Here is a 56,911-nt window from a genome sequence, read left to right on the forward strand (position 1 = left end):
TGGTTGCTGCTGTTGCCCTGGATCGCGATGATCTGGGTGCCGTCATATAACAAGGTCGAACCGCAACTGTTCGATTTCCCGTTCTTCTACTGGTATCAGCTCCTCTGGGTGCTGATCAGCGCGATCATCACGGCGCTCGTGTACTTCAAGACCAAGACCCGCTCGCGAGGCACGCCGGGCAGTTCGCAAGGGGGCGCACGATAATGAACGCCACCGCAACTTTCGTCTTCGTCCTGTTTTTCATCGGCGTCACCATTCTCGGCTTTATTGCGGCCCATTGGCGCAAGGGCGACCTCGCCCATCTGGAAGAGTGGGGCCTCGGCGGCCGGCGCTTCGGCACCATCGTCACATGGTTCCTGCTGGGCGGCGACCTGTACACCGCCTACACCTTTATCGCCGTGCCGGCGCTGGTGTTCGGTGCGGGCGCAACCGGTTTCTTCGCGCTGCCGTACACGATCCTGATCTATCCGTTCGCCTTTGTGGTGTTCCCGAAGCTGTGGAGCATCGCCAAGCGTCAGGGCTACGTGACCTCGGCGGACTTCGTCTCGGCTCGCTACGGCAGCCGCATGCTGGCGCTGGCGATTGCCGTGACCGGCATTGTCGCGACGATGCCGTACATCGCGCTGCAACTGGTCGGTATCGAAGTGGTGATCGGCGCGCTGGGTTTCGACACCAAGGGCTTCGTCGGCGATCTGCCGCTGATCATCGCGTTCGCGATCCTGGCAGCCTACACGTACACCTCGGGCCTGCGCGCGCCGGCCATGATCGCGGTGGTGAAGGACGTGCTGATCTACATCACGATCTTTGCCGCGATCATCGTGATTCCGCCGCAACTGGGCGGTTTCGGCCATATCTTCAGCGTGGTGCCGCCGGCCAAGCTGCTGCTGAAAGCGCCGGACGTGTCGAGCCTGAATGGCTACAGCGCGTACGCGACGCTTGCGGTCGGCTCGGCGCTCGCGCTGTTCCTGTACCCGCACTCGATCACCGCGGTGTTGTCGTCGAAGTCGGGTAACACGATCCGCCGCAACATGGCGATGCTGCCGGCTTACTCGCTGGTGCTCGGCCTGCTCGCGCTGCTGGGCTTCATGGCGCTGGCCTCGGGTGTGAAGGACATGCCGGAATTCGCGCCGTACTTCAAGGCGTTCGGCCCGAACTTCGCGGTGCCGGCGCTGTTCCTGCACTTCTTCCCGTCCTGGTTCGTGGGCGTGGCCTTCGCGGCGATCGGCATCGGCGCGCTGGTGCCGGCGGCGATCATGTCGATTGCAGCGGCAAACCTGTACACGCGCAACATCCATAAGGAGTTCGTGAACCGCAACATGACGCACGACCAGGAGACCAACGTCGCCAAGCTGGTGTCGCTGATCGTCAAGGTCGGCGCGGTCGCGTTCATTCTCGGGCTGCCGCTCACGTATGCGATTCAGCTTCAGTTGCTGGGCGGTATCTGGATCATCCAGACGCTGCCGGCCATCGTGCTGGGTCTCTACACGCGCGTGCTCGACTACCGCGGCCTGCTGATCGGCTGGGCGGTCGGTATCGCAACCGGCACCTGGATGGCGATTTCGCTGAAGCTGGCCGGCTCGATCTTCACGATCCACCTGTTCGGCATGGCGATCCCCGGCTATGCCGCGGTGTGGTCGCTGATCGTCAACCTGGTGGTTTCGGTGGTGGTGAGCATTCTGGTGCGCATGTTCGGCATGCAGCGCGCCGAAGACCGCACCCGTCCGGAAGACTATCTGGACGTGGTCGAAGGCTAAGTCAGCCGTTCTGTCCCGCCTGAAAAAGCAACGCCCGCAGACAAAAGTTTGCGGGCGTTTGTCTTTCCGGGGTACTCCAGGGCAGGATAGCGGAACTGCCCTTCAAAGCGTCCGTCGCGCGAGCCATGGCTTCTGCCGATTCCCCCCCCGTCATTGCCCGCCGCTCGGCCATGAGCCGGATGGTGCGCGCGATCACCTCGCCGTACTACCGCTATCGCCATGCGAAGGTGCTGCATAGCTTGCGCGTCGGTATCGCGATGCTGGTGTCGATTCTCGCGACCACCGGCATCGACATTCCCCACGGCATCTGGTCGTCGGTCACCCTGCTGGTGGTGATCGGCGGCTTGCAGCATCACGGCAATATCCGCAAGAAGGCCGCCGACCGGGCGGCGGGAACGCTGCTCGGCGCAGTGATCGGGCTGGCGCTGATCCTGTTGCAGAACCTGACCGGTTCGCTGCCGCTCACCTATGTGCTGATGTCGATCGTCGCGGCGATCTGCGCGTGGTTCGCAATCGGTTCATCGGGGTATATCGGTTTGCTGACGGCAATTACGATGTGCATCGTCGCCGGCCATGGCGACAATCTGATCGACGTCGGCCTGTGGCGCACGTTGAACGTGCTGATCGGCATTGTGATCGCGCTGGCGTTTTCGTTCGCGTTGCCGCTACACGCGACTTATTCGTGGCGTTACGGGCTCGCCGCCAATTTGCGCGCCTGCGCGCAGATTTACAGCCGCTTGCTGGAAGGGGAGACGATCAGCGAAGACGAGCAGGTCAAACGCTTTCTCGAGATCAACAAACGGCTGGTTCAACTGCGCTCGCTGATGCCTTCGGTGGCGAAAGAGATCGACGTGCCGCAGTCCAAACTCGACGAAATCCAGCGGCTGCATCGCTCGGTGCTCAGTTCGCTGGAATTGCTGGCGACCGGCCCGCTGATGCGCGCAGATGCCGTGGCTCGCGCTGCGTATGCGCGGCAGTGCGGCGTCGAGGTGCACGCCGTGCGCGGCATGCTGCTGGCGATGGCGCGCGGTCTGCGTTTTGGCCGCGCGACGCACTTCGGCATCCCGGCCGCTTCACCGCTCACCGAGGTGTGCAGCGGCGCGGCGTTGGACTTGCCGCCCGACCTGCAAGGGCCGTATTGGCTCGGGCAACGGCTTGCCGAACAGGTGGACCGGCTGCGCGCCTTGCTGCTGGAGACCGAGCCGAACTGGAACATCGAGCGGCATTCGCGGTTTTTGCAGAAAGCCTAGAGCGCTGCGGTCAGGCTCGCGTGCCCTTTGCCAATCCGCCACCGCCGCGGCGGCCGTCGGACCCGCCGCTCACGATGCCTGCTCTTCCGGGACGCCCACCATCCAGCCGAGACCGAAGCGGTCCACCACCATCCCGAACCTTTTGCTCCAGAAGGTGGGCTGCAGCGGCATCATCACCTGTCCGCCATCGGCGAGCGCGTTGAAGCATTTTTCGGCCGAGGCGTCGTCGTCGACCGTTAGCGACAGACTGAAACCGTTCATCGAGCCTGCGTTGGGGTCGCACCGGCCGTCGGACGCCATCCAGACCGTCGAGCCAAGCTTGATGGCCGCGTGCATGATCTTGTCCCCTGTGCCGGGAGGTATCTGGGCCTGGGCCTCAGGCGGCGCCTCCTTGTAGCGCATCTGGAACGTGACTTCGGCGCCGAGTTTCTCGCTGTAATACTTGAGCGCTTCTTCACACCGGCCGTTGAAAAAAACGTAAGGCTGAACGTACATGATCGTCTCCCGGATTAGGGTCAGCGGCGCCGCGTTCCTTCGGCAAATGACCGCGAGGGAGTGGGCGTGCAGACGATTGTAGTCGTCCGTTGCGGCAGCAATTGTGACTTTATTACGTAGGGAGGAGGCGTAAAGGGCTGCGGCGCGGGACCTGCTTCGGACCGGCACACGCAGCCGTAAACGCCACGCGGCCCCGAACCGGAAGGCTCAGGGCCGCGCGTACTCAGGCGATGAAGGCGAAGCTTAACGCAGCGCTTCGATCAGCTTCTCCAGCTTGACGGCGTCCGCCGCGAACGCGCGGATGCCTTCAGCGAGCTTTTCGGTCGCCATGGCCTCGTCGTTGACGAGGAAACGGAACGACGCTTCGTCGACAGGCACGCGTTCGATGTCCGCGCCCGACGCAAGTTCAGGCGACAGCTTGCGTTCGACCTTCTCCGTGCTGTCCTGCAGCTTTTGCAACAGATCCGGGCTGATCGTCAGCAGATCGCAACCGGCCAGTTCCAGAATCTGGCCCGTGGTGCGGAAGCTCGCGCCCATCACCTCGGTCTTGTAGCCGAACTTCTTGTAGTACGCGTAAATGCGGCGCACCGATTGGACGCCCGGGTCGTTGGCGCCGCCGTCTTTCGCTTCGTCCCATGCGCTGCCGGCGTTCTTCTTGTACCAGTCGTAGATGCGGCCGACGAATGGCGAGATCAGTTGCGCGCCCGCTTCGGCGCAAGCGGCGGCTTGGGCCAGCGAGAACAGCAGGGTCATGTTGCAGTGGATGCCTTCCTTCTGCAGCACTTCGGCCGCGCGGACGCCTTCCCACGTGGAAGCCAGCTTGATCAGCACGCGTTCGCGGCCGATTCCGTGGTCTTTGTACAGGGCGATCAGCTCACGGCCCTTGGCGATCGACGCCTGGGTGTCGAACGACAGGCGCGCGTCCACCTCAGTCGACACCCGGCCCGGGATGATCTTGAGAATTTCGGTGCCGAACGCGATCAGCAACTGGTCGATGATCGCGCCGACCGGTTTCGACGCGTGAGCTTTCACGGTCTTTTCGAGCAGCGGCTTGTAGTCGTCTTTCTGGACGGCCTTCAGAATCAGCGACGGATTGGTCGTCGCGTCCTGCGGCTTGTACTGCGCAAGCTGCTGGAAGTCGCCGGTATCGGCCACGACGGTGGTGTATTGCTTGAGTTGGTCGAGTGCGGTTGTCATGTTCAGGCCTTCATGGCGCGCGTGCGCCGTGGTTCAGGAGAAATGAGGTCGCCACCGGACGAAAAATAAAACAGCGCCGGTGGCCGCGGGTCACGCTGCAGCGTCCGCCCGCCATGTTGCCGGGAAACGCTGCCGGATGCTTCTATTCTATGGCGGATCGCCTGATGCAGTATTGACACTTGGCGGCGCCGATCCGTTCACAAGGATTTGGCCGACGGTTTTGGGAGGGCGATTCAACTGCGCCGGAGGTTCAGCACCAGTTGCGTCAGCACGCCTGCCACCAGCCCCCAGAACGCCGAGCCGACCGACAGCAGCGTCAGGCCCGAGGCCGTCACCATGAACGTCACCAGCGCCGCCTCCCGCTGCTTCGTATCCTGCATTGCGTTGGCAAGGCCGCTCATGATCGAGCCGAACAGCGCCAGCGCCGCGACCGAGACCACCAGCGCCTTGGGCAAGGCCGCGAACAGTGCGGCGATGGTGGCGCCAAAAATCCCGGCGATCAGATAGAAAATGCCGCACCAGAGCGCCGCGGTGTAACGCTTGTTGCGGTTTTCGTGCGCTTCGGGGCCGGTACAGATCGCCGCCGTGATAGCCGCAAGATTGATGCCGTGCGAGCCAAACGGCGCGAGCAGCAGCGAGGCGATGCCAGTTGTCGCAATCAGCGGCGCGGAAGGCGTGGTGTAGCCGTCCGCGCGCAGCACCGCGATCCCCGGCACGTTCTGCGAGGCCGTCGCGACAATGAAGAGCGGGATGCCGATGCTGATACTCGCCGCGACTGAAAATACCGGCATCGTGAACACCGGGTGGGCGAGCGCGACGTGAAAGCGGCTGAAGTCGAGCAGCCCCAGCGCCCCGGCGGCGAGCGTGCCGACGATCAGCGTCGTCACGATCGCATAGCGCGGCGCGAAGCGTTTGACGATCAGGTAGGTGAAGAACATCGTCAGCACAAGCGCGGGTTGGAACTGCGCGGCGCGGAAAATCTCGATTCCGATCTCGAACAGAATGCCCGCCAGCAAAGCCGAGGCGATGCCGGCCGGGATTTTCTTCATCAGCGTGTCGAACCATCCGGTCAGGCCGACCACCGTCAGCAACACCGCGCAGACGATGAACGCGCCGATTGCCTCCGGGTAGGCCACATGCGGTAGCGACGACACCAGCAGCGCCGCGCCGGGCGTCGACCAGGCGATCACGATCGGCGCGCGAAAACGCAGCGACAGGCCGATCGTGCAGACGGCCATGCCGATCGACAGCGCCCAGATCCACGACGAAATCTGCGCGTCGGTGAGATGCGCGGCCTGGCCTGCCTGAAACATCAGCACGAGCGCGCTGGTATAGCCCGTCATCATCGCGACGAAGCCGGCAACGACGGCGGACAGCGACATATCGCCAAACGGTTTGAGCGGCCCGGCGAGGGCGTCGGCAGGGGACAAATCGGGCGCTGAAGACGGATTCATGCTGAAACTTTCTTATAGTTGGGACAAAAACGCGGTCTGATTATTTGCTCAATACGCGCATTGCCGTTTCGAGCCCGGCGAGAGTGAGCGGGTACATGCGATGGCCTAGCACTTCGCGGATCGCGCTGACCGACTGCCGGTAGGCCCACAAACCTTCCGGCTCCGGATTGAGCCACGCGTAGTGCGGGAAATGATCGGCGAGGCGGCGCAGCCAGACGGCGCCGGCTTCGGCGTTGTTGTACTCGACCGAGCCGCCCGGTTGCAACACTTCATAGGGGCTCATGGTCGCGTCGCCGACAAAGATCAGCTTGTAGTCGGGCGTGAACTTGTGTAGCAGGTCCCACGTCGGCATGCGCTCGGCGTGGCGGCGGCGATTGTTCTTCCACAGGAAATCGTACACACAGTTGTGGAAGTAATAGAACTCGAGATGCTTGAATTCTGCCTTGGCGGCGGAAAAGAGCTCTTCGGTGCGTTTGATGTGATCGTCCATCGAGCCGCCCACGTCGAGCAGCATCAACACTTTGACCTTGTTGTGCCGCTCCGGGACCATCTTCAGGTCGAGCCAGCCGGCGTTCGCGGCGGTGCTGCGGATCGTGTCGGGCAGATCGAGTTCTTCGGCGGCGCCTTCGCGGGCGAAGCGGCGCAGGCGGCGCAACGCGATCTTGATGTTGCGCGTGCCGATTTCGACCTGGTCGTCGTAGTCCCGATAGGCGCGCGCTTCCCACACTTTCACCGCCGTGCGGTTGCCCGCCGCGTCGCCGCCGATGCGTACGCCTTCAGGGTTGTAGCCGCCGTTGCCGAACGGCGAGGTGCCGCCCGTGCCGATCCATTTGTTGCCGCCTTCGTGGCGCTCTTTCTGCTCGTCGAACAGCTCCTTGAGGCGCTCCATCAGCTTGTCGAGGCCGCCCATCGCTTCGATCTGCGCTTTTTCCTCGGGCGACAGATCGCGTTGCAGCTTCTTCTTGAGCCAGTCGAGCGGGACGTCGAAGGCAAGCTCCGAGGCCTTCGCGACGCCGTTGAAATAGGCGCCGAACGCCTGGTCGAACTTGTCGAAATACTGCTCGTCCTTGACCAGCGTGATGCGCGCGAGATAGTAGAACTCGTCGAGCGACGGCGCGATCACATTGGCTTTGAGCGCTTCGAGCAGCGTCAGGTATTCCTTGACCGACACCGGCAGTCTGGCGGCGCGCAGCGAGTAGAAGAAGTCGATCAGCATGCTGTGTCCTCGGCGGCGGATGTGCGGCGCGGCGCCTTTATCAACGGGTATTCGCGGTCATCCAGCGGTCAATTAGCGGTTGTTGCGGTTCATGAAGATGAGCCGCTCGAACAGGCTCACGTCCTGTTCGTTCTTCAGAAGCGCGCCGTGCAGCGGCGGGATGATCTGCTTCTGGTCCGACGAGCGCAGCGCTTCGGGCGGAATATCCTCGGCGAGCAGCAGCTTCAGCCAGTCGAGCAGTTCCGAAGTGGACGGTTTCTTCTTCAGACCGGCGACGTTGCGCAACTCGAAGAAGCTCTGCATGGCCGCGGCGAGCAGTTCCTTCTTGATGCCGGGGTAGTGCACCTCGACGATCTGCTGCATCGTGACCGGGTCGGGGAATTTGATGTAATGGAAAAAGCAGCGGCGCAGGAACGCGTCGGGCAGCTCCTTCTCGTTGTTCGAAGTGATGATCACGAGCGGGCGCTGTTTGGCGCGGATCAGCTCGTGGGTCTCGTACACGTAGAACTCCATGCGGTCGAGTTCGCGCAGCAGGTCGTTCGGGAATTCGATGTCGGCCTTGTCGATTTCGTCGATCAGCAGCACCGTTTGCTCGTCCGATTCGAACGCCTGCCACAGCACGCCCTTGACGATGTAGTTGCGGATGTCCTTGACGCGCTCGTCGCCGAGTTGCGAATCGCGCAGACGCGAAACCGCGTCGTACTCGTACAGGCCTTGCTGGGCCTTGGTGGTGGACTTGATATGCCACTGCAGCAGCGGCATGCCGAGCGCGGCGGCGACCTCTTCGGCGAGCATGGTTTTGCCGGTGCCGGGTTCGCCCTTGATCAGCAACGGGCGCTTGAGCGTCATCGCGGCGTTGACCGCGAGCTTGAGGTCGTCGGTGGCGACGTACTGCGATGAGCCTTCAAAACGCATGGCGAGATGCTCTTTTTTGGGAAAAAACCCAGTATAAGTCAGAAGGCCTGTTGCGCTGAAACAGGCTCGCGTATGGTTTCACCCGCGGTGTCGGACGTCGAAGCGAGCGCCCGCTGGGCTCGCGAACGACCCGCGTTTACCCGTAATGTCGGGTTCGCCCGGCGCGCCCGGTGGCTGACCGTGCCGGGTGGCGGGGCAGCTTGGGCGAGACTGGCCGGATCGCGGCGGTCGGCAGCGAGGCCGCGCGGATCGGGCGCGGCGGAGCAGAAAAGGCGTTAGCCGTGGCTTTGCGGCGCCCGGATGCGCCGCCGGCCCTGCCCGGTGGACGTTCGGCGCGACGTCGCGGTACAATTAGCCCGATTTTTTTGGCCTGCGTGGCTACCCATAAGAATAACGGCGCGGGCCGTTGCCTTTTCGGGCGCCCGTTTCCCCTCAAGCCAGGTTACATGCTATGAATAAATTCGTTGGCAAACATGTCGTGATCGCAGCGCTGTCGGTGCTCGCGGGCTATGCGGCCAGTGCGCAGGCAGCGGATGTCGTCGGCAACGCGAAGGCGGGCCAAGGCAAGGTCGCGATGTGTATTGGTTGCCACGGCATTCCTGAATACCGCACGGCTTACCCTGAGGTCTACCGCGTGCCCATGCTCGGCGGCCAGAATCAGGCGTACCTCGAGAACGCCATGCATGGCTACAAGAAGGGCGACCGCCACTTTGAAACGATGCACGCGATCACCGCGTCGCTTTCGGATCAGGACATCGCCGACATCGCTGCCTACTACGCAGCGCAAAATGGCTCTTCGAAAAACAATCCCGACAAGTGATCGGCGGCGCTGATCCATCCGGTCACTCGGCTATTTATATTCGCGGGATAGGAGAATTCATGAATAAGCCCCAACAGGCACTCCACACGGTGTTCAAGGCTGCATGCGCGTCGGCGGCAGTTATCGGTCTGGTTGCAGCGAACGTCGCGTACGCCGCTGACGCCGGCAACGGCAAGGTGCTGGCGGACAGCCACAACTGCGCGGCTTGCCACGGCGTCAACCTGAACAAGCCGGTGAGCCCGGAGTATCCGAAGCTCGCCGGGCAGCACGCCGATTACGTCTACTGGGCGCTGCGCCAGTACCAGATGGGCAACGGCAACCCGCACCTCGGTCGCAACAATCCAATCATGCAGGCGCAAGTGCAGAGCCTGTCGCAAAGCGACATGAAAGACATCGCGGCCTACGTCGAATCGCTGAACGGCGATCTGGTGCAGAAGAAGTAACAGCGTCGCGCTGTTTTTGCGTCGCGTGCAGATTGAACGACACCCCGCTTCGGCGGGGTGTTTGCTTTTGAGGCCGAAGTTGGGTCATGGTGGAGGCGGCCGGCTTGCTGACCGCTGAGCCCGCCCACGCGCTTCAGTCCCGCGTGGCGCGTCGCTCGATACGCTGCAAATAGGCGTCTGTGTCCGGCGGGGTGCCGGTGCGCTGTGCTTCCCAGATGGTTTCGCCGAGACAGTCCATGATCGCGTGCTGCGCCTCGTGGGTCGAGCCGAGGCGGGCGGCGAGCCGCTCGTGCGCGGCGCGGATGCCCGGCGGCTGGTCGATCGACAGTTGCTCGCTGATCGCCAGATGCATCGACAGGTGCAGGAACGGGTTGGTCTGGCCGCGTTCGGGCGAATAGTCCTGAGCCTGGGCCGCTTCCGTATGGGTCAGATCGGCGTGAAATTCCGGATGCTCGATGATCCAGTCGGCAGCGATGGCTTCGAGCGGCGTCAGAATCTCGCCTTGACGCTGTTTGCGCCACGTGTCGGTAAAAAATTGACGGACTTCGTCGCGGCTGGGATTGAACATCGTAGGAACGTGCGGTTAAGGTACGGCTGGGTGTGGGGCGCGTCAGGCTTGCGTGCAGGGCGCTATTTTACGCCGTGGCCACTTGGCTTGCTGGCGGCGCGCCGCCCTCAAAGATCCGGCGGCGGCGTTTTGGGCCGGAATTCGCACAGCGGCTCGATCACGCAATGCCAGCATTCGGGCCGGCGCGCTTTGCACACATAGCGGCCGTGCAGAATCAGCCAATGGTGGGCATCCTGCTTGAACTCGGCGGGCGTGAATTTCTCCAGCGCCGCTTCGACCGCGCGCACGTCTTTGCCGGGCGCGAGTCCGGTTCGATTCGCAACCCGAAAGATGTGTGTATCGACGGCGATGGTTGGATGACCGAATGCCGTATTCAGAATCACGTTCGCCGTTTTGCGACCGACCCCCGGCAAGCTTTCGAGCGCCTCGCGATCTTCCGGCACTTCGCCGCCGTACCGGTCGAGCAAAATGCGGCAGGTCGCGATCACATTCTTCGCCTTGGTCCGGTACAGGCCAATCGTCTTGATGTAGCCGGCCACCCCTTCTTCGCCGAGATCGAATACCTTCTGCGGCGTGTTCGCGACCGGGAACATCTTGCGCATCGCCTTGTTCACCGAGACGTCGGTGGCCTGCGCCGATAGCAGGACGGCGATCAGCAGTTCGAACGGAGTGGTGTACTCGAGCTCGGTCGTCGGATGCGGGTTGAGACTCTGAAGCGTCTCGTAGATGGCGCGGCGTTTGTTCGCGTTCATGCGCGGCGTACGGGTAGAGGTGAGGGTTAGCGCTTCGCTGGCGGAGTCGCGGTGTTACCGGCGGTGTTCTCCGCGGTGTTCTCCGCCGCGAGTCCGAGACGGCGGCGGCGTGCTTCGGCGGCGTCGATCTGCGCCTGCACGTCGGCGCTGACGCGCTCCGTATTTTGCGGACCCAGACCCTTGGCAGCCAACTCTTCTTTCTTTTGGCGCGCCCGTTCGAGCGCCGCCTGGATGATCGCGCGTTTTTTCGCGTCGGCGTCTTCAACGGTGGGTGCCGTGGGCGTTGCGGTGGCGCCGGTTTGCATGACCTGAGCCGGTGCGCCACCGACGGCTCGCCGCGCTGCAGCACGCGCTTCGGCCGCTTCGCGCTCGCGCGCGAGACGAGCTTCACGCCGGTTGTGGCGCTCGCGCGCGGCGTCGGCCTGCGCCTCGCTCCATGCGTCCCAGCCGGTTGCGTCACCGGTGACCGGCGGCATTGCGATGCAATCGACCGGGCAGGGAGGCACGCACAGGTCGCAACCGGTGCAGAGTTCGGCGATTACCGTGTGCATCTGTTTCGGTGCGCCAACTATTGCATCGACCGGACAGGCCTGCATGCACAGCGTGCAGCCGATGCAAACCTGTTCGTCGATAACCGCCAACGGACGCGGCCGTTCGACGCCGTTGGCGGAATTGAGCGGAATCACCGGTTGGCCAAGCAAGGCGGCAAGGCGGGCGACGCCCTCGGCGCCCCCCGGCGGGCACTGGTTGTAGCTGGCTTCGCCCTTGGCGACGGCCTCGGCATACGGACGGCATGCCGGATAGCCGCACTTGGTGCATTGCGTTTGGGGGAGCAGATCCTCAATGCGGTCTGCGAGTGTTTTGGAGTTGATCACGGTCACAACGTTGGTGCTTGCCTTGCGGCCGCGGGGCTTGAACTAAATAGCACATTATCGCCGATTTCCCCAATTGCCATCCGCAATCCATGTGCCATAATCGAAGCGCTTTTTCGAAAGACCGCATAAGGGTGTTCCCCCAACCAGCCCGTTCAGTGCTGTCGGTGCAAGGCCCGAGGAGAGGCCGGCGGCGCGATCCGGATAACGCGGCTCACGAAGACGATGCCACCATGAATCAGCCGAAAATCAAAAGAGATCCTGAAGGCACGCGGCGCCGCATTCTGCTTGCGGCGGCCGAAGAGTTTGCAAACGGAGGGTTGTTCGGCGCGCGAGTCGATCAGATCGCCCGCCGTGCGGAAACGAATGAACGCATGCTCTATTACTACTTCGGTAGCAAGGAGCAGCTTTTCACCGCGGTACTCGAGCACGCATTCAGCGCGCTCAATGAAGCAGAACGAACGCTCGAACTGAACGGTGTCGCACCGGTCGAGGCGGTGACACGTCTCGCGCATTTTGTTTGGGATTACTACCGCGATCATCCTGAGTTGCTGCGTCTCGTGAATAACGAGAATCTGCATGAGGCACGCTACATGCAGAAATCGACGCGCATCCGCGAAATGATTTCGCCTATCGTCGCCACGCTCGGCAGCATTCTTGAGCGGGGTCAACGCGCGGGGCTGTTTCGCACCAACGTCGATCCGTTGCGCTTTTACGTGACGCTGTCCGGCATGGGTTATTACATCGTGTCGAACCGCTTTACGCTCGAAGCAACGCTCGGTCGTGATTTCAGCAGTGCGAGCGAACGCAGTGAAGTGATTCAGATGAACACGGAGTTGCTGCTGGCGTATCTGTTGCGCAAGTAAGCCAAACTGCGGCTTAGCCTGAACGGCATAAGGCGCTGCATAAGAAATGCCAGAAACAACAACGGCCTCTGAAAAGAGGCCGTTGTTTATCTTCGTGCGTGCGCTGCTCAGGCTTCGACTTTTTCCTTCGCTACCTTCGGCGCCTTGTTGTGCTCGAGGATGAAGTCGCGCAACTGCGGATAGATGATGGTGCGCCAGCGGCGGCCCGAGAAAATGCCGTAGTGGCCGCATTTTTCCGCGGTGAAGTGACGCTTGTTCGCCTCTGGAATACCGCTGCACAGGCCTTGTGCAGCGAACGTCTGACCGTCGCCGGAAATATCGTCCAGCTCGCCTTCGATCGTGAAGAGCGCGGTCTTCGTGATGTCCTGCGGACGCACCCGTTCGCCCGCGACGTCCCACGTGCCTTCGGCCAGACGGAATTCCTGGAACACCACGCGGATCGTGTCGAGGTAATAGTCCGCATCCATGTCGAGCACCGCGTTGTACTCGTCGTAGAAACGGCGATGGGCTTCCGCATCGTCTTCGTCGCCGCGCAACAGGCTCTGGTAATAGTCCCAGTGCGAGGCCGCGTGCCGCTCCGGATTCATCGCGACGAAACCGGTGTGTTGCAGGAAGCCCGGGTAAACCTTGCGGCCCACCCCCGGATAGTTCGGCGGCACCGTGAAGATCACGTTGTTTTCGAACCATTCGTACGAGTGCTGGGTGGCGAGCGAGTTGACCGAGGTCGGGCTCTTACGCGCGTCGATCGGGCCGCCCATCATGGTCATGGTGCGCGGCGTGTCTTCGCCGCGGCTCGCCATCAGCGAGATGGCGGCGAGCACCGGGACGGTAGGCTGGCAGACCGAGATCACGTGCAGATTCTTCGCGCCGATGTGGCGGATGAATTCCTGGATATAAGCGACGTAATCGTCGAGATGAAACTCGCCTTCTTCGAGCGGCACCATGCGTGCGTCGATCCAGTCGGTCAGGTAGACCTTGTGGTCTTGCAGCAACGTGCGCACGGTATCGCGCAGCAGCGTGGCGTGGTGGCCTGACAACGGCGCGCACACCAGCACGACAGGCTCATCTTTCAATTGGGTAACAGCGTCGCTGTCGTCCGCGAAGCGCTTGAAGCGCATCAGGCGGCAAAACGGTTTCTCGATGATCGTTTGTTCGATGATCGGAATGTTGTGACCGTCTTTGACAATCTGATGAAGGTTGAACTCAGGCTTTTCGTAATCTTTGCCAAGCCGATAGAGCAGTTCGTATCCGGCGGAGAGGCGGGTGGCGCCGGGCACATAGGCCAATGGGCTGGCGGGATTCGCGAACGATTTCGACGCGGCCTGAGCCCAGGCGGTGAGGGGGCTCAACATCGCCCGCTGGAATTCGTGCAGTTGGTAGAGCATGGGTGCTCCGTTTAAGCGGTTCGCATGGGGCTTGGCAAACACGCATGTGGCGTTGCGGCAGGCCGTACTGGTTGTGGGCACATTGATTTTCGGCCGACAGTCTGCTCGATCATACTGAACAAAGCGTACTTGTGCAATGCAGCAATTTGTGTGCGGGCTGCGCACAAACTGTCATTGAATCATGGTACTGGCGATGCTGCCGCGCCGCTATCGGGGGTTGCCGCAGCCTCAAGTTCTGCTGCCATGCTGCCGATATGCGACGGCTGTCCGGTTGCCTGCGCCATTTCCTGTTCGTGCTTCATCAGGTTCAGGCCGGTGTGGACCAGCGCGACGTGCGAAAACGCCTGCGGGAAGTTGCCGACCAGACGCTTCGCAGCGGGATCGTACTCTTCCGCGAGCAGACCGACGTCATTGCAGAGCGCGAGCAGCCGTTCGTACATCGCGATGGCCTCGTCCATGCGGCCTTGCAAGGCCAGGTTGTCCACCATCCAGAACGAGCAGGCGAGGAACGTGCCTTCGCCCGGCGGCAGGCCGTCGTCGAATTCCGTGGTGCGGTAGCGCATCACGAAGCCGTCGTGCATCAGATCCTTTTCGATCGCGGCCACCGTACCTTTGATGCGCGGATCCTCAGGCCGGAGGAAGCCGACCAGTGGCATCAACAGGACGCTCGCGTCGAGCTGGTCGCTGCCGTAAGACTGCGAGAACGCGTTGAGCGCCGGATTCCATGCCTTTGCGCAGACTTCCGCGTGAATGGTCGCGCGGGTGGCGCGCCATTCATCTAGCGGGCCTTCGAGCTTGAACATTTCGGCCGAGCGGATGGCGCGGTCGTAAGCGACCCACGCCATCACCTTCGAGAAGGTGAAGTGCTGACGGCCGCCGCGCGTTTCCCAGATACCTTCGTCCGGCTCCTGCCAGATCGTGTCGAGATGGCCGAGCAATGCGCGCTGCACGTTCCATGCAGTGTCGTCCGCCTGCAGGCCGCCAACGCGCGCGAGATGCAGTGCGTTCATCACTTCGCCGTAAACATCGAGCTGACGCTGCCCGACCGCGTTGTTGCCGATCCTCACCGGTTTGGCATCCTGATAGCCCGGCAACCAGTCGATTTCGAATTCGGGCAGGCGCCGCTCGCCGGCAATGCCGTACATGATCTGCAACTGATCGGGCGCGCCGGCCATCACGCGGCCGAGCCAGCTGCGCCATGCGCGGGCTTCGTCGTAGTAGCCGCCGCGCATCATCGCGAGCAGCGTGATGGTGGCGTCGCGCAGCCAGCAATAACGGTAGTCCCAGTTGCGCGTGCCGCCCAACTGCTCCGGAAGCGACGTGGTGGGCGCGGCAACGATCCCACCGGTCGGCTCGTAGGCGAGCGCCTTCAGCGTAATCAGCGAGCGGCGGATGGGTTCGGCCCATCTGCCTTCCACCGTGCTGCGGGCCGACCATTCGAGCCAATGGTTCTCGGTGCGGGCGAGCGACGTGTGCGGATCGCGGCTCGGCGGAATGCGCAGATGCGAGGCCGCATAGGCCAGCGAAAACGGCACGCGCTCGCCTTCGCTCACGGTGAATTCCGCGACGGTTTTCATGTTCTCGCCGCGTAGTTCGACCGGCGTGCGCAGCACCGCGGTGTCGGGTCCGACGATCGCCTTGATGCCGCTGTCGTGCTTCAGGCGATCGACCCACGGAATCGAAAAGCCATAGTCGAAGCGCAGCACCAGTTCCATTTGCATGCGTACCGTGCCGCGTTTGCCGACCACGATCCGCACCATCTCCGACCAGCCGTTGCCCGGCGGCATGAAATCGATCAGCGTGACCGCACCCTCGGCTGTTTCGAAGTCGGTTTCGAGGATGAGCGTTTCGCCCCGATAACGGCGCGTGATCGTGGGCGGCGTATCCGAGACGGGTGAAATCAGCCAGCGGCCATTGTCGGGGGTGCCGAGCAGGGCGGCGAAGCAGGCGCCGGAGTCGAAGCGCGGCCAGCATAGCCAGTCGACGGATCCCTCCCGGGAGACGAGCGCGGCCGTGTGGCCGTCGCCGATGAGCGCGTAGTCTTCAATAAGTGCGGGCATGGGGCAACGTGTCAGTTTTACGCGCGGCGGGTCGCCGTGCGTGGGGTCGGTTTGCAAGCGTTATTTTTTACCGGACTCGCGCAATGCGTTTTGGTTCAGCTCGCAATGCGGCAAAACGCGGGTTGGTAATTGTCAAATCACTGCCTACAATCATTTTTCATGCCGACGCGCGGAGCTCTCCGGATCATGCCTCGGCCTTGTCCATGACGTATGCCGATACCGTCTTCGAGGACCCAAGCGATGCTGAACCCGTCGAAATCCGATTGCATCACGATTCTCACCGCCGCCAGCGAACTGGCCGACGATTCGTTGCTGCCGCTCGAACACAGTCGGCTGGGCCTGAGCCGCAATGGCATGCTGGCCGCGGCGCACTTTCTGATCGAACGGGCCTGCTTCCGCCGCTATCAGGAAGGTGACGGACATTATGCCGTCGGTGGATTGTCGTTGCAGGGAAGGTTGCGTCTCGACCAGCTTTCGAACGGCTGAGCGTCCGCTGCACGAGTTTGGGCCGAGCGAGCGGCTGTCTTGCCTCCGGCTCGCCGCGGGTCGAGGGAATCTGCCGCGCGCGGATTGCTTTGCCAAACCGCTTTGTCGCGCCGCTTCATCGCGCCGATTGTTGCGCTGCCGCAGCCGTCAGTCCACCTGCCACGCATGCCACCGTCCAAGCCGGTTCCGGTCCGTGCGAGGCGTTGCCGGGCCGGCACCGCACCCGGTTTTGCCTCTTCGTGAGTCCTTGCGCGTCCTTGTGGGTCTTTGATCTTGCCGACCGTCCGGCTGACTGCGCTCGTCTAGAAGTGCGACGAGCCCACGCCGAAAATCCCAATGATGCCGATGATGATCAGGTAGAGCGCAACGATGAAATTCAACAGGCGCGGCATGACGAGGATCAGAATGCCGGCGATCAACGAAACAAGCGGGCCCAGGCTGAGTGTGACGTTCATGAAAGCTCCGTAGTGTGATAGGGGTGAGATTCACTGCATGATCCGACGCAACGCTTTTATACTTGCCTCGATAAAAATATTCGACCCATTGCGCGGCAGACCAGAGACACCGTTACAACCGAATCCACCAGATAACCGATGTCCAGGAGGTCCTATGCTTCGTCGTCACCGTGCCGTGATGCAGGCCGTTTCAAGCTCTTCTTTGCCTTCTGCTCAATCCACCTCATGGCGCGGCGCCCGGTCAGGTCCCTTGCGCTCCGCCCGCTCGATAATAAAAGGTTTCGTGCTCATGGTCTCGATTGTTGCTTCGCATGCGTTTGCGCAAGATTCTGGCCCGGTCCCCGCCGACGGCGTGTATGACATGCTGATCGGCACTTACACCGGCGGCAAGAGCGAGGGACTGTACGTCTATCGCTTCGACACGAAGACAGGCGAAGCGACGCGCGTGTCGGTCGCGCAGACCGTCAATCCGTCGTATCTCGTGGTCACTCCTGACCGGCGCTTCGTCTATGCGGTCAACGAGTTGCCCGGCGACAACGGGCCGGCTACGCAGCGCGGCGGCATCAGCGCGTTTCGCTTCGACGCCGCGAGCGGCCAGTTGACCTTTCTCAACAAGGTTTCGTCGGACGGCAATGATCCGTGCTATCTGAAGCTGTCGCCGGACGGCAAATATCTGCTGACCGCGAACTACTCGGTGGCGGCCGATCCGGGCGGCAGTTTCGCGGTGTTTCCGTTGCAGGCGGATGGCCAGGTCGGCGCGTCGGTGCTCACGGTACATCATGAAGGCGGCGGTCCGGTAAAAGGACGTCAGGACAACTCGCACGTTCACTCCACCGTGTTCTCACCGGACGGTCACTACCTGTTCGCGCAGGATCTGGGCGCCGACAAGCTGTATTCGTATCGTTACACGCCGGACGGCAGCCGCGGCCTGTTCGGTCCGACCGAATGGCGCTACACCCAGGAGAAAGCCGGCACGGGTCCGCGCCATCTGGTGTTCGGCGCGGACGGCAAGCATGCCTATCTGACGAGCGAACTGGCCGGCACCGTCAGCACCTTCAACTACGACGACGGCAGGCTCACCCAGGTGCAAACCATCCCGCTCGCCGAGCCCGGCTTCAAGGGCGCGGTGGGCGCCGCGGCGATTCATCTTTCGCCGGACGGGCGCTTCCTGTATGCCACCAATCGCGGCGATGCGAACGATATCGTGATCTTCTCCGTCGATCCGGCCAATGGTCATCTGAAGAAGATCGGCCGCCAGTCGAGCCTCGGCAAGTCGCCGCGCGAATTCGCGATCGATCCGACCGGCAACTGGCTGATCGTCGGCAATCAGAACAGCGATACGGTAGTGGTGTTCAGGCGCGATCCGCAGACCGGTTTGCTCGAAGCGAACCCGAAGCAGTTCGAACTGGGTTCGCCGGTGGACTTCAAGCTGGTGTCGCCGTCGTGAGTGTCGGTCGTGCGCGCGGCATGAACGGGTGTCGGCATTCGTGTGCCGCATGACATGAACGTGCTGGCCGTATAAGACAACGGGCCGCTCGGTGAACTGAGCGGCCCGTTTTTTCGGCTGGTTCGGATTGGCGCTTGCCGGTTTTACAAGCGTATTTGCGTGTTATTCGGCCGGTCCCGGCGCGAGCACTTCGCGGCTGCCGTTGATGCCCATGGCCGACACCAGACCGGCGGTCTCCATCTGTTCGACCAGACGCGCCGCGCGGTTATAGCCGATGCGCAGCTGCCGCTGCACCGACGAGATCGACGCGCGCCGCGTACGCACCACGAAAGCGACGGCTTCGTCGTACAGCGGATCGGCTTCGGCCTCCGGCGCATCGCCGAACAGGTCCTGCGAAGCGCCTTCCGTGGCCGGACCGTCGAGAATGCCTTCTTCATATTGCGGCTCGCCGAACTGTTTCAGATACTCGACGATCCGATGCACTTCCTCGTCGGCGACGAATGCGCCGTGCACACGCTGCGGGTAACCCGTGCCCGGCGGCAGGAACAGCATGTCGCCCTGGCCGAGCAGCGATTCGGCGCCCATCTGATCGAGGATCGTGCGCGAGTCGATTTTCGACGACACCTGGAACGCCACGCGGGTCGGAATGTTCGCCTTGATGAGGCCGGTGATCACGTCCACCGACGGACGCTGCGTCGCCAGAATCAGGTGGATGCCGGCGGCGCGCGCTTTCTGCGCGAGACGCGCGATCAGCTCTTCGATCTTCTTGCCCGCCACCATCATCAGGTCGGCCAGCTCGTCGATCACGACGACGATCAGCGGCAGCGGCGCGAGCGGCTCGGGTGCTTCCGGCGTCAGCGAGAACGGATTGCCGAGCTTTTTGCCCTTGGCTTCCGTATCGCGGATCTTCTGGTTGAAGCCGGCCAGATTACGCACGCCGACCGCGGACATCAGCCGGTAGCGCTTTTCCATTTCACCGACACACCAGTTCAGCGCGTTGGCCGCCAGCTTCATATCGGTGACGACCGGCGCAAGCAGGTGCGGGATGCCTTCGTACACCGACAGTTCCAGCATCTTCGGGTCGATCATGATGAGCCGCACTTCTTCAGGCGTCGCCTTGTAAAGCAGTGAGCAGATCATGGCGTTGATCGCCACGGATTTGCCCGAGCCCGTCGTACCGGCAACCAGCATGTGCGGCGCTTTCGCCAGATCGGCGACCACCGGATGCCCGGTGATGTCCTTGCCCATCGCCAGCGTCAATTGCGAATGCGAGTTCTGGTAGACGTTGGCTTCGAGGATTTCGGACAGGCGGATCGTCTGCCGCTTGGCGTTCGGCAATTCAAGACCCATGCAGGTCTTGCCGGGAATCGTCTCGACTACGCGGATCGACGTAAGACCGAGGCCGCGCGACAGGTCCTTCATCAGACCGACGATCTGACTGCCGCGCACGCCGAGTGCCGGCTCGATCTCGAAGCGCGTAATGACAGGACCGGCCGAGTGGCCGACCACCGTCACCGGCACCTTGAATTCCTGCAGACGCTGCTCGATCAGCAAGCCGGTTTCGATGAGTTTTTCTTCTGAAACAGGTTCGACGTCGGTGTCGGCGCGCGCGAGCAGATCGAGTGTCGGCAGCTCGACCGTCGACGCCGCCGGCGCGCGGAATTCGAAGCCGTTCGCCGGGGCATGGCCGCGCAGCGGGGTGCGCTGCTGGACTGCGGGATCGGCAGGCTCGGCAGGCTCGGCGGGTTCGGTCGACGGTTCGGTTGCGAAGCGAGGCGCGGAAGGCGTGACAGGAACGGCCGGGGCTGGCGGAGCTGCGGGGATAGTCGGCGTGCTCTGTGCGCTTTGTGCACCCTGTGCAAAAGCCAGCCCGTTAGCGGTTTCGTCGACGCTGGCGGCGGCGCTCACATGCGTGGTCTGGCTCGTGAAGCCGGGGAAGCGAACCACATTTGACGCGTGCGAAGCGACCTCTTGCGGCTGGACGGTCGCTGCGGGGGGCGGGGTGTCTGACGCGTACGAGGCGTTCGACGAGTTCAAATCCTCGGAGAGGTTTGAGCTATCCGGTAGGGCAGGGGCGTCCGTCGTTTCTGCTTCGACTGGTGTGGCCGCTTCGTTCGCGCCTGGGACGTGCCATGGCGGGGTGGCGTAATGCATCGACACGACCTCGGCCGGCGCGACAGCCTCGATCCTGGCCTCCCAAGGCGCCAGCGGTTTATCGATGACGACTTCGCCGATTGGCATTGGCGCGGGCGGCGCGGTATGGTCGGGCGTCGGCTCTTCTTCAAGGGGCGGCGGCACGTCCGCTTGCGCGCTGCTTGCGTGCAACTGGGCGGCGAAGGTTTGAAACGGCGTTGCGGTGCTCGCCGGCGCAGCATGTTGCATGGCTGGCAGCGGTGACGCTGTTTGCGCGTTCGCCTGCGTTTGCGCCGATGGCGGTGTCACTGCTGATGCTGCCGATGCCGTTGTCACTGCCGGTGCCGGTGCCGATGCCGGTGCCGGTGCCGGTGCCGGTGCTGATGCCACCGTCAACGGCGCCTGAATGATCGGCGGCTCAATCGGCCATTGCACGACGGGCTCGCTGTCGTCCGCGATCGGCGTCTCGGATGCCACTTCGATCCGTGTCGTTTCGACCGGTGGTTGCATCGGCGGCAGGTTCGGCGCAGCCTCGGCCGCCTCCTGCAAAGGTGCGTCGGCGCCAAGTGCCGCGCTCACTTCGACTTCGCTTGCGCGTGGCGAAGCCGCGCCAGATTGCGCAGCTTCGACCGCTGGTTCGGCGCTCAACGGATCCGTCGTGACCATCGTGTTTTCGCCGCCGCTGCTGCGCGCGAGGCTGACGCCGGCGATGTCGGTCCAGCGCGCGGCGTTTTCCGCGATGCTACGAAGCGTTTCCTGGACGCTGGCAGGCGGCGTGACTTTCTGCGCGGCGGGCATCGGCCGCGTATAGCTGGGTGCCGGCGTACCGAGCGAAGCCGGACGCCGTGTGGGTTGAGCCGGCGTGACGCCGGTGTGCGTGCGCGGAGCGGGCGGGAACGGCGGTTGGGCCGCCGTGGAGCGACTTCCTTGAGATATGTCGGCCGCTCTACCTTGAGTCGCCGACGGCCGATCCGCGCCGGCCGAAGTGCTCGGCGTGAGACTGGGTGACAAACCGGACGATAAACCGGACGACGGACTGGCGGCCGAACCGGTCGCCATTCGCGCGGCCGCCATGGTATGCAACGCTTGAGCCGCCGACCCCGCCGAACCCGCCGAACCCGCAGCGGGCACGCGCGGCGTCGTTGCGGGCTCACGCAGCCATCCGCTCGGCGCGACCGGCTCGGCTGGCGTCCACGCTGCCTTGTCCGCTTTTAACGGGGGCGTGTGCGCGGGCGTCTGCGCCCGCATCGGCACGGGCCGCGGCGTCTGGCGCGGCGGCGTCCCGATGTCAGTCCGCAGCACCGGCTCTGCCTGCGCCGTCTGGCTGCGCGTCTTCATCACGCCGGCACGCCAGCTTGCCGCCGTGCCGCGCGCCGTTGCCTCCTTGGCCGTTGCCGCCCCCGCGGCGGCGCCGGCCGCAGTGGCGCCACGGCCGCCCGCCGGCGGCCGCCAGACTGTCGGACGCGCGTAACGTCCGTTGCTTTTAGGCGCCATCGTATTGGTGGCCGGCGAGACGTGCGACGGCAAACCGTCATCGACACTGCGATGGCGGCGCGCTTCCTCGTCACGCCGGGCGAGGCCGCGCGACAGCCCGAGGCCGAACGCCCCATCGGCCCACACGGCGACGTCGCGCCAGCGGAAGTCGATCAGCCACGGCAAGCTGATCGCGAGTAGGGCGAGTGCCGCGAGCGGCGTGCCGATATGCCCCAGCAGATGACCGAAGCCCGCCGCCAGCGCGTGGCCGAAACCATTCACGCCGGCCGCGCCGATCAGCGACGCCTCCAGCGTGCAACTCGCCAGCATCACGCAGACGAAGCCGAGCCAGAGGCGGATCGTGCCGGGACCGCGCAAACCTGCGCCGCCCGGCAGCGCCGACTTCACGAGACGCCACAAAAGAGGAATGAACCAGACGGCTGACCCGCCGAACCAGCCGAAAACTACCGTGTGCATACTAGACATCAGCGAATGACGGACCCGCAAAAACGCAATCCGTCGAGTTTAACTGGCGAAGCCCGATGCTTCGAAGGCAAACGCAAGTATGCTTGCGTCGAATGGGAAGGCAGACCGGCACGCGGCCTGCCGTCGGTGAAAAACAACGGCCGCTAGCGGACCCGGCGCGCGTCATGCGGACAGCATCGGTTGCGGCGCCGCATCCGTTGAATCCATTCAGCGGCCCGTGGATGCGTCATTTGGCGTTGTTGCTGAACGTGAGCGTGTCGCCGTTATCGAGTATGAGCTGCATCTGCTGCGGCGCGCGCATCTGGACGCCGGTGCGCTCGATGTGCTGCAGCGCATTGAGATACGGGCCTTCGATCTGGCCGCCCGGCGTCGCGCACGCCATGCGTGTGCCGCCCAGCGTGCCGAAACTCAGCTTGCCGTCTTTGAGCGCATACGAGCCCATGTAGCGGTTGCAGCCGGAAAAGCCGCTGGCGTGGCGCAGGCCTTTGGCGGTGGAGAGTACGAGCGTGATCGGTGCGCCCTGATCGGCGGACGGAAGCGCGCGTGCCGTGCCGTCTGCCTGTTTCCAACTGGTGAGCACCCAACTCGTGTCGTCCAGCAACTGGGTGGCGGCCGGGTTGAACGGATCGGGCGCCGGCGCTTCCGAATCGGGATGCTTCGGCATGGCGCACGCGCTGCATAGCGCGGCGACGCTCAACGCGGCGATGACCGAGCGCGCGTACGGGATGAAGCGCGCAACACGTCGCGGGGAGGCGCTTTGGGGCATGGCGTCGTTCCTCTTCATTCAAACTGGCGAAGGCGTAAGGGTAACGCACTAAGCTCGCCGCACGCGAGCGCAACGGCGTGAGCGGACTTGAACACGTGCGCCGCAGCCTTTCTGCGCGTCCTGCGCACAAATGGCCACGTGGACCCGGCGAGCAAGGCGCGGCGCGGGGTGCGCATGTTAACATCGTGCTCTACCTATTCCCACCCTCATCCGACTTTTATCTGGAGACCTCATGCAGATCGGCCAACGGATCGGCACACCTCTTTCTGAATCCGCCACGCGCGTCATGCTGCTCGGCGCCGGCGAACTCGGCAAGGAAGTGATCATCGCGCTGCAACGGCTGGGCGTCGAAGTGATCGCCGTCGACCGTTATCCGAATGCGCCGGGCCATCAGGTAGCGCATCGCTCGCACGTGATCGACATGACCGATCGCGCCGCGTTGCGCGCGCTGGTGGAGCAGGAGCGCCCGCACCTGATCGTCCCCGAGATCGAGGCGATCGCCACGGACGCGCTCGCCGCCATCGAAACCGACGGCCTCGCCGAAGTGATTCCGACCGCGCGCGCCACGCAACTCACCATGAACCGTGAAGGCATCCGCCGTCTGGCTGCTGAGGAACTCGGCCTGCCGACCTCGCCGTACGCGTTCGCCGATTCGCTCGAGGAACTGCGCGCGGGCATCGCCAAGGTCGGCTATCCGTGCGTCGTGAAGCCGGTGATGTCGTCGTCGGGCAAGGGGCAGTCGGTGCTGAAGAGCGACGCGGATGTCGAACCCGCCTGGCAATACGCGATGGCGGGTGGCCGCGTGAATCACGGCCGCGTGATCGTCGAGGGCTTTATCGACTTCGAATACGAAATCACGCAACTGACCGTACGCGCGATCGATCCGGCGAGTGGCGCGGTCAGCACGTACTTCTGCGATCCGATCGGTCACGTGCAGGTGGCGGGCGACTACGTCGAATCGTGGCAACCCCAGCCGATGAGCCCGCTTGCGCTGGAACGTTCGCGCGACGTGGCGCACAAGGTGACTGCGGCGTTGGGCGGCAGGGGCCTGTTCGGCGTGGAACTTTTCGTGCGCGGCGATGACGTATGGTTTTCGGAAGTCAGTCCGCGCCCGCACGATACCGGTCTGGTCACGCTGTGCTCGCAACGCTTCTCGGAGTTCGAACTGCATGCGCGCGCGATTCTCGGCTTGCCGGTGGACACGTCGCTGCGGGCGCCGGGCGCGTCGGCGGTGATTTACGGCGGTCTGGACGCAACGGCGATCGCTTTCGAAGGCGTTGCCGCGGCGTTGGCTGTGCCGAATGCGGATCTGCGTCTGTTCGGCAAGCCGGAAAGCTTCGTCAAGCGCCGCATGGGCGTGGCGCTGGCCACCGGCGAAACGGTCGACGAAGCCCGTGCGCGCGCGAAACAGGCCGCGGCGGCGGTGCGGCCTGTTTCCACGAAGTAAGGGGCGTCGAAGCGCGTTGCAGGCTTGAGTTGCAACGTATCGAGGTGCCGCGCCAATGAAGTGAAGCACTGCGCGCTCGCCGGGGCAAGACTTGCCGCGCGCGCAGCCTGATTCGTCGAAGTTCGTTGAAGTAGAGGTACGTATGGCCCTGGAGTCCCGCAAGAACTTGCGGTCTGGAGCGCTTGGCCGTCTGGGCGCACTGGGTGTGATACTCGCGCTCTGTGCCGGCGTGACGGGTTGCGGCCTTGCCGCTGCGCCGTGCCGGGTGGCGTCGGCCGGGTTGAAGATCGTGCCGCTGGTTGGGCACGTCGCCGCCGCGCCGACCGATGCCTGCGCCGATGTGATCGATCCCTAAGCGGTTCTCATTGGTTTCACGATAGCTTCGCGAGCGATCGCCATCCGCGGCGCAGCTCAACTGCAACAGCGGATGGAATCCAGGCACGCCGCTCGTACTTGATGTGCAACAACGATCGAGGCATCTCATGAAGAAATGGCTTGTTGCAGCCGCCACGGCAGCGGGTCTTGCGGCGTTGTACGGCAACGTATGGGCCGCGCCGTTGCAACTCTCCGGGATTCAGGCCAGGAGCCGCCAGACGCACAAATACACCTGCGCGACCGGCAAGATTCTGCAGGTGACCTACTGGAACACGGCGAACGGCCAAAGCTTCGCGCTCGTGCCTGTGAAGGGCCAGCAACTGCTGTTCGTCAATACACTCTCGGCTTCCGGCGCGAAGTACCAGGCAGGCAGCTACACCTGGTGGACCAAGGGTCCGCGCGCCGACCTGTACGACGCGACAGACGGTGAAAACGCTCCGCCGCTGCTGTCCGACTGTGTTACTACCAATCTCAATCGCTGAACATGATGCGGCGGCTTTCTTCAACCGCGCCGCCTGCCTTGCCTGACGTTTGTCCCTGCCTTGCGGCGCTGCCCGCCTGCGCGCATCCTTTCCGTTCGAGTAGTAAGCTGTCCGGCGTGGCATCCGCTGCGCCGGCCTGCCATGCCGCGCGCCGCTCGCGTCGCGCCGGCTGTCGTCGTCTTCGATCGTCCGATACCGGACCCCAACGGGCGGGCTCAGAACCCGCGTCCGTTTCATCAAGCGAGACCCCCCATGAAAGCATCGGACCTGTTCGTCAAATCGCTGGAAGCCGAAGGTGTCGAGTACGTGTTCGGCATTCCCGGTGAAGAAAATCTCGATCTGCTCGAATCGCTGCGCCGCTCGAAAATTCGTCTGATTCTGACGCGTCACGAACAGGCGGCCGGTTTCATGGCCGCCACGTATGGGCGCCTCACCGGACGCACCGGCGTGTGTCTGGCCACGTTGGGGCCGGGCGCGACCAACTTCGTGACTGCCGCCGCGTACGCGCAGTTAGGCGGTATGCCGATGCTGATGGTGACCGGGCAAAAGCCGATCAAGTCGAGCAAGCAGGGGCATTTTCAGATTGTCGACGTGGTGCGGATGATGGAGCCGCTCACCAAGTACACGCGGCAGATCGTATCGATCGGCAACATTCCGGCCGCGGTGCGCGAGGCGGTTCGCCAGGCTGAAGAAGAACGGCCCGGCGCCACGCACCTCGAATTGCCGGAAGACGTGGCGCACGAAGAGGGCGATGGCAAGCCGATACCGAAGAGCTACAGCCGCCGTCCTGTGGCCGAAGAAAAAGCCGTGGCGCGTGCGGTCGAGGCGATCACGAACGCGAAGCATCCGTTATTGATGATCGGCGCGGGCGGCAACCGCAAGACCACCACCAAGATGTTGCGCGAGTTCGTCGACCAGATCGGCATTCCGTTCTTCACGACGCAGATGGGCAAGGGCGTGATCGACGAATCGCACCCGATGTGGCTTGGCAACGCGACTTTGTCGGACGGCGACTTCGTCCACCGCGCGATCGACCACGCGGATTGCATCATCAATGTCGGCCACGATGTGATTGAAAAGCCGCCGTTCTTTATGCGCAGCGGCGAAGCGGGCGAGAAGACGGTGATTCACGTCAACTTTCTCGGCGCGGAAGTCGATACGGTGTATTTCCCGCAGATCGAAGTGGTAGGCGACATCGCCAACGCCGTGTGGCAACTCAAGGAAAGTCTCAAGGAGCGCCAGGAGCATTGGGACTTCACCCGCTTCAAGGAGATCAAGCAGCATTTCGAAGCGCATCTGGTCAAAGGCCAGCTGGACGACCGTTTCCCCATGTACCCGGTGCGGATCGTCAACGACGTCTACGAAACCACGCCGGTGGACGGCATCGTGTGTCTGGACAACGGCATGTACAAGATCTGGTTCGCGCGCTACTACCGTGCGCACGAACCGAATTCGCTGCTGCTCGACAACGCGCTGGCTTCGATGGGCGCCGGCTTGCCCTCGGCGATCGCGACCAAGATCGTGCACCCGGACCGCAAGGTCATGGCGGTGTGTGGCGATGGCGGCTTCATGATGAATTCGCAGGAACTGGAAACGGCCGTGCGTCTGCGGCTCGATCTGGTGATCCTGATTTTGCGCGACGACGCGTTCGGCATGATCCGCTGGAAGCAGGAAAACATGAACTTCCCGGACTACGGCATGACACTGAGCAACCCCGATTTCGTCGCGTATGCGCAGAGTTACGGTGCGAAGGGGCATCGTATCGAGTCGGCCGCGGAATTCGCGCCGCTGCTGCGCGAGTGTTTCGCGACCCCAGGTGTGCATGTGATCGATCTGCCGATCGACTACTCGGACAACGAGCGTGTGCTGAATCGCGAGATCAAGCGGCTTTCCGCTCAACTGTGAGCGGAACAGTGAGGGGCGGAGCGGCCATGGGCGGCGACGGGGCATAGCCCTTGCTGACTGCATGGCTGATGTCAGGCATCGAATCAAGGAGAGCGCGTCATGTTGAACAAGACTTACCCGTACTACCTCGCCAACGTTGCGGTAGCCGCCAACACCGATCTCGAAGTCACGGATAAATTCAGCGGCGAAGTGGCGACCCGTGTGGCGATGGCCGACGCGGCGGCGATCGACAAAGCGATCGGCTATGCCGTCGACGCGATGCCGGCGCTGCGTGCGTTTCCGCCGTTCAAGCGCCAGGCCGTGCTCGAACATTGTGTGAAACGGTTCCGTGAGCGTTACGACGAATTGGCGCTCGCGCTGTGCATCGAAGCGGGCAAGCCGATCAACGACTCGAAAGGCGAGGTCACCCGTCTGATCGATACGTTCAAGGTGGCGGCTGAAGAATCGGTGCGCATAGATGGCGAGATCATCAATCTGGAGATTTCACCGCGCGCGAAGGGCTATCACGGCTATGTGAAGCGGGTGCCGATCGGTCCGTGTTCGTTTATCTCGCCGTTCAATTTTCCGCTGAACCTGACCGCGCACAAGGTCGCGCCGGCGATCGCGGCGGGCGTGCCGTTCGTGTTGAAACCCGCGAGCCGCACGCCGGTCGGTGCGCTCATCATGGGCGAGATTCTGGCCGAGACAGACTTGCCGAAAGGCGCGTTCTCGATTCTTCCGGCGCATCGCGACGGTGCCGACCTGTTCACCACCGACGAGCGTTTCAAGCTGCTGTCCTTCACCGGCTCGCCCGCGGTGGGTTGGGAACTGAAGAAAAAGGCCGGCAAGAAAAAGGTGATTCTGGAACTGGGCGGCAACGCGGCGGCGATCGTCGACGGCGATCAGGGCGGCAAGCTCGACTACGTGGTCGAGCGGCTCGCGTTCGGCGCGTTCTATCAGTCGGGGCAGAGTTGTATCGGCGTGCAGCGGATTCTGGTGCACGCGAAGATTTACGACGCGCTGCGCGAGAAACTGATCGCGAAGACGAAGTCGCTTGTCATGGGCGATCCGAAGGACGAAAAGACCTTTGTCGGGCCGATGATTTCCGAATCGGAGTCCAACCGGCTTGGCGGCTGGATGGAAAGCGCGGTGCAGGCGGGCGCGAAGATTGTCGCCGGCGGCAAGGTGGACGGTGCGATGTTCGAGGCCACGCTGCTCGAAGACGTGAAGCGCGATACCGACCTTTATCGCAAGGAAGCCTTCGGCCCGGTGGCGATTCTGGAGCGTTTCGACGATTTCGACGCCGCGCTGGCCACCGTCAACGATAGCGACTTCGGTCTGCAGGCGGGTGTGTTCACCGATTCGCTCGCCCACGCGCATCGCGCGTGGGATCTGCTCGACGTGGGTGGCGTAGTGATCAACGACGTGCCGTCGTTCCGGGTCGACAACATGCCGTATGGCGGCGTCAAAGACTCCGGACTCGGGCGCGAGGGGGTGCGCTACGCGATCGAGGATATGACCGAGATGCGCCTGATGGTCATGCGCGAGACGTGGTAATGGGGTGCGTTCGCTGTCACGCAACTGTCGCGTAGGCGAACTACGCTGCCAGCGAGGCGCGCGGGCGCACCGAGATGTCCGGTGCGCTGCGGGACGTGACGCTGCCGCCCGCGCCGGACCGCAGTCGGCCGGCTTTCGCCGCCGTAAGCAGAAAGCCGGCAGATGCGCCATGAGTGTTTTTGCTGAAGTGCTACAATACCGGCCTTTCCGGCGGGTGTTTCCGCCGGCCGGAGCCGGCCGCATTTTTCCCGTAACACCGACGGGTCCCGTGCGGAACGCCGTGGCTCCGCCTTCATCCTGATGCCCTCTGCGGTTCCGACCGCTGCCGCGCGCACCGCGCCAAGCGCATTTTTAGCGAAAGCCACCATGTCCGACACAGCCGTCACGCCCAGCACTGCGACTTTTGATCAATTCGGTCTCGCGCCCGACATTCTGAAAGCCGTCAAGGAATCGGGCTACACCATTCCTACGCCGATCCAGGCGCAGGCGATTCCTGTCGTGCTGGCCGGTCGTGACGTCATGGGCGCCGCCCAGACCGGTACGGGCAAAACGGCCAGCTTCTCGCTGCCGATCATCCAGCGCTTGCTGCCGCAGGCCAGCACGAGCGCATCGCCTGCCCGCCATCCGGTGCGCGCGCTGATCCTGACGCCCACTCGCGAACTGGCCGACCAGGTGGCGGCGAACGTGCAGTCGTACGCGAAGCACACGGCGCTGCGCAGCGCCGTGGTGTTCGGCGGGGTCGACATGAATCCGCAATCCGAGCAGCTGCGCCGCGGGGTCGAAATTCTGATCGCCACGCCGGGCCGTCTGCTCGACCACGTGCAACAGAAAACCGCCAATCTCGGCCAGGTGCAGATTCTCGTGCTCGACGAAGCCGACCGGATGCTCGATATGGGCTTCCTGCCGGATTTGCAGCGCATCCTGAACCTGCTGCCGAAGGAACGTCAGACGCTGCTGTTTTCGGCCACGTTCTCGGGCGAAATCAAGAAACTTGCCGCTACCTATCTGCGCGACCCGCAGACGATCGAAGTCGCGCGTAGCAATTCGACCGCGACCAATGTGACGCAGATCGTTTATGAGGTTGCCGAAGGCGACAAGACTGCTGCTGTCGTCAAGCTGATTCGTGACCGCGGCCTCAAGCAGGTGATCGTGTTCTGTAACAGCAAGATCGGCGCGAGCCGCCTCGCGCGGAGTCTGGAGCGTGACGGTGTGGTTGCCACGGCGATTCACGGTGACCGTTCGCAGAATGAGCGGATGCAGGCACTGGATGCATTCAAGCGTGGCGAGATCGAGGCTTTGGTGGCGACGGATGTTGCTGCGCGCGGGTTGGATATTGCCGAGCTGCCTGCTGTGATTAATTTCGATCTGCCGTTCAATGCGGAAGATTATGTGCACCGGATTGGGCGCACCGGGCGTGCTGGGGCTTCGGGTGATGCTTTGTCGTTGTGCAGCCCGAATGAGCGCAAGCAGCTTGCCGATATCGAGAAGCTGATCAAGCGGCCTTTGGATGTGCAACGTTTGGTCGTGGATGCGCCGGTGCGGCATCACCATGAAGAGCGTGCGCCGCGGCGTGAACGCGTTGATGGCCGCGCAGAGGGCCGCGAGGAGCGGGGTGGTCGCCGGCGTCCCGGCGCTTCGTCTTCGGGGGCGTTCGATCGGCCGCATCATCATCGGGCACAGCCTGTCGATGACTTTTTCCTCAAGCCTTATGAGCCTTCGGCGGCTTCTTTGAGGAAAGGGGAGGAGGCTGCTGCTTCTGCCTCTACGGCTGCTCCGCAGAAGGCTTCTTCTAAACAGCCGTTGGCTGCGTTGCTGGGTGGGTTTGGGATGCCGAGGAAGTCGTCTTCGTCTTCCTAACGGGGAGCGCTTGGGGCGTTGGCCCCTTGCCCCCTTGCCCCCTTGCCTCGCTGTGTTAATGGTCTTAGTGGTCTATTAGCGTTGCCCCTGTGCGGGGCGGCACTTACTTTCTTTGCCGCCGCAAAGAAAGATAAGCAAAGAAAGCGGCTTCACACCGCAAGCTCATAAGCGGGTCCCCCGCGCAGCCACGGTAGTGGTGCATCTGGAATCTGTCGCCTCGCACATTCAGCTTTAGTGACAAGGCAGTCATACCTCCGGCGGCGCTGCGCGCGCCGTAGCGGTACCTCCTTTTTTACCCCTCCAACTTTCCGCGCATTTGGTTGCGGGCACCTCAATTGTGGTGGGATTATCCTGCCCGCCAACGCCAACGCCAACGCCAACGCCAACGCCAACGCCAACGCCAACGCCAACGCCAACGCCAACGCCAACGCCAACGCCAACGCCAACGCCAACGCCAACGCCAACGCCAACGCCAGCGCCAACGCCAACGCCAACGCCAATCGGTGCTGCCCTTTGCTGCCGTTCCCGGTTCCTCGTTAATTCCCCGTGGACGCGCCAGCCTGCAGCCGACTTATTTCGTTTCCCTTTGGCACTTTTTTGGGGCGCTAATTGTATTGCACTCGCTTCCCCATGCGTTTGGCCCACGCCGTCGTTGCGGCGGCGTAGAAGCCTTCTAGCGTCACGTATTCCTTGTCGCCAATCTCAAGTCCCAAATGCCGCGCGGCTGCGCTTAGGGCGTCAAGTGGCTTGTCTGTTTCCAGCGCGGTTGCGCCGTTCTGCTTGCTGAGTTTTTCGCCCTGATCGTTCGTGACCACAGGGACGTGCAAATACGTCGGCGTCGGCACGCCAAGGCAGTGCTGTAGGTAAATCTGGCGGGCCGTTGAGTCCATCAGGTCCGCGCCTCGCACGATGTGCGTAATGCCCGCGTCCGCATCGTCGACCACCACCGCGAGCTGGTACGCCCACTGGTCGTCGGCGCGCCTCAGGACAAAGTCGCCAACCTCGGTAGCCAGGTTCTGCGTCTGCGAGCCCTGCCAGCCATCTTCGAATGTGATCACCGCCGTGTCGCCGTCAGGTACGCGCAGGCGCCATGCGCGTGCCGGTTTGCCGTGCAGGCCGTTGCGGCAGGTGCCGGGGTAGGCGAGTGTTGTGTTGCGCGCGTGCGCATGCAGCAGCGAATCCGCGATTTCTTTGCGCGTACAGCCGCATGGATAGACGAGGCCGTCAGCCTGCAATTGCTCGAGCGCCTCCTGATAGCGCGCAAAACGATGGCTTTGCCAGACAGGCGGCTCGTCGGCACGCATGCCGAAACGTTCGAGGGTCGACAGAATGTCCTCAGCCGCGCCAGGGACAGTGCGAGGTCCGTCAATGTCTTCGATGCGCACAAGCCACGCTCCGCCATGTGCGCGCGCGTCCAGCCAGCTTGCGAGCGCGCTCACCAGTGAGCCGAAATGCAAGGGCCCGGTAGGCGACGGCGCGAAGCGTCCACGATAGGTCATGGGTTGGATGGGCCTCGCCGCGATCGCGCGAAGGCGCTCGCGCTTATCACGCGACGCGTGCCGCCTTGCTGTCCGGATGGCATGCCGGACATGTCTTGCCTGCCACGTACATTGGCGATTTTTGCGCTTCGGGCGTTACCACCGCGCGGCAGCCGAAGCATTGCGCGGTCGCGGTCGGCTCCAGTTGCGGGTTGAGCGCGGTGCGGTAGTCGAAAACGAAGCAGTCGCCGTGATAGTGCGCGCCGCCGACTTCCTCGAAATACTTGAGGATGCCGCCTTCGAGCTGGTACACGTTCTCGATGCCGACTTCCTTCATGTGGATCGCGGCCTTCTCGCAGCGAATCCCGCCCGTGCAGAACGACACCACCGTCTTGCCTTCCAGATCGGCGCGGTTTTGCTCGATCACTTCCGGAAATTCGCTGAATTTCGTAATGCGGTAGTCGAGCGCGTTGTCAAAGGTGCCGACGTCCACTTCGAATGCGTTGCGTGTGTCGAGCATCACGACCGGGCGGCCCTCGTCGTCATGGCCACGGTCGAGCCAGCCTTTCAGCGTGGGCGCGTCGACGAACGGCGCACGGCCCAGTTCCGGCCGGATGGCCGGCTTTTTCATCGTGATGATTTCGCGCTTGAGCTTGACCAGCATGCGGGTGAACGGCTGCTTGTCAGACAGGCTTTCCTTGAACTGCAGATTGACGAACTTGCCCTCGAAGAGCGCGTCGTGACGGATGTAGTCGATGAACGCGTCTGTGGCTTCACGCGTGCCGGCGACGAACAGGTTGATGCCTTCCGGCGCGAGCAGCACAGTGCCGCGCAAGCCGAGCGTATTGCAGCGCTCAGTGACGTGCGGGCGCCATGCGGCGGTGTCTTCGATAGTCGCGAAATGATACGCGGCGAGATTGACGATACTCATGTGTGTCCAGCGGTAAGAAGTGGCCGGCGGCGCGGAAAATGGGGCGCATTGGGATGCCCGCATTCAGCCTGCCTGTAGCGGGCCACGTCGAATAGGCGAAACCCGTATTATCCCTCAAGCTGGCTATTCGTCCGACTCGGCCGAATAGCCAGCCCGTTGCGGCAGCGCAAACCGCTCGCAAACTTGTACGGCGCTTACCCCATGCCCGCACCGGGCCGCGCGTTCTGGCGATTGAAATGCTGCCGGATTTGCGCCGGCTGGTCCGTCCGCGCGCTCACTCAGGCGCTCACCCTGGCGCTGTACACAGAACTTCCACTGCCTGCACAACGCCGGTGTACGGCACGCTCGCGTTTCTGTCCTAGGCCGAACGGCCAGCGCGTGGTTTTGGCCTGAAAACTCCCGAAGTGTGGAGTTACAATGTCGCCCATGTCAGATCCCCGCTTCGTTCATCTCCGCGTCCACTCCGAATTCTCGATTGCCGACGGCATCGTGCGCCTTGACGACATCGTCAAGGCTGCCGCCAAAGACGGTCAGGGTGCGCTCGCCCTTACCGACCTCGGCAACGCGTTCGGCCTCGTCCGTTTTTACAAGGAAGCCCGTGGCAAAGGGGTCAAACCCATTGCCGGCTGCGACGTCTGGATCACCAATCCGGACGACCGCGACAAGCCTTCGCGTTTGCTGCTGCTGGTCAAGAACCGGCGCGGCTATCTGAATCTGTGCGAACTGCTCAGCAAGGCATCGCTCACCAACCAGTATCGCGGCCGCGCTGAAATCGAGGCCGGCTGGCTCGAATCCGGTCTGGGTGAAGGCCTGCTGGCGCTGTCGGGTGCTCAACAGGGCGACATCGGCCTCGCGCTCGCGGCCGGCAACGAAGAAGCGGCCAAACGCAACGCGTTGCATTGGGCGAAGGTGTTTCCGGGCGGCTTCTATATCGAACTGCAACGGTGTGGTCAGCCCGGCGGCGAGCAATACGTACAACAGGCGGTGGCGCTCGCGGCGTCGTTGAAATTGCCGGTGGTGGCCACTCACCCCATGCAGTTCATGACGCCGGACGATTTCACCGCGCACGAAGCGCGCGTGTGTATTTCCGAAGGCGACATTCTGGCGAATCCGCGCCGCTCGAAGCGCTTTACGTCCGAACAGTATTTCCGCACGCAGGAAGAGATGGCGAAGCTGTTCGCGGACATTCCGTCGGCGCTCGCCAATAGTGTGGAAATTGCCAAGCGTTGCAACCTGACGCTCGAACTCGGCAAGCCGAAGCTGCCGCTCTTCCCGACGCCCGACGGCATGTCGCTTGACGACTACCTCGTGCAGTTGTCGAAAGAGGGCCTCGAAAAGCGTCTCGAACAGTTGTACCCGGATACGGCCGAGCGCGAAGCGCAGCGCGAAACGTATTACCAGCGCCTCGAATTCGAGTGCGGCACGATCATCAAGATGGGCTTCCCGGGCTACTTCCTGATCGTTGCGGACTTTATCAACTGGGCCAAGAACAACGGCGTGCCGGTCGGACCGGGCCGGGGTTCGGGCGCAGGTTCGCTGGTTGCGTACGCGCTCGGCGTGACCGACCTCGATCCGCTCCGCTACAACCTGCTGTTCGAACGTTTCCTGAATCCGGAACGGGTCTCGATGCCCGACTTCGACATCGACTTCTGTCAGCACGGCCGCGACCGTGTGATTCAGTACGTGAAAGACAAATACGGCGCGGACGCGGTATCGCAGATCGCCACCTTCGGCACGATGGCGGCGAAGGCCGCGGTGCGGGATATCGGCCGCGTGCTCGATCTGGGTTATATGTTCACGGACGGGATCGCCAAGCTGATTCCATTCAAGCCGGGCAAACACGTCACCATCGCTGATGCGATGAAGGAAGAGCCGCTGCTGCAGGAGCGCTTCGACAACGAAGACGAAGTGCGTCAGTTGCTCGAGCTCGCTCAGCGCGTGGAAGGTCTCACGCGCAACGTCGGCATGCACGCGGGCGGCGTGTTGATCGCGCCCGGCAAGCTCACGGATTTCTGTCCGCTCTATACGCAGGGCGACGAAAGCGGCGTCGTGAGCCAGTACGACAAAGACGACGTCGAAGCCGTCGGCCTCGTGAAGTTCGACTTTTTGGGCCTCACCACGCTGACCATTCTGGATTGGGCCGAGCGCTATATCCGCCGTCTCGATCCTTCGAAGAAAGACTGGTCGCTCGCGCAGGTGCCGCTTGACGACCCGGCATCGTTCTCGATCCTGAAGAAAGCGAACACGGTCGCCGTGTTCCAGCTGGAAAGCCGCGGCATGCAAGGCATGCTGAAAGATGCGCAGCCTGACCGCTTCGAAGACATCATCGCGCTCGTCGCGTTGTACCGTCCCGGCCCGATGGACCTGATCCCGAGCTTCTGCGCGCGTAAGCACGGCCGCGAAGTGGTGGAGTATCCGGACCCGCGTGTGGAACCTGTTCTGAAAGAGACCTACGGCATCATGGTCTATCAGGAGCAGGTGATGCAGATGGCGCAGATCATCGGCGGCTACTCGCTCGGCGGCGCCGACTTGCTGCGCCGCGCGATGGGTAAGAAGAAGGCCGAGGAAATGGCCCAGCACCGCGAGCTGTTCCGCCAGGGTGCCGCGAAAAACGGGCTGACCGGCGAGAAAGCGGACGAAATCTTCGACTTGATGGAGAAGTTCGCGGGCTACGGCTTCAACAAGTCGCACGCGGCGGCGTATGCGCTGCTCGCGTACTACACGGCGTGGCTGAAGGCGCACCATCCGGCCGAATTCATGGCGGCGAATATGTCGCTCGCCATGGACGACACGGACAAGGTCAAGATCCTGTTCGAGGATTGCCTCGCGAACAAGATGGCTGTGCTGCCGCCGGACGTCAATCTGTCGGCGTACCGTTTCGAGCCGGTCGCGGAGCCGGACGGCAAGCGCTCGAAAACGATCCGCTATGGTCTCGGCGCGATCAAGGGCAGCGGCCAGAATGCGATCGAGGAAATCCTGCGTGCGCGTGAAGAAGGTCCGTTTATCGACATCTTCGACTTCTGCAACCGGGTCGACCGCCGGATCGTCAATCGCCGGACGGTGGAAGCCTTGATCCGCGCCGGTGCGTTCGACACGCTGCACGCCAATCGCGCGCAGCTGATCGCCTCGGTCTCGCTGGCCATGGAGGCGGCCGAACAGGCAAGCGCCAACGCAATGCAAGCCGGCCTGTTCGACATGGGCGATGCACCGTCGCAAGGGCATGAACTGGTCGACGAGCCGGAATGGCCGGAAAAGAAGAAGCTGCAGGAAGAGAAGGCCGCGCTCGGCTTCTACCTGTCGGGCCATCTGTTCGATGCCTACAAGGACGAAGTGCGTCGCTTCGTGCGTCAGAAGATCGGCGAATTGAAGGAAGGGCGCGACAAGCTGGTCGCCGGTGTGATCGCGTCGCTGCGCACGCAGATGACCCAGCGCGGCAAGATGCTGATCGCGTTGCTCGACGACGGCACGGGCCAATGCGAAGTGACCGTCTTCAATGAGACTTTCGAGGCGAATAAGCCGTTATTCAAGGAAGACGAGTTGCTGGTGGTGCAAGGCTCGGCGCGTAACGACGCGTTCACGGGCGGCATCCGTTTCACGGTCGATACGGTGATGGACCTCGGCCGCGCCCGCTGTCGTTATGCGGAAGCCGTGAAGGTGCAGATGAACGGCAATGCGGACGCATCGGCATTGCGGCGCGTGCTCGAAGCACATAGCGCGGGCAAGGACGAGCCGCAAGCCGCGCCGGCGCCGGCGGCCTCGTCGCGCGGCGGCAACGGTAACGGAGGCGGTGGCGGGCGCAACGGCGGAGGCTATGGTGGCGGTGGCCAACGCCAGGCCGTGCAGATCCCGAATGGGCTTGCGGTGCAGGTGGTTTATCGCAGCGAGAATGCGCAAGGTGAAATGCGTCTGGGCGACGCATGGCGCGTAAAGCCCACCGACGAACTACTCGCGGCCTTGCGTGGCGAGTTCGCAGGAAGCTCGATCGAGATTGTTTATTGATGGCGGGTTCGCCCGCGGCGCCCGCGCGGCGCGCGTGGGCGAACTCAAAGCCATTGGCAGCTCAGATTGCAAACTCTGGTCGCAAGCCTTGCCCTGGCCTCGCTACTAACGCTGCGTCTTTTCCCCCAGCCGCGCCAGTTTCAGAAACCGGTAGTACACCGTTTCCGCGTTGAACACCGCGATCATGAAACCCGCGCGACCGTCGAGGAATCCGCGCCGCAGCACGTAGGTCCGCACAAAGGCCCAGGCGCCGCGCCCGAGCGCCTTGCCGAAACTGCCGCGCTTGCCCGCTGCATGACGTTGCTGCGCGCCCGCTGTCGAATACGCGTCGAGCTTGCGTAGCACGGCTTCGAAGTCCTCGTACGAGTAGTGCATCAGCTTGCCGGTCAGGCGTTGCGAAGGCGTATCGAATACCAGGCGCTCATGCACGAGGTCGTCTGAAAAACGCGCAGCGCCACGTTTGAACAGGCGCGGAATCCAGTCTGGATACCAGCCGCTGTGGTGAATCCAGTGGCCGCAGAAGCTCGACAGCCTGTCTACCGCGTAGACGTCGGCGGTAGGGGCGGCCAGCGCCGCGCGAATCGCCGCAGCCAGTTCCGGCGAGACGATCTCGTCGGCGTCGAGCGAGAGAATCCAACTGGTGGTGAGCGCATCCACGGCACGGTTTTTCTGCGGGCCGAAGCCTGGCCAGTCGGAGTGCTCGAGTACGTGCGCGCCGTGTGCCCGGGCAATTTCAGCGGTACCGTCGGTGCTGCCGCCGTCGATCACGACGATCTGATCGGCGAAGGCCACGGCCTGCAGGCATTCGGCCAGTCGCGCCGCCGCGTTTTTGGTGATGATGGCGACGCCGAGGGTGGTTTCTTGCATACCTGAATTGCGTGGAAAGTGCCGGGTGGCGGAATGAGTCGCGCAAAGTATACAGCCCGGCCACCTAACCCGGCCGATCCGCAACCGCCGGCTATGATCCTCAACCGTTTACAATGCTGTTTTTGATATTTCGCGTGCGAGGCATTCTGCCCGTTACGCGGATGCTTTCCCGCATTCTCAGAGGATTCCTTGAGCGCGAAGCCAACGTTAAGCAAACCCATCGGTTCAGGAGAGGCCTCGTCGCCTGCCGTCGTTTTCCGACGCTTGTGGCCTTATATCAAGCCGCTGATGTGGGTGGTGGTCGGCGCAATCATCGCCATGGCCGTGAGCGCCGGCACTGACGCGGCGATTCCCGCATTGCTCAAGCCATTGCTGGACAAGGGCTTCGGCGCGCATGCCAGCGACAACGCCAAATGGTTCGTGCCGGCGGCGGTGATCGGTCTCGCGCTGGTGCGCGGTGTGTCGCAATATGCGTCCGGTTATCTGCTCGCTTACGTGTCGAACAAGATCCTGCTCGAACTTCGCCTGAAGATGTTCGACCGCATGATCCATACGGGCGTGGCGTTCTTCCAGCGCGAAACCGCGAGCACGGTGATCAACGCGATCGTGTTCGAGGTGAACCAGATTCTCAACGTGCTGTTGAGCGTGATGGTCACGCTGGTGCGTGACTCGCTGACGGTCGTCTTCCTGCTCGGCTATCTGTTCTACCTGAACTGGCGGCTGACGTTGATCGTCGCGGTGCTGCTGCCGGGGATCGGCTGGCTGGTCGGCAAGATCAACCGTCGTTTGCGGCGCCTGAACCGCGAGCATCAACTGTTGACCAACGAACTGTCGTACATCGTCGAAGAAACCGTGGGCGGCTACAAGGTCGTCAAGGTGCACAACGGCGAGCAGTACGAGATGGACCGCTTCACGGCAATGAGCAAGCGTCTGCGCGGTTACGCGATGCGCATGACCGTCTCAGGCGGCCTGGCACAACCGTTGACCCAGTTTCTTGCGTCGATCGCGCTCGCCGTGGTGATTACGATCGCGGTAGTGCAATCGTCGTCGGACCAGACCACGGTCGGCGGGTTTGTGGCGTTCGTCACGTCGATGCTGCTGATCATCTCGCCGCTGAAGCACCTGATGGACGTGAACCAGCCGCTGCAACGCGGCATGACGGCGTGCGAACTGATCTTCGGCCTGATCGACGAGCCGTCGGAACCGGCGGGCGGCGGCAAGCCGCTCGAGCGCGCCCGCGGCGAAGTGGAGTTCCGCGACGTCTCGTTCAGCTACGGCAGCAATGCCACGCATAACCGCCACACGCTCACCGAGGTGTCCTTCAAGGTGGCACCGGGCGAGATGGTTGCCCTGGCGGGCCCGTCGGGCAGCGGCAAGACCACGCTGGTGAATTTGCTGCCGCGCTTCTTCGATCCCACCGGCGGCGAGATCCTGGTCGACGGCGTCGCACTGCCGGAATACGGCCTGCACGCATTGCGCAGCCAGATCGCGATGGTGAGCCAGGACGTCGTGCTGTTCAACGACACGGTGGCCAACAACGTCGCCTATGGCCAGACGGCGGATCCGGACAAGGTCAAGGCGGCGCTGCGCGCGGCGAACCTGTGGGATACCGTCGAGGGGATGCCTGAAGGCATCGACACCCTGGTCGGCGACAACGGCATGATGCTCTCGGGTGGTCAACGCCAGCGTCTGGCGATCGCGCGCGCGATTTATAAGGACGCGCCGATCCTGATTCTCGACGAGGCCACCTCGGCGCTCGATTCCGAGTCCGAACGCCACGTGCAGGCGGCGCTGGAAACCTTGATGAAGGGCCGCACCACGCTGGTAATCGCGCACCGTTTGTCGACCATAGAACGCGCCGACCGGATTCTGGTCATGGAAGCCGGGCGTATTGTCGAGAGCGGCAGCCACCGGGAACTGCTGACCCAGGGCGGCCTGTACGCGCATCTGCATCGCATCCAGTTCCAGCAGGACGCCGCGTAAGGTGCGCGGTACGACACGTCAATCGGAGGTGCGAATCTCGATTCACGCGGTCCGCTGGTCTGGACCACGCACGACTTACCCCCTTAACATTTGACGAGGCGCTGGCGCACGCTGTCTGAATGAAGAAACTTGGACTCTCCAGTAACGCCTTGCAGCACAGTGGCGGTCTCGAGCGCTACGCAATGGATCTCGTGCGCGGCTTTGCCGCGCTCGGCATCGAACCGGCTTTCTTCGCGCGTCGTTTTGACACCTCGCTGCGCGAATACGGGTTGGTCGAGCCGCACCGCATCAATGTCTCCTTCCTGCCTGGCAAGTTGCGTGACCGCTGGTTTTCGTGGCGGCTGCGCGCGGCGCGCCGCGAGGCGCATGTCGATGTGCTGATCGGCTGCAACCGCGTCGATTCGTCCGACGTGGCGATTTGCGGTGGCACGCATCTCGGTTTTTTGCGGGCGACGAGGCGCGCGCCGAAGCGTTCGGATCGCTGGCAGATTGCACTCGAGAGACGCCAATACGAACGCGCGAAGGTCGTGGTGGCGCATTCTCAGCTGATGCACGACGAGTTGCGTGAACTGTACGGTGTTGACGAGGCGAAGATCCGCGTGTTGTTTCCACCCGTGGACGGCGCGCGCTTTGCGCCGACTGATGCCGTAACGCGCGCGACCTTACGCCGAAAGTACGGTTTCGCCGACGACGAGATTGTCCTGCTGTTTCCGTCGAGCAGCCATGAGCGTAAAGGTTTGCCATTCATCGAAGCCGCGCTGCGCAACACGGCGCCGCCCGTGGTGGTGGCTGTGGCCGGGCGGCCGCCCGCGCGCACGTCCGAACGGTTACGCTATATCGGCTACGTGAAAGAGCTCGCGGAGTGTTATCAGGCCGCCGACTTCACGATCCTCGCATCGACTTATGAGCCATTCGGCCTGGTCGGCATCGAATCGGTGATGTGCGGTACACCAGTCATTTTCCCGTCGAGCATCGGTTGCTGCGATGCGATTGCCCCGCATGCGAAATTCGTTTTCGCGCCGGACGATTTGGCCGATCTGTGCGCGACACTCGAGCGAGCGGTGCGGGAGTATCGCGACGGCACGCGGCGCGCGCCATTGGACGTCGCCCGCGACGCGGTCCTTTACGATCCGGGCGTGGCCGCTCACGTTGGCGCGCTGTTGACGCTGGCCAGGCAGATCGACGCCACGCGTTAAGCGCCGCGGCCGCAGCGCTGCAGCAGAAGGGGCGGGACTTTAGGCCCGGTTTCTCCTCGTTCTGCGGCAACGCCGCATGTTATAATTTTTAGCTATCAGCGCTTGAACTCGCTCAATTGGAGCTGAGCGGCCATATATTTCATTGAGCTTTCCATGCTTGCCCGGGCTGTTTCCGCGATCTGCGACAGCCCGCCGTGACGGGGCCGTAGGCGCAATACTGGAGGCCTTCGGGAAGAATACCGCTGGAGATTGTGCGTGGCGAACGCGACCTCGCGCCGGGTATCGGCGTACATCAATATCGCGTTGGAAACCAATGCGTCGATGAACCCATGAGTCGGCTTGCCGGGCGTCTTCGTATCTTTGCGCGAGCCATCCCTCGACTGCTGATCAAGCCATTGCGCCGCGAGCCGCAGCACGCGCGCCGTATCTTGATTGCACATCATCTGTTGCTTGGCGACACGCTGCTGCTCACGCCGCTGCTCGCCAAACTGCGCGCGCAATATCCTCAATCGCAGATCGTTCTCGCCTGTCCGAAGGCGATTGTGCCGCTGTATGCGGGGCGGCCTTTCGACGTCACAGCTTTGCCGTTCGATCCGCGTGATTCGAAGTCGGTGCGGGACGTTTTGCTTTCCGGTCCTTACGACCTCGGTATGGTGCTCGGCGATAATCGATATAGCTGGCTCGCGTTGGGCGCGGGTTGCAGCTGGATCGTCGGGCATGCGGGAGATGCTCCGGCCTGGAAGAACTGGCCCCTCGACCGGAGCGTGCCGTATCCTGCCACGCCGACGGCTTGGGCGGACCTTGCCACGGAATTGATCGACGGGCCGCCGCCGCGCGCCTACCGGCCTGTCGACTGGAGTGCGCCGCAACACGCTGCGCTACCCGAATCGGCGCAACTGGCAAAGCCTTACGTTGTGTTGCATCCGGGCGCAAGCACCAGCGTCAAACGCTGGCCCAACGCGCGCTGGCGCGAGCTTGCGCAACGCGTGGAGGCGCTCGGCTATCTGCCGGTATGGACCGGGGGGCCCGGCGAGGCGGAACTGATCCGCGCCATCGACCCGGATGCGCATCATCCGAACCTGGCTGCGCGACTCGGTCTCGGCGAGCTGTGGCATTTATTTGCCGGCGCGCAAGCCGTGGTTTGTCCCGATACCGGCGTCGCGCATCTGGGGCGTCTGATTGGGGTGCCGACGCTCGCGCTGTTCGGGCCGGGCAACGCGCTGATTCACGGCGCGGGCCGCTATTGGCGCGAGGTCCCATTCGTGCCAATTACGATAGCCGACATGCCGTGCCGCGATCAGCCTTTCATTTTTCGCCGCGAGGTAGCATGGGTGCGGCGCTGTGATCGCAACGAGACGACCTGCGTCGCCTGGCGCGGCGACCATGCCGACTGTATGGGCCGGCTGTCGGTCGAGTCGGTATATACCGCTTTGCAAAATGTTCTGGTGAAAGTGTAATGACTCACACGGCTGCGCGAGTGGAGCGCGTGTTTTGGATTGCCTGTCCGGTCATTCTGTTTGTGGTGATGTTCGGCCACATGACGGCGATCGTCTTCAATGCGCTCGCCCTGATGGCGCTCGGCGTGCTGGCCGCGGCCTGCTCGCCGAATCGGCCGTCGCTGTTGCACTGGCCGCTGGTGCTGCCCATTGCGGGTTGGGCCGGCTGGAGTCTGGCGTCGGTCGCATGGTCCGTATATCCGATGGTTAGCCTGCACGCGTGGTGCGACGAGGTGCTTTATCCGCTGGTATCGTTCTGGGGCTTCTGGCTGTTTGGCACCCAACTTCGGCGACCCGCGCCCGTGGTGTTCGTCAACTGGCTTGCCTGCCTGGCACTCGCCGCCATCAGCGCGCTCAACTGGGGGCATCTGCAACCGCCCACTGCCAATACCTTTCCACTGCATTTCTATAACCGTGTCGGCCACACCAGCACGCTCGCGGTATTTGCCATGCCGCTATTTGCGGGCTTCATGCTGCGGTCGCGTTGGCGCGTGATCGGTGCTAGCGGCATCGCGCTGTGCCTGTTCATCGGATTGGCGACGCTTAACCGGTTCTTCTGGCCGGCCGCGGCCGTTACGCTTCTGGTCGCGCTGTTCCCGCTGTACCGGCGCCGTCTGCTGCTGGCGATGCTGGTCATTACCGTGGTGTTCGCGGCGAGCGTCGGCACGCTCGAGTTCAGTTCCCGTCTGCGGACGGCCGGCGCGGTGCCCGCCGTCCCGCTGGCGCGTGATATCGCGATCGAGGGTCATCAGGTCTATGTGCCAGGCTCGCTGTCCGCAATCGGCGATACGGTATCGGCAGACACGCGTCCGAAGCTGTGGGCGTTTTATATCGGCGAGGCTGAGCGTCACGCATGGGTCGGGGTGGGCTTCGGCAAGCCGTTGCCGGGCTTGGTCTATCGCAGCGAAATGCCGGCCAGCTTGCTGGCCCTCGAACCGTATGCGCTGACGCATGCGCACAACCTGTTCATCAACACGTGGTTGCAGACGGGGGTCATCGGAGTTGTGCTGCAGACCGCGCTGTTGCTGAGCCTCGTCGTGCGTTTCTATCGGCTGCGGCGAGTCGATCCTTGGCTGTGTTCCGCGGGCGTGGCGCTTGTAGCCGGCATGATCGTGAAAAATACCACCGATGATTTCATGTGGCAGACCACCATGCTCGCGTTTTGGGCTTTCGCGGGACTGCAGCTGGGTTGCGCTGAGCAAGTCGAGGCTTCAGATGGGATGTTGCCGGAAACCGGACGAAGAAAATCTACGTTGGCGCCTGGTGAACAGCGGCGCAAGGCACCGACGGCAAAATTGGGCGAATAACCAACGTGACGAACGTCAATCCTTTCGCTATCGATGCTGTCCGCGCCCCGCTGCGCATCCTGTTTCATATTAACGATTTCGGCAAAGGCGGCACTGAGACCGCGCTGCTGTCCTGGCTGAAGACGCTTGACCGGCAGATGTTCGCGCCGAGCCTTTCGGTGGCTTATCCGACCGACGACCTGTCGTTCTGGCGCGCGCAGTCAATTCCCGCCGATGTGCCCGTTCATGTTCTTGCCTCGTCGAAATGGATGTACGCGCTTCATCAGGCGGCTCGCCGGCGCAAACTCGGCGTCGGCGCGAAGTTATTGCACAAGTTGCTGACCTACGGTGCGGTCCGGCCGCTGGCGGCGCTGCGTATGCGGCGTCTCGCGAAGCAGCAAGATCTGATCTGTGATTTCGATTTTTCGCTGCGCCATTTAGCGGGCAGTTGCGGAGTACCCTGGTTCGGCGTGAGCCATTTCAGCCTGGCGGCGCGCCTCGGCAGCAAGAGCGAGCGGTATGTCGCCCGGCGAGTGAGGCATTATTCGCGCTACTCGGCGATTGTCGTGCTGACCCCCGCCATGCTGCGCGAGGCGCGGGAACTTTTCTCGGCAACCGGTCCGGACATTGTCGAGTTGCCGAATGTGATCGACGACGACGCACTGCGGCAAGCGGCGCGCGCGGAGATCAACCTTCCTGCGGAGCGGTTCATCGTTTCAGTGGCACGTCTGGACGAAGGTCAGAAGGACCACAAGACGCTGCTGCGAGCCTACGCTCAGGTACGCGAGCGCGGCTGCAGCAACGTGGCGCTCGTCCTGATCGGCGAGGGGCGGGACCGACGCGAACTGGAGCAACTCGCCGACGAGTTGGGGGTGGGCGCATGGGTGCATTTTCTGGGCTTCTGTGCAAATCCCGCGCCCTATATCCGGCAGGCCGAAATGCTCGTATTGAGTAGCCGCTACGAGGGTTTCGGCATGGTGCTCGGCGAGGCTATGGCGCTCGGTACACCGGCGCTTTCGACGGATTGCCCGACCGGTCCGCGGGACTTGCTGGAGGGTGGCAAGGCTGGGCTGCTGGTGCCGCCGGGCGATGTGGACGCCATGGCGGGCGCAATCAAGCGGCTGCTCACGGACACCGAGTTACGCCGGAGCCTTGCGCAGGCAGCGCTGCGAAAGGTCGAGACGTTCACGCCCGCAAGCTCCAATCAGCGGATGCTGGAGTTGGCGTTGAGCATTTTGAGGAAACAGGACGCTCCGGGCGTGCAAACGCCTCGCTAAGCCGCAAGCGCGGCTTACACGCCGCCCGTCACCAGTGGCAGCACCGTCAAATCCGGGTGCGTGCCGTCGACGATGCTGCGTCCCACATGTATGCCCTCGTATAGCGCTTCTTCCATGCCGGCGAAGCTTTCTTCGCCGTCCGCATGGAACGGCACCGCATGCCCCGGGATGGCGGGATTGGCGCCGGGGTGGCACACATAACCGACATACGTGTAACGGTTATCGGGCACGGCTGACGGCGTCGCCTCATTGGGCGGGTTTTTCAGAAACGGCGCCACGTGAATTTCGAAACCCTCGTACTCCACCATCCGCCAGGGTGCGGTTTCATCGGCCATGGCCGCCTCCGTCTATGTCGCGTGCCTGTTGGCAAGTCTAGGTGATTTGAACCCAAAGCGAAAATGACGCTTGTCGGGAGTGTCTTGGCATAGAGTGGCAGGGACGCGCCCGAGCGCGCCATTCTCGCCGCGTCGGATAGAATGACGCGCTTTGCCCGAACAAGACCCCGCCCATGTGGTTCAAAAATCTTCAGTTGCACCGTCTTCCCGCTCCGTGGTCCGTTACCCCTGAACAAATCGAGAAATGGCTTGCGCCGCACGCGTTCGCGCCCGGCAACAGCGTCGAGATGCAAAGCCACGGCTGGGCGTCGCCACGCGACAACGACTCGCTGGTGTATGCGCTCAATGGCCAGATGCTGCTGGTGTTTCGCGCTGAGAAGAAATTGTTGCCGGCCTCTGTCGTCACGCAAGTGACCAAGGCGCGTGCGCTCGAACTCGAAGAACAGCAAGGCTTCAAACCCGGCCGCAAGCAGATGCGCGAACTCAAGGAGCAGGTGACCGACGAACTGTTGCCGCGCGCCTTCAGCATTCGTCGCGATACACGCGTGTGGATCGATACCCGCAACGGCTGGCTCGTGATCGACGCGGGCTCGCAAGCCGTCGCCGACGAAGTGCGCGGCCTGCTGGTGAAGTCGATCGATCAACTGCCGCTCGGTACCGTGCGTGTCACGCAATCGCCGGTTGCGGCGATGACCGGATGGCTTCTCTCAGGCGAAGGTCCCGCAGGCTTCACGCTCGACCAAGACACCGAGTTGCGCTCGCCGGCGGAAGGCAATGCAACGGTGCGCTATGTCGGACATACCCTGGACGCCGAAGACATGCGCCGCCATATCGAAGCCGGCAAACAATGCATGCGTCTCGCGTTGACGTGGAACGACCGCGTGTCGTTCGTGCTGACGCCTTCGTTGACGATCAAGCGCATCGCGCCGCTCGACGTTCTCAAGGAAGCAAGCGACCCCACCGCACAGAACGACGACGAACGCTTCGATTCCGACGTCACGCTGATGACCGCCGAACTCGACCGTATGCTGTGCGATCTGCTCGACGCATTGGGCGGCGAGCAGGGCGAGGCGATGCCGCAAGCCGCGGCGGCCTGAGTCGTACTGGCCTGAGACACGCAGCGTGCGGGCGCTGCGTTTATCGGCTATGGGCCGGTGTGTCGGGTGTCCGGCACGCCGGCGCTGATTCGTCGGTTATTAAGCTGAATTGGGCATATCTGAATCTGGCTTAATAAAATTTACCCATCATGTCCCTGCCGTCACACTGTTTGTGCTGACGGTGCGAGCCGTCAGGAATCTTCCGATTCATCGACGCGCGCCAGTTTTCCACTCATGCGGGCCGCGTCACCCCGACCAGGACTCGACATGAAAATCGCTCGCTTGATCATCGCTCTCGGCCTTGCTTGTGCTGCTTCCTCCACGGTCATGGCTGCCGCCGCGACGTATCCGCCCGCGCCGCTGCCTGCTTACGCGCAGGACGAATTGCAGAAGGTCATCGATGCCGCAACGGGACCGTTGCCCGCAGCAGCCGCTTCATCGGCCGCGCCGCAAAACGAGGCAACTCGGCAAAGTCCCGCCGTGTTGCACAACGGCCCCTATGCCGTGCCGCCTGCTGACGAACCGCACGCGGCCAGGAGCGTGGGCAAACGCGGCATACGGCCGGCGAAGGCGCATCGGCATGAGCATCACAAGTACGTTTGAGAATTCCGTTGCGATCATGTAGCGTCGATGCGCGACGCATAGATAGCGGCGCTGCGAGCCGGTGTCGCCACGCGCGAATCGTCGCTACAGTGGAACCCGTTATGCCGCTACCGTGAATATGGTTAAGATTACGACCGGAAGGGCGCACCGATCACGGAGGGTTTGCGATGGTTCGGCTGGTGATGATCCTGCTGGGTGTCGATTATTTGCGCACGCGTTGGCGTTCCCTGCAGTTGATCGGCTGGGTGAGCCTTGCGCTTGGCGTCGTGGTGTTCATCGACGCACTCGATAGCGCGCTCTATTTCCCGATCACACCGTTCGCCACATTGCTGCTGCTCGAAGGGCTCGCCACGCTGGCCGTCGCCTGGACCGGCATGGGCGGCCAACGCACGCTGCGCTACGTGAAGGGCTCCGCATTCTGCTTCGCGGCGGCGCTGATTCTCGCTGGCCATCATCACGGCAACTTCATTCTGTCGATGATCTTCGGCACGCTCTTTCTGGCCGACGGTCTGTTGCAGATCGTCTCCGCAAAGGTCGTTCGTTATCGCACGTGGCGCCTTGCGATGATCGGCGGCGCGATTGAAATCGCGCTGGCGATTTTTTTCTATCAGCCATATCCGACGCACTATTTAGGCACCGTGCCGTACTGCCTCGGTCTCGGCCTGATATTCGGCGGCTGGAACATGATTCTGCTGAGTACGCGGGTGCGGCGTCTCGCCTCGAATCCCGCGGTGGCTTCGGACGATGCAACGGCAGATGCCGCCAATTCCGCGGCGAGTGCGATCGCGCCTGGCCGGCTGGGTGCCGTCGAATGGGACAGCCCACCCGCCGCCGATGAAGACGCGCTCACTGTGCATGTGTGGACGCCAGTGGGATCGTCCAGGAGCGAGGCGAGGCGGCAATTGATTGTCGACCGGTATATCGCGGCGGTGGACCGTAACGGCGTGATTTCGACGGGCCATGCCGCGCTCGAATCGCCTGAGGGCATTTATATCAGTCTGTATCCTGGCGTCGAAATCGATCGTTCACCCGACGATTTCGCGCGGCTTCTGCGGGCGACCAGCGAGAACGACGTGCCCGGTGTGTTCCAGCCTGATTACCAGACTGAATCGAAAGCATGGTGTCCGTCGACGGTTCAGGTGCGCATACGCAATTACGATCCGGCGCGGCTGCGCCGTTTCTGGGACACCTATCGTCAGGACACGACCTACAACCTGACGCATCGCAATTGTTCGAGTACCGTATCGCGCGCGCTGGAAGCGGCGATCGAAGGTGCGTCGGCGCGCGTGTGGGGCGACCTCGGCGGTTGGCGGCCGTTCTTGCGCGTGATTACGACGCCGGAATTGTGGGTGGCCGCGCAACTGCGCAAACGCGCCGCGACGATGGCGTGGACGCCGGGACTGACGCTCGATTATGCGCGTGCGCTCAGCATGCTCGCCGATCCACGTCCGTCTGGCTGGGTGAAGATGGCGCGCGTCGCCGTACGCCGAATGGCGCGGTCGAGGCAGGAATGGCGCGACGAGGAGCGTAGTGCGCCGGACTCGCAGAAAGCCGAACGCGCGCATGCCGCCGACGCGGTACGCGATTGATGCGCGTGGCGGGTGGCGTGTGCCGTGGGTGACGCCGACATGCGGCGCGGGGGATTTGAGGACGAGGTGCAATCTGCGCCGCGGTTGGCGTGTCACTCGGCCACACAACCATCGTGTTGACCGGCTGGGTCTCTACTCTGCACAACTTCGATCTGCCGGTGAAAACAGCAAGCGTATCAAGAGTTTGCATCGCTTGCCGGATAGTTATGCACAGATTTATGAACGAAAACTGGGGATAACTTTGAGACCGTCGCGCGGACGGCCGCCAGTGAGGTTTAGCCCGTTTGTAGCGGCTCTGATTGCTTGAATCGCAGTTTGTACGGCGATTAGTTTTCCGGCGCTTTCTCGCGCTAGCTATGTCCCTTATGGACGCGCGCTCCGCGTCCTGTCTCTACCTGCCGCCCGCTCCCCCCATCGCCTTATATTCCGCGTAACTAACCATCTGAAAATGCTGACGCCCCGGCAGTTTTGCAATGACCTTCGAGTCGTCGGGCGGCACCTCGCCGAACATCTGATAGTGAAGTGCGAACGTGCTCACGTAATTAACGGTTGGCGCAATCGAGTGGAAATGCAGGTAGCCACCGGTTCGCACGGCATTCCAGAATATCTTGTCGCCGCGGATGCTTTCGCGCGGGTCCTTGAATAACCACGCCGCGCATGCAGGAAAGGCGGCGCGCGTAAGAAAATAACAGTTGGTGTCGTTGAAATCGACGCCGTTGGATTCTTTGCAAATGCCGAGCATCCGGCCGTCGGCAGTGAAAATCGTTCGAGTCGCCGTGACTACCTGTGCGCCCGTTTCCTCGACTATGATGCGCATCGTTTCGACATGGTTCGACGCATACCAGTTGTCGGCGTCGAGAAAACAGATCGCATCGAAGCCATTCGCAGATGCGTAAGCAGCACCCACGGCGCGAGGCGTGTCCCCATAGTCAGCGTGATTGGGAAGCTTGATGTGGATCACACCCTTCCAGCTATCAACGTCGGAGGAAGGGAATCCATCGGCGACCATAACGTGGGTCACATTGCCCGCTTGCGCAAGAACGCTTTCGTGACATCTTCGTAAGACGTAACGTGGCTCTTTATAGTAGGCGCTAATGACGGCGACTCGCATGAAGGCTGTTTGTCGGATTGATCGAGCGGCGGATTATATCTATCGGCAACCCACATCAAACCATCTCAATTATGTGGATCGGTTCTGCTGTTGGGATACGGTTTCCACCCAAATTTGCGAACAGATTCTGCTGGTAACTTCCGCACATGGCGGCATCTGCGCGCAAATGAGTGATTTCGATCAATATGGCGGGTGTATGCTGAAGTCGAAAGCTTGTCGATGACACGATGACAGCGCCCCACCACGCCAGACCATGGTTGTGGCTCATTCAGGATCAAACCGTGCCAGGCGCTCAGCACCTGCCGCGGTAGCGGGTTTTACCAGCGTGAACGCGATGCTCAGGACGAATCCAGTTGCATCCATCGGCCTGTCAGATGACTGAGCCACAGCGCTTCACCGTGCGTCACGTCAGCGTCTACCGCTACTCGGAACCCGTCCGGTTCGGCGAACACCGGATGATGTTCCGTCCGCGCGCCAGCCACGACTTGCGCCTCGTCACGAACCAGTTGCTGATTACACCGACACCGTCCCGGCTGCACTGGCTGCACGACGTGTTCGATAACTCCGTGGCGGTCGCGAGTTTCACGGGCAAGGCGAGCGAATTGCGCTTCGACAGCGAAGTGACGCTCGAACACTTCGAAACGCCCATGCCCGACTACGCGCTTGAACCGTACGCCGTGAACTGGCCATTCGCGTACACCAACGAAGAAGCCTCCGATCTCGTGAACGCACGCAGCCGTCAGTATCCGGACAGCGACGTGAACGAATGGGCACATCGCTTCGTTCCTGTGCAGGGCGCCGGCGGTATCAGCAGTACGAACGGCACAGGCAGCACGATGGCGCTATTGCGCGCGATGACGCTCGAGATAAAAAGCACGTTCTGCTATGTGCGCCGCACGGAGAAAGGGGTGAACCGTCCCGGCGACACCTTGCGTAACCGCAGCGGCAGTTGCCGCGATTTCGCGGTGCTGATGATGGACGCGGTGCGCTCGCTCGGTCTTGCGGCGCGTTTTGTCAGCGGCTATCTGTTCGTGCCCGAGCAGGATGCCACGCAAGGCGGCGGTGCGACGCATGCCTGGCTGCAGATCTATTTGCCGGGCGCCGGCTGGGTCGATTTCGATCCGACCAATAGCATAGTCGGCAATCGCCATCTGATCCGCGTGGCGGTGGCGTGGAATTACTACCAGGCGTTGCCTTTGTGGGGCACCTGGCATGGCGCATCGCATTCGTTTCGCGGTTTGCAGGTCGATGTGAGCGTGACGAAGGCGAGTGAGGGGCGAACCGGGTGAAGGGCTTGTACAAATCGAGCGTGTTAGCAGGGCGTGTCAACTCAGGTTGCTCACCGGACGCGTCCATTGAACGTATCAACTGGAAGAGGGCGCCGTAATGAAATTGCGCGTTGGCTATGAGCTGGTCTATAAGTGCGTGCAACCGACGCCGATGATGTTGATGTTGAACACGCACTATTCCCATGCGAAAGACGTGTTGAGCGCGGATCTGCTGGCGGTCGATCCACCGGTGCCGATCAGCCAGTATCGCGACGGCTTTGGCAATTTGTGCAGCAGGATCGTCGCCCCGCAGGGACGGCTTGCGTTGTCGACGAGTGCGGTGCTCGAGGTGTCGTCGGAACCGGAGAGGCGGCCGCCGTTGACCGAGCAGCACGCGGTGGAGGCGCTGCCAGACGATTCGCTGGTGTTTCTGCTGGGCAGCCGTTATTGCGAAACTGATTTGCTATCCGAATTTGCCTGGCAGACATTCGGCAAACTGCCGCTCGGTCGCGGGCGAGTGGATGCGATTTGCAACTACGTGCACGAGCACATTGTGTTCGGCTACGATTTCGCGCGGCCGACCAAGACCGCCTGGCAGGCGTGGCAGGAGCGCAAGGGCGTATGCCGGGATTTCGCACATCTGGCCGTGACGCTGTGCCGGGCGATGAACATACCGGCGCGGTATTGCACCGGGTATATCAGCGATGTCGGCACGCCACCGCCGTACGCGACGATGGACTTTGCGGCGTGGTTCGAGGCGTATGTCGGCGGGTGCTGGCAGACCTTCGATCCGCGGAACAATGTGCCCCGTACGGGGCGGGTTTTGATGGCGCGGGGCAGAGATGCGGCGGATGTCGCCATCAGCAATGCGTTCGGACCTACGGAGCTATTGAAGTTCGATGTCGTCTGCGAGGCGATATAGGTTTTTTGCCAGGAAAGTCTTAAAGTTTCCCTGATGAAGTGTCGAAAAGATCGGTATCCCTACTCGCGCCGCGACCCGATCCCGGACCATCATGATGCCCCGCAACATAGCCGCCACGTCAGTGGCAATTTTGCTGCTTTCGCCAGCCTCAACCGCGTGTCCAACGGGGCTTGCCTCGATTCCGGTGAGCCTGACCGTGCAGGAAACCTGCGTCATCCAGTCGGTGGATGCGGCGATTACCGTTGCCAATCAACCGGCGGTTGCCTGTCTGCACGGCGCACCGTTCCAGATCTCCCAGGCCGCATTGGACCCTGCGGCGCCGGGCGAAACCGGGCGGGATCAGGCGCGGCCGGTGGAATTTGTCGCTACCCACGACGCCCAGCGAACGGTCTGGATGATCAATTTCTAGAATTCGTTGCCGATCGATTCGTCCCTCACCCGCGCGCTTGCCCGGCTGGCAAGTATCGACGCAAAAATCAGAAGCTGATCGTCGCGGTAATCGTGTCGCTGTAGTTGCCCGGTATCGGCGTCGTCTGGGCCGGTACGACGCCATACACGGTGATCGATACCGCATTGCCGGTGCCGGTACCCGTTGGCATCGTGGTGCCCGCCGTGCCGTCTCCCCATGCACTCGCGTGGCCGGCATCGGTATATAGCTGGTAGTTCACCGTACCTCCACCGCCCGCACGCTGCATCTGGCGCGCCGCTACATTGCCGCTCGAACCGCCGTTCAGCGCAATCCGGAAAGCGTCGCCATTAGTGCAGCGCGCGGTGATCGAGCCGGTCGAGTTCAACGCCGAACTCAACACGCCGCTTGCGGTGAAAGCGATATTCGTGGCGCTGATCTGGCAGTCGTTCACCACCGTTGCGTTGGCTGTAAAACCGAAGCTCCCGCCGTTCGTGGTCAGCGCCGCGCAACCCGGCGCGACAAGCAAAAAGAATCCATACGTCAGTGAAGTCTGGCTTAAGGTCTGCGAATAGACGGTGCTGGCGTTGCCGATGGTCGGTACTGTCGCCTGATTGGCGGTGACCTGTCCGTAAAAATTCACCGACGCCGTCGCGGTATTGCCGACCAACGGTTTATTGAGGATCACCGAAATGGGCGTCGTGCCGAGTACCGTGGATCCCCACGGGATCGAATGTGCCGCGTCCTGATAGAGCCCGTAGAGCAACTGGCTACTGCCGCTCCCCAGATAGCGCGGCGTCGTGCCGCCCTGATTCAGGCACACCTGTACGCTCGGGGTTAGCGTAACCGCTGGCCAGGTGCACGAAACGGTGGCGGTGCCGGTCGCGGACACGGCACTCAATGCGATCGGACTGATGTTGCCGAAGCTGAGCGCCGAGGCGCTCGCCGTACAGGTCTGCGCACTCGCACGCTGTGGCAGCGCGCCGAGCAGCATGCACAACACCACAAGGAGGAGCGCCAGGGGCCGCTTCATTGCGCCGCCGCCGTGCCCGCCGCGGTGCCGCGGCAGGTCAGTGGGCCCAGCGTCGGCAACGAGCCGTCCGCCGGGCGCTGATACGTGAATTCGACGCTGCAACGCATGGCGCCGGTGTCGACGTCGAGATGGTTGTCGCGCTGCAGATTCTCGACGAAGGTCAGACCGTCGTAGCCGACGATCGTATCGCCCCCGCTTTCGACGTGATGCACGTGCGTACCTGGTGGCAGCAGCTTGCCGTCGGCACTCCGCAGAATCAGTGAGGCGGCGCTGTAGCGCGACACGCGGAAATTTGCGAGCACGCCTGCGCGCGATTCCGGCACCAGATCCATCGAAGTCGTGGCGATGCGCGCGTCGGCGGGCAAATTCATGCTGTCGATCGCGACCTGGTTGTGCTGGTACGCATTCAGGTCCGGTATCAACAGATGGCCGTTGCGGTCGGTCGCGCCGATCACGCGGTTTTCATGCAGTACCGGCACACCCTGGATACCGTCGGTGGATATCAGCGCGAAGCCGTCGTCGATCCGCCGGGCCGGCTGGACGCTGTGGTCCATCAGCACGATTGCGCCGGTCAGGTCGAGCGAGGCGTTCGCGTGCTGGTCGATGTCCTGCGCAAGCGCGGTCACTTCGCCGTAGTTGCCGAGGTACTGCACCTGCGCCTGGCGGTACGGCACCGCGCCCGAGCCGCCTGCCTGAACACCCCAACCCCAGCCGCCGGCGTAGTCGGGTGGCCGCTGCGCATTGAGGTTGTAGGTCGATTGGCCGTTCTGGCGGCCGACACTCGCGTTGATCGCAGTGTTATTGCCGAGGCCGAAGCTCATGGTCAGAAACATCCCTTGCGCGTTGTGCTGCAAGAAGTCTTTGTATGTGCTGAGCGTGAGCGAGGCCAGACTGCCGAAATTCAACGTGTACGACAGAGAGCCGATCCGCGAGGCGGGAATGCCAGGAAAGCGATAGCCGATGTAGCTGAGCGATACCGTCTGGCGGCTCAGGAAAGGGAGCGCCAGCGTCACGCGGTCGGTGGCGGTGGGCACCGGCGTGCCGTCGCGCGCGGCCAGATCGCCGTAGTTGCCGTAGGCACGCAGCGTCTGCGCATCGATCGAGAAGTGCGGTTCGATCAACTGATAGCCGAGACCGACCTGGGTGCCGTTCAGCTTGCCGGCGCTCGCGGACAATGAGCCGTTGATCACGCCGGCCATGCCCATCCGCACCAGCGCGCCGGCTCCCACGTCGACGAGGCCGCCAGTGGCTTCCGCGTGGCCTTCGAGTGTCAGCGTGTCGCTCATGCCGCGTCGCGCGGTGGCGCTGAGCGCCGGGCGCGGATCGTAGGAAAACGAATCGATGCCATAGGCGCGGCGCAGGAAGCCGGCTTCGAACGAATAGCTCGACAGACCCGCGGCCAGCATGCGTGTATCGACGTAGAGCGGCAGCGAAGTCGAAATCGTGCGGCCGAGCGCGTCGTGCGTAATGACGGTGGCTTCGCCCGCACCAGTGATGCCGGGCACGTTGTTGACGATGAACGGTCCGCTCGGCACGTTGCCGCTGTATTGACGCACGTTGTTGATATACAGATCCACGGCGGAGGGCACGACCGCGGTGCCTGACAATGCCGGCACCGGAAACGTCACGAGGTCGGGCCGCAGCGCGAAGTTGCTGCGCCACTGAAAACCGCCGATACGGATCGAACGGCTCCAGTCGAGCGATGATGAAATGGTGTCGCCGATCTGCGTGGTGCTGAGCGAAGTGGGATTCGAGGTGCTCCACGACGTGTCGTAGCGCACATAGCGATGGAGGTCGCGGTACAGATACGCAATGCCCGTATTGCTCAACACGCCGGTCGGGTCGAAGTAGCGTTCCTCGCTCCACAGTGCGAGCTGCGCATTGGTGTTGGTTTGTGCAAACGCGTCGTAGTTGATCAGAAAGCCGCGCGACGCGGCGGCGTTCGGCGTTTGCGTCAACTCGCGCGTGTCGAACGTGTACGGCTTGCGGATCGCGTCGGGCACCTTGAGGTCGATGGTCTGGCGCGCGGCGTCGTACTCGTAGTGCAGGCCTGGGATCCGGTCGAGTTCGAGCGAGGCGGTATCGGCGGCGCCGAGCTTGTCGGTGGCGACGCCGATTTCGCTCAAGTCTTTACCCGTTGCACTGAGCCGGCCGTCGACTTCGCGGAAGTGCGCGATCAACCCGGTGCGCTGGCCGTTGAGCATGACTTCCAGATACAGGTCGCGGCCCGCGGTGACGTCCCGCGCAGACTTCGTCGCATCGACGCCCGACGCATCGACACCCGTTCTGGCGACCCGCAGCGGCACCTGCGCACCGGCCTGAGTCGCGCTCAGCATGGTCAGCGTTGCTGCAAGCAAAATGATCTGCAGTCTCCATCCATGACGTTTTCGCCGTCGTGTCATTCTCATCGATTGCGTGGCGGGGCAGCGTGTCCGTTCCCATCGACCCGGATACGATCATGGCCAGTCGCGCGTGCCCCAGGTCTGCATCCGTGTCGGGCCTTGTGTGGGCCTGATGTGGGCCTTGTGTCCGCGCGGGCTTACTCGACGTTCACCGTTGCTTCGGCCGGCAGCGAGTTGACCGCGGCGTGCACCTTCAGCGGAGCGTGCTGAGCGGCGTTGTCCGGCAAGGTGACTGGCCAGTGCCGTTCGCGACCGGCCAACGCGTAGCCAAGCAGTCCTTTGTTGATGACGTAGACGTTGCCTGTGTTGTCGGTCAATTGCACGGCGGCGATCTGCGCGCGCTTTTTGCCTGTATTGTCGACCCGCAGCATCCAGCCTTGCGCGTCACGCGACAGATGCCAGGACAGCTTCGGTTGACCGATGTCGACGGGCGGTTCGACGAACACCGGCACCGAGTAGCGCAGGCGGATCGTTACGCCGCTGGTGGGCGCGCCATCGGGTTCGGGCAACTCGTCGATCAGCACGCGATAGCCCTGCTCGGCGGCCGACGGCTGCGCAAGGGTACGCACTAGCCGCACCAGCTGATCGGCATGCGCGGCGATCTGGATCAGCGGTGGGCTTGCCACCAGATCCTGAGTGGGCGTGAGTGTGTCTTCGCCGCTTGCCTGATCCCAGCGGAATACGCGCACCTGGCCGAACAGCGGTTTCTCACCGGGGTTCTTCAGCGTGATACCCGT

The 56,911-nt window shown here is 62.8% G+C and carries 49 protein-coding genes (2 of these 49 cut by a window edge); 27 read left to right on the forward strand and 22 right to left on the reverse strand.

Going from position 1 to position 56,911, the window contains the following annotated elements; translation table 11 throughout:
• The 3 genes from AC57B6_RS04860 to AC57B6_RS04870 all read left to right on the forward strand — a co-directional run.
• Positions 1-204, forward strand: the 3' portion of a protein-coding gene (locus AC57B6_RS04860; protein ID WP_028196855.1) for a DUF3311 domain-containing protein. Its footprint begins 45 nt before the window's first position; only the last 204 of its 249 coding nucleotides appear in the window; the start codon falls outside the window, past its left edge; it ends in the stop codon at positions 202-204.
• Positions 204-1,754, forward strand: coding sequence for a monocarboxylate uptake permease MctP (gene mctP, locus AC57B6_RS04865; protein WP_028196856.1), 1,551 nt, complete (start codon positions 204-206; stop codon positions 1,752-1,754). The genes AC57B6_RS04860 and mctP overlap by 1 nt, the downstream gene beginning before the upstream one ends.
• 125 nt (positions 1,755-1,879) lie before the next feature.
• The gene (locus AC57B6_RS04870; RefSeq protein ID WP_030103161.1) at positions 1,880-3,004 is read left to right on the forward strand and encodes an FUSC family protein; all 1,125 of its coding nucleotides are present in this window, start codon (positions 1,880-1,882) and stop codon (positions 3,002-3,004) included.
• Between the two features lie 69 nt (positions 3,005-3,073).
• On the opposite strand, the gene AC57B6_RS04875 is transcribed toward AC57B6_RS04870, so the two are convergent.
• The 5 genes from AC57B6_RS04875 to AC57B6_RS04895 all read right to left on the reverse strand — a co-directional run bounded on the left by AC57B6_RS04875 (position 3,074) and on the right by AC57B6_RS04895 (position 8,281).
• Positions 3,074-3,499: a VOC family protein gene (locus AC57B6_RS04875; RefSeq protein ID WP_028196858.1), complete on the reverse strand. Its 426-nt coding sequence runs from the start codon at positions 3,497-3,499 to the stop codon at positions 3,074-3,076.
• A 243-nt stretch (positions 3,500-3,742) separates the two neighbouring features.
• Positions 3,743-4,696, reverse strand: coding sequence for a transaldolase (tal, locus tag AC57B6_RS04880; RefSeq protein ID WP_496420775.1), 954 nt, complete (start codon positions 4,694-4,696; stop codon positions 3,743-3,745).
• Between the two features lie 233 nt (positions 4,697-4,929).
• On the reverse strand, positions 4,930-6,150 hold the full coding sequence (locus AC57B6_RS04885; protein WP_496420776.1) for a benzoate/H(+) symporter BenE family transporter: 1,221 nt from the start codon (positions 6,148-6,150) through the stop codon (positions 4,930-4,932).
• A gap of 40 nt (positions 6,151-6,190) precedes the next feature.
• Positions 6,191-7,366, reverse strand: coding sequence for a vWA domain-containing protein (locus AC57B6_RS04890; protein WP_028196860.1), 1,176 nt, complete (start codon positions 7,364-7,366; stop codon positions 6,191-6,193).
• A gap of 72 nt (positions 7,367-7,438) precedes the next feature.
• Complete coding sequence (locus AC57B6_RS04895) at positions 7,439-8,281, reverse strand: AAA family ATPase (RefSeq protein WP_012432267.1); 843 nt, start codon at positions 8,279-8,281, stop codon at positions 7,439-7,441.
• Positions 8,282-8,732: 451 nt separating this feature from the next.
• On the opposite strand from AC57B6_RS04895, the gene AC57B6_RS04900 reads away from it, so the two are divergent.
• Positions 8,733-9,101: a c-type cytochrome gene (locus tag AC57B6_RS04900; RefSeq protein WP_028196861.1), complete on the forward strand. Its 369-nt coding sequence runs from the start codon at positions 8,733-8,735 to the stop codon at positions 9,099-9,101.
• A 59-nt stretch (positions 9,102-9,160) separates the two neighbouring features.
• Complete coding sequence (locus AC57B6_RS04905; protein ID WP_028196862.1) at positions 9,161-9,544, forward strand: c-type cytochrome; 384 nt, start codon at positions 9,161-9,163, stop codon at positions 9,542-9,544.
• Between the two features lie 133 nt (positions 9,545-9,677).
• Here the strand turns inward: AC57B6_RS04905 and AC57B6_RS04910 are convergent, their stop codons facing one another.
• The 3 genes from AC57B6_RS04910 to rsxB form a co-directional block, all read right to left on the reverse strand.
• Positions 9,678-10,112 (reverse strand): DUF1841 family protein, encoded by a 435-nt coding sequence (locus tag AC57B6_RS04910; protein WP_106352809.1) that lies wholly within the window; start codon positions 10,110-10,112, stop codon positions 9,678-9,680.
• A gap of 107 nt (positions 10,113-10,219) precedes the next feature.
• Positions 10,220-10,864, reverse strand: coding sequence for an endonuclease III (nth, locus tag AC57B6_RS04915; RefSeq protein WP_491565013.1), 645 nt, complete (start codon positions 10,862-10,864; stop codon positions 10,220-10,222).
• A gap of 26 nt (positions 10,865-10,890) precedes the next feature.
• Positions 10,891-11,739 (reverse strand): electron transport complex subunit RsxB, encoded by an 849-nt coding sequence (rsxB, locus tag AC57B6_RS04920; RefSeq protein WP_496420777.1) that lies wholly within the window; start codon positions 11,737-11,739, stop codon positions 10,891-10,893.
• Between the two features lie 230 nt (positions 11,740-11,969).
• Here rsxB and AC57B6_RS04925 point away from each other — a divergent pair, with 230 nt between their 5' ends.
• A complete protein-coding gene (locus AC57B6_RS04925) occupies positions 11,970-12,602 on the forward strand; it encodes a TetR/AcrR family transcriptional regulator (RefSeq protein ID WP_028196866.1) in 633 nt (210 codons plus the stop codon).
• A 107-nt stretch (positions 12,603-12,709) separates the two neighbouring features.
• Here AC57B6_RS04925 and AC57B6_RS04930 read toward each other — a convergent pair whose 3' ends face one another.
• Both AC57B6_RS04930 and AC57B6_RS04935 read right to left on the reverse strand, forming a co-directional pair.
• A complete protein-coding gene (locus AC57B6_RS04930) occupies positions 12,710-13,987 on the reverse strand; it encodes a polyhydroxyalkanoate depolymerase (protein WP_028196867.1) in 1,278 nt (425 codons plus the stop codon).
• Positions 13,988-14,166: 179 nt separating this feature from the next.
• Positions 14,167-16,047, reverse strand: coding sequence for a glycoside hydrolase family 15 protein (locus AC57B6_RS04935; RefSeq protein WP_046566227.1), 1,881 nt, complete (start codon positions 16,045-16,047; stop codon positions 14,167-14,169).
• Between the two features lie 240 nt (positions 16,048-16,287).
• Between AC57B6_RS04935 and AC57B6_RS04940 the strand changes: the two genes are divergently transcribed.
• A complete protein-coding gene (locus AC57B6_RS04940; protein WP_046566224.1) occupies positions 16,288-16,533 on the forward strand; it encodes a hypothetical protein in 246 nt (81 codons plus the stop codon).
• A 302-nt stretch (positions 16,534-16,835) separates the two neighbouring features.
• On the opposite strand, the gene AC57B6_RS04945 is transcribed toward AC57B6_RS04940, so the two are convergent.
• A complete protein-coding gene (locus tag AC57B6_RS04945; protein ID WP_081833067.1) occupies positions 16,836-16,988 on the reverse strand; it encodes a DUF3096 domain-containing protein in 153 nt (50 codons plus the stop codon).
• Positions 16,989-17,142: 154 nt separating this feature from the next.
• Here AC57B6_RS04945 and AC57B6_RS04950 point away from each other — a divergent pair, with 154 nt between their 5' ends.
• Entirely contained in the window at positions 17,143-18,435 is a 1,293-nt protein-coding gene (locus tag AC57B6_RS04950) for a lactonase family protein (RefSeq protein ID WP_030103154.1), read from the forward strand.
• 162 nt (positions 18,436-18,597) lie between these two features.
• Here AC57B6_RS04950 and AC57B6_RS04955 read toward each other — a convergent pair whose 3' ends face one another.
• Positions 18,598-22,518, reverse strand: coding sequence for an FtsK/SpoIIIE family DNA translocase (locus tag AC57B6_RS04955; protein ID WP_496420778.1), 3,921 nt, complete (start codon positions 22,516-22,518; stop codon positions 18,598-18,600).
• A gap of 235 nt (positions 22,519-22,753) precedes the next feature.
• Positions 22,754-23,293, reverse strand: a complete 540-nt coding sequence (locus tag AC57B6_RS04960) for an META domain-containing protein (protein WP_183799885.1) — start codon at positions 23,291-23,293, stop codon at positions 22,754-22,756.
• A 232-nt stretch (positions 23,294-23,525) separates the two neighbouring features.
• On the opposite strand from AC57B6_RS04960, the gene purT reads away from it, so the two are divergent.
• The 7 genes from purT (at position 23,526) to AC57B6_RS04995 (ending at position 31,435) form a co-directional block, all read left to right on the forward strand.
• Positions 23,526-24,740 carry a formate-dependent phosphoribosylglycinamide formyltransferase gene (gene purT, locus AC57B6_RS04965; RefSeq protein ID WP_496420779.1) on the forward strand — a complete coding sequence of 405 codons (1,215 nt, stop codon included), beginning with the start codon at positions 23,526-23,528 and terminating at the stop codon, positions 24,738-24,740.
• A 142-nt stretch (positions 24,741-24,882) separates the two neighbouring features.
• A complete protein-coding gene (locus AC57B6_RS04970) occupies positions 24,883-25,095 on the forward strand; it encodes a DUF6726 family protein (protein WP_030103150.1) in 213 nt (70 codons plus the stop codon).
• A gap of 127 nt (positions 25,096-25,222) precedes the next feature.
• On the forward strand, positions 25,223-25,597 hold the full coding sequence (locus tag AC57B6_RS04975) for an MliC family protein (RefSeq protein WP_030103149.1): 375 nt from the start codon (positions 25,223-25,225) through the stop codon (positions 25,595-25,597).
• Between the two features lie 252 nt (positions 25,598-25,849).
• Positions 25,850-27,502 (forward strand): acetolactate synthase large subunit, encoded by a 1,653-nt coding sequence (locus tag AC57B6_RS04980; protein ID WP_028196876.1) that lies wholly within the window; start codon positions 25,850-25,852, stop codon positions 27,500-27,502.
• 99 nt (positions 27,503-27,601) lie between these two features.
• The gene (locus tag AC57B6_RS04985; protein ID WP_496420780.1) at positions 27,602-29,038 is read left to right on the forward strand and encodes an aldehyde dehydrogenase family protein; all 1,437 of its coding nucleotides are present in this window, start codon (positions 27,602-27,604) and stop codon (positions 29,036-29,038) included.
• 366 nt (positions 29,039-29,404) lie between these two features.
• Positions 29,405-30,895, forward strand: coding sequence for a DEAD/DEAH box helicase (locus AC57B6_RS04990; RefSeq protein WP_028196878.1), 1,491 nt, complete (start codon positions 29,405-29,407; stop codon positions 30,893-30,895).
• 234 nt (positions 30,896-31,129) lie between these two features.
• The gene (locus AC57B6_RS04995) at positions 31,130-31,435 is read left to right on the forward strand and encodes a hypothetical protein (RefSeq protein WP_496420781.1); all 306 of its coding nucleotides are present in this window, start codon (positions 31,130-31,132) and stop codon (positions 31,433-31,435) included.
• A 65-nt stretch (positions 31,436-31,500) separates the two neighbouring features.
• Here the strand turns inward: AC57B6_RS04995 and gluQRS are convergent, their stop codons facing one another.
• A complete protein-coding gene (gene gluQRS / locus AC57B6_RS05000; protein ID WP_178368833.1) occupies positions 31,501-32,394 on the reverse strand; it encodes a tRNA glutamyl-Q(34) synthetase GluQRS in 894 nt (297 codons plus the stop codon).
• Positions 32,395-32,440: 46 nt separating this feature from the next.
• Positions 32,441-33,304: a sulfurtransferase gene (locus AC57B6_RS05005; RefSeq protein ID WP_183799872.1), complete on the reverse strand. Its 864-nt coding sequence runs from the start codon at positions 33,302-33,304 to the stop codon at positions 32,441-32,443.
• 417 nt (positions 33,305-33,721) lie between these two features.
• Between AC57B6_RS05005 and dnaE the strand changes: the two genes are divergently transcribed.
• Positions 33,722-37,303 carry a DNA polymerase III subunit alpha gene (gene dnaE, locus AC57B6_RS05010; RefSeq protein ID WP_106352817.1) on the forward strand — a complete coding sequence of 1,194 codons (3,582 nt, stop codon included), beginning with the start codon at positions 33,722-33,724 and terminating at the stop codon, positions 37,301-37,303.
• Between the two features lie 105 nt (positions 37,304-37,408).
• Here the strand turns inward: dnaE and AC57B6_RS05015 are convergent, their stop codons facing one another.
• A complete protein-coding gene (locus tag AC57B6_RS05015) occupies positions 37,409-38,170 on the reverse strand; it encodes a glycosyltransferase family 2 protein (RefSeq protein ID WP_496420782.1) in 762 nt (253 codons plus the stop codon).
• A 189-nt stretch (positions 38,171-38,359) separates the two neighbouring features.
• Between AC57B6_RS05015 and msbA the strand changes: the two genes are divergently transcribed.
• Entirely contained in the window at positions 38,360-40,153 is a 1,794-nt protein-coding gene (gene msbA, locus AC57B6_RS05020; protein ID WP_216750294.1) for a lipid A export permease/ATP-binding protein MsbA, read from the forward strand.
• 119 nt (positions 40,154-40,272) lie between these two features.
• The gene (locus tag AC57B6_RS05025; protein ID WP_183799867.1) at positions 40,273-41,349 is read left to right on the forward strand and encodes a glycosyltransferase family 4 protein; all 1,077 of its coding nucleotides are present in this window, start codon (positions 40,273-40,275) and stop codon (positions 41,347-41,349) included.
• A 95-nt stretch (positions 41,350-41,444) separates the two neighbouring features.
• On the opposite strand, the gene AC57B6_RS05030 is transcribed toward AC57B6_RS05025, so the two are convergent.
• Positions 41,445-41,792: a hypothetical protein gene (locus AC57B6_RS05030; protein ID WP_183799988.1), complete on the reverse strand. Its 348-nt coding sequence runs from the start codon at positions 41,790-41,792 to the stop codon at positions 41,445-41,447.
• Between AC57B6_RS05030 and AC57B6_RS05035 the strand changes: the two genes are divergently transcribed.
• From AC57B6_RS05035 to AC57B6_RS05045, 3 genes are read left to right on the forward strand one after another with little or no spacing between them, the layout of a single operon-like run.
• On the forward strand, positions 41,679-42,806 hold the full coding sequence (locus AC57B6_RS05035; RefSeq protein ID WP_444515328.1) for a glycosyltransferase family 9 protein: 1,128 nt from the start codon (positions 41,679-41,681) through the stop codon (positions 42,804-42,806). The genes AC57B6_RS05030 and AC57B6_RS05035 overlap by 114 nt on opposite strands.
• Positions 42,806-44,152 (forward strand): O-antigen ligase family protein, encoded by a 1,347-nt coding sequence (locus AC57B6_RS05040; protein ID WP_496420783.1) that lies wholly within the window; start codon positions 42,806-42,808, stop codon positions 44,150-44,152. The genes AC57B6_RS05035 and AC57B6_RS05040 overlap by 1 nt, the downstream gene beginning before the upstream one ends.
• Positions 44,149-45,408: a glycosyltransferase gene (locus AC57B6_RS05045; RefSeq protein WP_425596408.1), complete on the forward strand. Its 1,260-nt coding sequence runs from the start codon at positions 44,149-44,151 to the stop codon at positions 45,406-45,408. Before AC57B6_RS05040 ends, AC57B6_RS05045 begins: the two co-directional genes overlap by 4 nt.
• Before the next feature lie 14 nt (positions 45,409-45,422).
• On the opposite strand, the gene AC57B6_RS05050 is transcribed toward AC57B6_RS05045, so the two are convergent.
• Positions 45,423-45,743 carry a hypothetical protein gene (locus AC57B6_RS05050; RefSeq protein ID WP_030102936.1) on the reverse strand — a complete coding sequence of 107 codons (321 nt, stop codon included), beginning with the start codon at positions 45,741-45,743 and terminating at the stop codon, positions 45,423-45,425.
• A 173-nt stretch (positions 45,744-45,916) separates the two neighbouring features.
• On the opposite strand from AC57B6_RS05050, the gene AC57B6_RS05055 reads away from it, so the two are divergent.
• The 3 genes from AC57B6_RS05055 (at position 45,917) to AC57B6_RS05065 (ending at position 49,032) form a co-directional block, all read left to right on the forward strand.
• Positions 45,917-46,840, forward strand: coding sequence for a recombination-associated protein RdgC (locus tag AC57B6_RS05055; protein WP_496420784.1), 924 nt, complete (start codon positions 45,917-45,919; stop codon positions 46,838-46,840).
• Positions 46,841-47,107: 267 nt separating this feature from the next.
• A complete protein-coding gene (locus tag AC57B6_RS05060; protein ID WP_252888861.1) occupies positions 47,108-47,443 on the forward strand; it encodes a hypothetical protein in 336 nt (111 codons plus the stop codon).
• 167 nt (positions 47,444-47,610) lie between these two features.
• Entirely contained in the window at positions 47,611-49,032 is a 1,422-nt protein-coding gene (locus AC57B6_RS05065; RefSeq protein ID WP_252888862.1) for an HdeD family acid-resistance protein, read from the forward strand.
• A 391-nt stretch (positions 49,033-49,423) separates the two neighbouring features.
• On the opposite strand, the gene AC57B6_RS05070 is transcribed toward AC57B6_RS05065, so the two are convergent.
• Positions 49,424-50,143 carry a glycosyltransferase family 2 protein gene (locus AC57B6_RS05070; RefSeq protein WP_146153260.1) on the reverse strand — a complete coding sequence of 240 codons (720 nt, stop codon included), beginning with the start codon at positions 50,141-50,143 and terminating at the stop codon, positions 49,424-49,426.
• A 374-nt stretch (positions 50,144-50,517) separates the two neighbouring features.
• On the opposite strand from AC57B6_RS05070, the gene AC57B6_RS05075 reads away from it, so the two are divergent.
• The 3 genes from AC57B6_RS05075 to AC57B6_RS05085 all read left to right on the forward strand — a co-directional run bounded on the left by AC57B6_RS05075 (position 50,518) and on the right by AC57B6_RS05085 (position 52,742).
• Positions 50,518-51,432, forward strand: a complete 915-nt coding sequence (locus tag AC57B6_RS05075; protein ID WP_106352824.1) for a transglutaminase family protein — start codon at positions 50,518-50,520, stop codon at positions 51,430-51,432.
• 97 nt (positions 51,433-51,529) lie between these two features.
• The gene (locus AC57B6_RS05080; RefSeq protein WP_406868168.1) at positions 51,530-52,333 is read left to right on the forward strand and encodes a transglutaminase-like domain-containing protein; all 804 of its coding nucleotides are present in this window, start codon (positions 51,530-51,532) and stop codon (positions 52,331-52,333) included.
• 91 nt (positions 52,334-52,424) lie between these two features.
• Positions 52,425-52,742, forward strand: coding sequence for a Csu type fimbrial protein (locus AC57B6_RS05085; RefSeq protein WP_496420785.1), 318 nt, complete (start codon positions 52,425-52,427; stop codon positions 52,740-52,742).
• Positions 52,743-52,809: 67 nt separating this feature from the next.
• Here the strand turns inward: AC57B6_RS05085 and AC57B6_RS05090 are convergent, their stop codons facing one another.
• The 3 genes from AC57B6_RS05090 to AC57B6_RS05100 form a co-directional block, all read right to left on the reverse strand.
• Positions 52,810-53,772, reverse strand: a complete 963-nt coding sequence (locus AC57B6_RS05090) for a Csu type fimbrial protein (protein ID WP_496420786.1) — start codon at positions 53,770-53,772, stop codon at positions 52,810-52,812.
• Positions 53,769-56,108 (reverse strand): fimbria/pilus outer membrane usher protein, encoded by a 2,340-nt coding sequence (locus AC57B6_RS05095; RefSeq protein WP_496420787.1) that lies wholly within the window; start codon positions 56,106-56,108, stop codon positions 53,769-53,771. The genes AC57B6_RS05090 and AC57B6_RS05095 overlap by 4 nt, the downstream gene beginning before the upstream one ends.
• 203 nt (positions 56,109-56,311) lie before the next feature.
• Positions 56,312-56,911: the 3' portion of a fimbrial biogenesis chaperone gene (locus tag AC57B6_RS05100; RefSeq protein WP_028196895.1), read on the reverse strand. It continues 105 nt past the right edge of the window; 600 of the gene's 705 nt are visible here — the last part of the coding sequence; its start codon lies off the right edge, out of view — the gene reads right to left on this strand; its stop codon occupies positions 56,312-56,314.

This window comes from Paraburkholderia sp. BGA-UO-ETr-F12, from assembly GCF_059567945.1.

Excerpts from the sequence above, each read along its gene's own strand:
- purT (WP_496420779.1), top strand. The coding sequence starts at position 23,526 with ATGCAGATCGGCCAACGGATCGGCACACCTCTTTCTGAATCCGCCACG.
- AC57B6_RS05065 (WP_252888862.1), top strand. The coding sequence starts at position 47,611 with ATGGTTCGGCTGGTGATGATCCTGCTGGGTGTCGATTATTTGCGCACG.
- AC57B6_RS05055 (WP_496420784.1), top strand. The coding sequence starts at position 45,917 with ATGTGGTTCAAAAATCTTCAGTTGCACCGTCTTCCCGCTCCGTGGTCC.
- AC57B6_RS05070 (WP_146153260.1), bottom strand. The coding sequence starts at position 50,143 with ATGCGAGTCGCCGTCATTAGCGCCTACTATAAAGAGCCACGTTACGTC.
- AC57B6_RS05030 (WP_183799988.1), bottom strand. The coding sequence starts at position 41,792 with ATGATGTGCAATCAAGATACGGCGCGCGTGCTGCGGCTCGCGGCGCAA.
- gluQRS (WP_178368833.1), bottom strand. The coding sequence starts at position 32,394 with ATGACCTATCGTGGACGCTTCGCGCCGTCGCCTACCGGGCCCTTGCAT.
- AC57B6_RS05080 (WP_406868168.1), top strand. The coding sequence starts at position 51,530 with ATGAAATTGCGCGTTGGCTATGAGCTGGTCTATAAGTGCGTGCAACCG.
- AC57B6_RS04895 (WP_012432267.1), bottom strand. The coding sequence starts at position 8,281 with ATGCGTTTTGAAGGCTCATCGCAGTACGTCGCCACCGACGACCTCAAG.
- AC57B6_RS04930 (WP_028196867.1), bottom strand. The coding sequence starts at position 13,987 with ATGCTCTACCAACTGCACGAATTCCAGCGGGCGATGTTGAGCCCCCTC.
- AC57B6_RS05050 (WP_030102936.1), bottom strand. The coding sequence starts at position 45,743 with ATGGCCGATGAAACCGCACCCTGGCGGATGGTGGAGTACGAGGGTTTC.
- AC57B6_RS04890 (WP_028196860.1), bottom strand. The coding sequence starts at position 7,366 with ATGCTGATCGACTTCTTCTACTCGCTGCGCGCCGCCAGACTGCCGGTG.
- AC57B6_RS05075 (WP_106352824.1), top strand. The coding sequence starts at position 50,518 with ATGACTGAGCCACAGCGCTTCACCGTGCGTCACGTCAGCGTCTACCGC.
- AC57B6_RS05005 (WP_183799872.1), bottom strand. The coding sequence starts at position 33,304 with ATGAGTATCGTCAATCTCGCCGCGTATCATTTCGCGACTATCGAAGAC.
- AC57B6_RS05090 (WP_496420786.1), bottom strand. The coding sequence starts at position 53,772 with ATGAAGCGGCCCCTGGCGCTCCTCCTTGTGGTGTTGTGCATGCTGCTC.
- AC57B6_RS04875 (WP_028196858.1), bottom strand. The coding sequence starts at position 3,499 with ATGTACGTTCAGCCTTACGTTTTTTTCAACGGCCGGTGTGAAGAAGCG.
- AC57B6_RS04885 (WP_496420776.1), bottom strand. The coding sequence starts at position 6,150 with ATGAATCCGTCTTCAGCGCCCGATTTGTCCCCTGCCGACGCCCTCGCC.
- mctP (WP_028196856.1), top strand. The coding sequence starts at position 204 with ATGAACGCCACCGCAACTTTCGTCTTCGTCCTGTTTTTCATCGGCGTC.
- AC57B6_RS05025 (WP_183799867.1), top strand. The coding sequence starts at position 40,273 with ATGAAGAAACTTGGACTCTCCAGTAACGCCTTGCAGCACAGTGGCGGT.
- AC57B6_RS04950 (WP_030103154.1), top strand. The coding sequence starts at position 17,143 with ATGCTTCGTCGTCACCGTGCCGTGATGCAGGCCGTTTCAAGCTCTTCT.
- AC57B6_RS05060 (WP_252888861.1), top strand. The coding sequence starts at position 47,108 with ATGAAAATCGCTCGCTTGATCATCGCTCTCGGCCTTGCTTGTGCTGCT.
- AC57B6_RS05015 (WP_496420782.1), bottom strand. The coding sequence starts at position 38,170 with ATGCAAGAAACCACCCTCGGCGTCGCCATCATCACCAAAAACGCGGCG.
- AC57B6_RS05035 (WP_444515328.1), top strand. The coding sequence starts at position 41,679 with ATGAGTCGGCTTGCCGGGCGTCTTCGTATCTTTGCGCGAGCCATCCCT.
- AC57B6_RS05085 (WP_496420785.1), top strand. The coding sequence starts at position 52,425 with ATGATGCCCCGCAACATAGCCGCCACGTCAGTGGCAATTTTGCTGCTT.
- dnaE (WP_106352817.1), top strand. The coding sequence starts at position 33,722 with ATGTCGCCCATGTCAGATCCCCGCTTCGTTCATCTCCGCGTCCACTCC.
- AC57B6_RS05040 (WP_496420783.1), top strand. The coding sequence starts at position 42,806 with ATGACTCACACGGCTGCGCGAGTGGAGCGCGTGTTTTGGATTGCCTGT.
- AC57B6_RS04910 (WP_106352809.1), bottom strand. The coding sequence starts at position 10,112 with ATGTTCAATCCCAGCCGCGACGAAGTCCGTCAATTTTTTACCGACACG.
- AC57B6_RS04960 (WP_183799885.1), bottom strand. The coding sequence starts at position 23,293 with ATGCCCCAAAGCGCCTCCCCGCGACGTGTTGCGCGCTTCATCCCGTAC.
- AC57B6_RS04940 (WP_046566224.1), top strand. The coding sequence starts at position 16,288 with ATGCTGAACCCGTCGAAATCCGATTGCATCACGATTCTCACCGCCGCC.
- AC57B6_RS04990 (WP_028196878.1), top strand. The coding sequence starts at position 29,405 with ATGTCCGACACAGCCGTCACGCCCAGCACTGCGACTTTTGATCAATTC.
- AC57B6_RS04870 (WP_030103161.1), top strand. The coding sequence starts at position 1,880 with ATGGCTTCTGCCGATTCCCCCCCCGTCATTGCCCGCCGCTCGGCCATG.
- AC57B6_RS04975 (WP_030103149.1), top strand. The coding sequence starts at position 25,223 with ATGAAGAAATGGCTTGTTGCAGCCGCCACGGCAGCGGGTCTTGCGGCG.
- AC57B6_RS04980 (WP_028196876.1), top strand. The coding sequence starts at position 25,850 with ATGAAAGCATCGGACCTGTTCGTCAAATCGCTGGAAGCCGAAGGTGTC.
- AC57B6_RS04905 (WP_028196862.1), top strand. The coding sequence starts at position 9,161 with ATGAATAAGCCCCAACAGGCACTCCACACGGTGTTCAAGGCTGCATGC.
- AC57B6_RS04945 (WP_081833067.1), bottom strand. The coding sequence starts at position 16,988 with ATGAACGTCACACTCAGCCTGGGCCCGCTTGTTTCGTTGATCGCCGGC.
- AC57B6_RS05095 (WP_496420787.1), bottom strand. The coding sequence starts at position 56,108 with ATGCTGAGCGCGACTCAGGCCGGTGCGCAGGTGCCGCTGCGGGTCGCC.
- AC57B6_RS04900 (WP_028196861.1), top strand. The coding sequence starts at position 8,733 with ATGAATAAATTCGTTGGCAAACATGTCGTGATCGCAGCGCTGTCGGTG.
- AC57B6_RS04955 (WP_496420778.1), bottom strand. The coding sequence starts at position 22,518 with ATGCACACGGTAGTTTTCGGCTGGTTCGGCGGGTCAGCCGTCTGGTTC.
- AC57B6_RS04970 (WP_030103150.1), top strand. The coding sequence starts at position 24,883 with ATGGCCCTGGAGTCCCGCAAGAACTTGCGGTCTGGAGCGCTTGGCCGT.
- AC57B6_RS04925 (WP_028196866.1), top strand. The coding sequence starts at position 11,970 with ATGAATCAGCCGAAAATCAAAAGAGATCCTGAAGGCACGCGGCGCCGC.
- AC57B6_RS04985 (WP_496420780.1), top strand. The coding sequence starts at position 27,602 with ATGTTGAACAAGACTTACCCGTACTACCTCGCCAACGTTGCGGTAGCC.
- tal (WP_496420775.1), bottom strand. The coding sequence starts at position 4,696 with ATGACAACCGCACTCGACCAACTCAAGCAATACACCACCGTCGTGGCC.
- AC57B6_RS04935 (WP_046566227.1), bottom strand. The coding sequence starts at position 16,047 with ATGCCCGCACTTATTGAAGACTACGCGCTCATCGGCGACGGCCACACG.
- nth (WP_491565013.1), bottom strand. The coding sequence starts at position 10,864 with ATGAACGCGAACAAACGCCGCGCCATCTACGAGACGCTTCAGAGTCTC.